The organism is Brevibacterium sp. W7.2, assembly GCF_018137945.1.
GTDB lineage: Bacteria > Actinomycetota > Actinomycetes > Actinomycetales > Brevibacteriaceae > Brevibacterium > Brevibacterium sanguinis.
Genome location: NZ_CP073089.1, coordinates 2,579,893 through 2,637,563, shown reverse-complemented (window position 1 = coordinate 2,637,563; position 57,671 = coordinate 2,579,893). Strand labels below are relative to the sequence as shown.

Annotated in this window: 49 protein-coding genes and 1 tRNA gene (2 of these 50 only partly in view); 29 read left to right on the top strand and 21 right to left on the bottom strand. The window is 68.4% G+C overall.

Going from position 1 to position 57,671, the window contains the following annotated elements:
- From J9315_RS11870 to J9315_RS11860, 3 genes are all read left to right on the top strand, one after another.
- Nucleotides 1-408 carry the 3' portion of a S8 family serine peptidase gene (locus tag J9315_RS11870; RefSeq protein ID WP_198498262.1) on the top strand. It extends 903 nt beyond the left edge of the window, so only the last 408 of its 1,311 coding nucleotides appear in the window; its start codon lies off the left edge, out of view; it ends in the stop codon at nt 406-408.
- 66 nt (nt 409-474) lie between these two features.
- Nucleotides 475-1,851, top strand: a complete 1,377-nt coding sequence (locus J9315_RS11865) for an NAD(P)/FAD-dependent oxidoreductase (RefSeq protein WP_198498263.1) — start codon at nt 475-477, stop codon at nt 1,849-1,851.
- 166 nt (nt 1,852-2,017) lie between these two features.
- Complete coding sequence (locus J9315_RS11860) at nt 2,018-2,881, top strand: hypothetical protein (protein WP_198498264.1); 864 nt, start codon at nt 2,018-2,020, stop codon at nt 2,879-2,881.
- A gap of 10 nt (nt 2,882-2,891) precedes the next feature.
- Here J9315_RS11860 and J9315_RS11855 read toward each other — a convergent pair whose 3' ends face one another.
- On the bottom strand, nt 2,892-3,512 hold the full coding sequence (locus J9315_RS11855) for an NAD(P)H-binding protein (protein ID WP_198498265.1): 621 nt from the start codon (nt 3,510-3,512) through the stop codon (nt 2,892-2,894).
- 92 nt (nt 3,513-3,604) lie between these two features.
- On the opposite strand from J9315_RS11855, the gene J9315_RS11850 reads away from it, so the two are divergent.
- Nucleotides 3,605-3,988, top strand: a complete 384-nt coding sequence (locus J9315_RS11850) for a helix-turn-helix domain-containing protein (RefSeq protein WP_198498266.1) — start codon at nt 3,605-3,607, stop codon at nt 3,986-3,988.
- 54 nt (nt 3,989-4,042) lie between these two features.
- Here J9315_RS11850 and J9315_RS11845 read toward each other — a convergent pair whose 3' ends face one another.
- Both J9315_RS11845 and J9315_RS11840 read right to left on the bottom strand, forming a co-directional pair.
- Complete coding sequence (locus J9315_RS11845; RefSeq protein ID WP_198498267.1) at nt 4,043-4,534, bottom strand: hypothetical protein; 492 nt, start codon at nt 4,532-4,534, stop codon at nt 4,043-4,045.
- Nucleotides 4,535-4,574: 40 nt separating this feature from the next.
- Nucleotides 4,575-4,648: transfer RNA gene (locus tag J9315_RS11840), tRNA-Leu, on the bottom strand.
- Nucleotides 4,649-4,779: 131 nt separating this feature from the next.
- On the opposite strand from J9315_RS11840, the gene J9315_RS11835 reads away from it, so the two are divergent.
- Both J9315_RS11835 and ppk2 read left to right on the top strand, forming a co-directional pair.
- Entirely contained in the window at nt 4,780-6,000 is a 1,221-nt protein-coding gene (locus J9315_RS11835) for an MFS transporter (protein WP_198498268.1), read from the top strand.
- Nucleotides 6,001-6,096: 96 nt separating this feature from the next.
- Nucleotides 6,097-6,999 (top strand): polyphosphate kinase 2, encoded by a 903-nt coding sequence (gene ppk2, locus J9315_RS11830; protein WP_137824258.1) that lies wholly within the window; start codon nt 6,097-6,099, stop codon nt 6,997-6,999.
- 56 nt (nt 7,000-7,055) lie between these two features.
- Here ppk2 and J9315_RS11825 read toward each other — a convergent pair whose 3' ends face one another.
- The 7 genes from J9315_RS11825 to J9315_RS11795 all read right to left on the bottom strand — a co-directional run bounded on the left by J9315_RS11825 (nt 7,056) and on the right by J9315_RS11795 (nt 11,988).
- Nucleotides 7,056-7,334, bottom strand: a complete 279-nt coding sequence (locus J9315_RS11825; protein ID WP_198498269.1) for a hypothetical protein — start codon at nt 7,332-7,334, stop codon at nt 7,056-7,058.
- 71 nt (nt 7,335-7,405) lie between these two features.
- The gene (locus J9315_RS11820) at nt 7,406-8,308 is read right to left on the bottom strand and encodes an SDR family oxidoreductase (protein WP_198498270.1); all 903 of its coding nucleotides are present in this window, start codon (nt 8,306-8,308) and stop codon (nt 7,406-7,408) included.
- Nucleotides 8,309-8,618: 310 nt separating this feature from the next.
- Nucleotides 8,619-9,707, bottom strand: a complete 1,089-nt coding sequence (locus tag J9315_RS11815; protein ID WP_232623535.1) for a TIGR01906 family membrane protein — start codon at nt 9,705-9,707, stop codon at nt 8,619-8,621.
- A 121-nt stretch (nt 9,708-9,828) separates the two neighbouring features.
- Nucleotides 9,829-10,755: an AEC family transporter gene (locus tag J9315_RS11810; RefSeq protein ID WP_198498271.1), complete on the bottom strand. Its 927-nt coding sequence runs from the start codon at nt 10,753-10,755 to the stop codon at nt 9,829-9,831.
- A 37-nt stretch (nt 10,756-10,792) separates the two neighbouring features.
- A complete protein-coding gene (locus tag J9315_RS11805) occupies nt 10,793-11,113 on the bottom strand; it encodes a hypothetical protein (protein ID WP_198498272.1) in 321 nt (106 codons plus the stop codon).
- Between the two features lie 147 nt (nt 11,114-11,260).
- Nucleotides 11,261-11,584, bottom strand: a complete 324-nt coding sequence (locus tag J9315_RS11800; RefSeq protein WP_198498273.1) for a DUF202 domain-containing protein — start codon at nt 11,582-11,584, stop codon at nt 11,261-11,263.
- A 23-nt stretch (nt 11,585-11,607) separates the two neighbouring features.
- Entirely contained in the window at nt 11,608-11,988 is a 381-nt protein-coding gene (locus J9315_RS11795) for a DUF202 domain-containing protein (RefSeq protein WP_137824252.1), read from the bottom strand.
- 131 nt (nt 11,989-12,119) lie between these two features.
- On the opposite strand from J9315_RS11795, the gene J9315_RS11790 reads away from it, so the two are divergent.
- The 4 genes from J9315_RS11790 (at nt 12,120) to J9315_RS11775 (ending at nt 19,729) form a co-directional block, all read left to right on the top strand.
- Nucleotides 12,120-12,569 (top strand): DUF4186 domain-containing protein, encoded by a 450-nt coding sequence (locus J9315_RS11790; RefSeq protein WP_198498274.1) that lies wholly within the window; start codon nt 12,120-12,122, stop codon nt 12,567-12,569.
- Between the two features lie 146 nt (nt 12,570-12,715).
- Nucleotides 12,716-14,023 (top strand): Nramp family divalent metal transporter, encoded by a 1,308-nt coding sequence (locus tag J9315_RS11785; RefSeq protein WP_198498275.1) that lies wholly within the window; start codon nt 12,716-12,718, stop codon nt 14,021-14,023.
- Between the two features lie 100 nt (nt 14,024-14,123).
- The gene (gene hrpA / locus J9315_RS11780; RefSeq protein ID WP_198498276.1) at nt 14,124-18,452 is read left to right on the top strand and encodes an ATP-dependent RNA helicase HrpA; all 4,329 of its coding nucleotides are present in this window, start codon (nt 14,124-14,126) and stop codon (nt 18,450-18,452) included.
- A 239-nt stretch (nt 18,453-18,691) separates the two neighbouring features.
- The gene (locus J9315_RS11775; protein ID WP_198498277.1) at nt 18,692-19,729 is read left to right on the top strand and encodes a hypothetical protein; all 1,038 of its coding nucleotides are present in this window, start codon (nt 18,692-18,694) and stop codon (nt 19,727-19,729) included.
- A gap of 285 nt (nt 19,730-20,014) precedes the next feature.
- Here the strand turns inward: J9315_RS11775 and J9315_RS11770 are convergent, their stop codons facing one another.
- Entirely contained in the window at nt 20,015-20,395 is a 381-nt protein-coding gene (locus J9315_RS11770) for a hypothetical protein (protein WP_198498278.1), read from the bottom strand.
- A gap of 103 nt (nt 20,396-20,498) precedes the next feature.
- Here J9315_RS11770 and J9315_RS11765 point away from each other — a divergent pair, with 103 nt between their 5' ends.
- From J9315_RS11765 to J9315_RS11740, 6 genes are all read left to right on the top strand, one after another.
- Complete coding sequence (locus tag J9315_RS11765; protein WP_198498279.1) at nt 20,499-22,091, top strand: peptide chain release factor 3; 1,593 nt, start codon at nt 20,499-20,501, stop codon at nt 22,089-22,091.
- Between the two features lie 124 nt (nt 22,092-22,215).
- Nucleotides 22,216-23,301 carry an inositol-3-phosphate synthase gene (locus J9315_RS11760; RefSeq protein WP_198498280.1) on the top strand — a complete coding sequence of 362 codons (1,086 nt, stop codon included), beginning with the start codon at nt 22,216-22,218 and terminating at the stop codon, nt 23,299-23,301.
- 366 nt (nt 23,302-23,667) lie between these two features.
- Nucleotides 23,668-25,251, top strand: a complete 1,584-nt coding sequence (locus J9315_RS11755) for an AbgT family transporter (RefSeq protein ID WP_198498281.1) — start codon at nt 23,668-23,670, stop codon at nt 25,249-25,251.
- 241 nt (nt 25,252-25,492) lie between these two features.
- The gene (locus tag J9315_RS11750) at nt 25,493-26,278 is read left to right on the top strand and encodes a Bax inhibitor-1/YccA family protein (RefSeq protein WP_198500924.1); all 786 of its coding nucleotides are present in this window, start codon (nt 25,493-25,495) and stop codon (nt 26,276-26,278) included.
- Between the two features lie 36 nt (nt 26,279-26,314).
- Nucleotides 26,315-26,644: a hypothetical protein gene (locus J9315_RS11745; protein WP_198498282.1), complete on the top strand. Its 330-nt coding sequence runs from the start codon at nt 26,315-26,317 to the stop codon at nt 26,642-26,644.
- Nucleotides 26,645-26,647: 3 nt separating this feature from the next.
- On the top strand, nt 26,648-28,270 hold the full coding sequence (locus J9315_RS11740; RefSeq protein WP_198498283.1) for a molybdopterin-dependent oxidoreductase: 1,623 nt from the start codon (nt 26,648-26,650) through the stop codon (nt 28,268-28,270).
- A gap of 4 nt (nt 28,271-28,274) precedes the next feature.
- On the opposite strand, the gene J9315_RS11735 is transcribed toward J9315_RS11740, so the two are convergent.
- On the bottom strand, nt 28,275-30,302 hold the full coding sequence (locus tag J9315_RS11735) for an acetoacetate--CoA ligase (protein WP_198498284.1): 2,028 nt from the start codon (nt 30,300-30,302) through the stop codon (nt 28,275-28,277).
- 132 nt (nt 30,303-30,434) lie between these two features.
- Here J9315_RS11735 and J9315_RS11730 point away from each other — a divergent pair, with 132 nt between their 5' ends.
- The 4 genes from J9315_RS11730 to J9315_RS11715 all read left to right on the top strand — a co-directional run bounded on the left by J9315_RS11730 (nt 30,435) and on the right by J9315_RS11715 (nt 34,203).
- A complete protein-coding gene (locus J9315_RS11730; protein ID WP_198501039.1) occupies nt 30,435-30,719 on the top strand; it encodes a hypothetical protein in 285 nt (94 codons plus the stop codon).
- Entirely contained in the window at nt 30,716-32,254 is a 1,539-nt protein-coding gene (locus tag J9315_RS11725; RefSeq protein ID WP_198498285.1) for a sodium/proline symporter, read from the top strand. Before J9315_RS11730 ends, J9315_RS11725 begins: the two co-directional genes overlap by 4 nt.
- 205 nt (nt 32,255-32,459) lie before the next feature.
- Complete coding sequence (locus J9315_RS11720) at nt 32,460-32,897, top strand: hypothetical protein (RefSeq protein WP_198498286.1); 438 nt, start codon at nt 32,460-32,462, stop codon at nt 32,895-32,897.
- 157 nt (nt 32,898-33,054) lie between these two features.
- Nucleotides 33,055-34,203: an ATP-binding protein gene (locus J9315_RS11715; protein ID WP_198498287.1), complete on the top strand. Its 1,149-nt coding sequence runs from the start codon at nt 33,055-33,057 to the stop codon at nt 34,201-34,203.
- Nucleotides 34,204-34,284: 81 nt separating this feature from the next.
- Here J9315_RS11715 and J9315_RS11710 read toward each other — a convergent pair whose 3' ends face one another.
- Nucleotides 34,285-34,695, bottom strand: coding sequence for a VOC family protein (locus J9315_RS11710; RefSeq protein ID WP_232623537.1), 411 nt, complete (start codon nt 34,693-34,695; stop codon nt 34,285-34,287).
- A gap of 117 nt (nt 34,696-34,812) precedes the next feature.
- Here J9315_RS11710 and J9315_RS11705 point away from each other — a divergent pair, with 117 nt between their 5' ends.
- Nucleotides 34,813-35,649, top strand: a complete 837-nt coding sequence (locus tag J9315_RS11705) for a helix-turn-helix domain-containing protein (protein WP_232623538.1) — start codon at nt 34,813-34,815, stop codon at nt 35,647-35,649.
- Between the two features lie 2 nt (nt 35,650-35,651).
- On the opposite strand, the gene J9315_RS11700 is transcribed toward J9315_RS11705, so the two are convergent.
- A complete protein-coding gene (locus tag J9315_RS11700; RefSeq protein ID WP_211977941.1) occupies nt 35,652-37,214 on the bottom strand; it encodes a malate:quinone oxidoreductase in 1,563 nt (520 codons plus the stop codon).
- A 108-nt stretch (nt 37,215-37,322) separates the two neighbouring features.
- Between J9315_RS11700 and J9315_RS11695 the strand changes: the two genes are divergently transcribed.
- Nucleotides 37,323-38,243 carry a LysR family transcriptional regulator gene (locus J9315_RS11695; RefSeq protein ID WP_211977940.1) on the top strand — a complete coding sequence of 307 codons (921 nt, stop codon included), beginning with the start codon at nt 37,323-37,325 and terminating at the stop codon, nt 38,241-38,243.
- Here J9315_RS11695 and J9315_RS11690 read toward each other — a convergent pair.
- Nucleotides 38,240-39,160 (bottom strand): LysR family transcriptional regulator, encoded by a 921-nt coding sequence (locus tag J9315_RS11690; protein WP_211977939.1) that lies wholly within the window; start codon nt 39,158-39,160, stop codon nt 38,240-38,242. The two genes, J9315_RS11695 and J9315_RS11690, sit on opposite strands and share 4 nt — an antisense overlap.
- 167 nt (nt 39,161-39,327) lie before the next feature.
- Here J9315_RS11690 and J9315_RS11685 point away from each other — a divergent pair, with 167 nt between their 5' ends.
- The 4 genes from J9315_RS11685 to J9315_RS11670 all read left to right on the top strand — a co-directional run bounded on the left by J9315_RS11685 (nt 39,328) and on the right by J9315_RS11670 (nt 46,044).
- The gene (locus tag J9315_RS11685) at nt 39,328-40,491 is read left to right on the top strand and encodes a PrpF domain-containing protein (protein ID WP_211977938.1); all 1,164 of its coding nucleotides are present in this window, start codon (nt 39,328-39,330) and stop codon (nt 40,489-40,491) included.
- Nucleotides 40,492-40,673: 182 nt separating this feature from the next.
- Nucleotides 40,674-42,056, top strand: a complete 1,383-nt coding sequence (locus J9315_RS11680) for an SLC13 family permease (protein ID WP_211977937.1) — start codon at nt 40,674-40,676, stop codon at nt 42,054-42,056.
- Nucleotides 42,057-42,271: 215 nt separating this feature from the next.
- Nucleotides 42,272-43,405, top strand: a complete 1,134-nt coding sequence (locus tag J9315_RS11675; RefSeq protein WP_211977936.1) for a metallophosphoesterase — start codon at nt 42,272-42,274, stop codon at nt 43,403-43,405.
- On the top strand, nt 43,402-46,044 hold the full coding sequence (locus J9315_RS11670) for an AAA family ATPase (protein WP_211977935.1): 2,643 nt from the start codon (nt 43,402-43,404) through the stop codon (nt 46,042-46,044). Before J9315_RS11675 ends, J9315_RS11670 begins: the two co-directional genes overlap by 4 nt.
- 49 nt (nt 46,045-46,093) lie before the next feature.
- Here the strand turns inward: J9315_RS11670 and J9315_RS11665 are convergent, their stop codons facing one another.
- From J9315_RS11665 to xsc, 6 genes are all read right to left on the bottom strand, one after another.
- Complete coding sequence (locus J9315_RS11665) at nt 46,094-47,842, bottom strand: AMP-binding protein (protein ID WP_211977934.1); 1,749 nt, start codon at nt 47,840-47,842, stop codon at nt 46,094-46,096.
- 180 nt (nt 47,843-48,022) lie between these two features.
- Nucleotides 48,023-49,189, bottom strand: a complete 1,167-nt coding sequence (locus J9315_RS11660; protein WP_211977933.1) for an acyl-CoA dehydrogenase family protein — start codon at nt 49,187-49,189, stop codon at nt 48,023-48,025.
- Nucleotides 49,190-49,333: 144 nt separating this feature from the next.
- Complete coding sequence (locus J9315_RS11655) at nt 49,334-50,260, bottom strand: GTP-binding protein (protein ID WP_211977932.1); 927 nt, start codon at nt 50,258-50,260, stop codon at nt 49,334-49,336.
- Nucleotides 50,260-51,936: an amidohydrolase gene (locus J9315_RS11650; RefSeq protein ID WP_211977931.1), complete on the bottom strand. Its 1,677-nt coding sequence runs from the start codon at nt 51,934-51,936 to the stop codon at nt 50,260-50,262. The genes J9315_RS11655 and J9315_RS11650 overlap by 1 nt, the downstream gene beginning before the upstream one ends.
- A complete protein-coding gene (locus tag J9315_RS11645; protein WP_211977930.1) occupies nt 51,926-53,392 on the bottom strand; it encodes a sodium:solute symporter family protein in 1,467 nt (488 codons plus the stop codon). The genes J9315_RS11650 and J9315_RS11645 overlap by 11 nt, the downstream gene beginning before the upstream one ends.
- Before the next feature lie 61 nt (nt 53,393-53,453).
- Entirely contained in the window at nt 53,454-55,274 is a 1,821-nt protein-coding gene (gene xsc / locus J9315_RS11640; RefSeq protein ID WP_211977929.1) for a sulfoacetaldehyde acetyltransferase, read from the bottom strand.
- Between the two features lie 145 nt (nt 55,275-55,419).
- On the opposite strand from xsc, the gene J9315_RS11635 reads away from it, so the two are divergent.
- From J9315_RS11635 to J9315_RS11625, 3 genes are all read left to right on the top strand, one after another.
- Nucleotides 55,420-56,268, top strand: a complete 849-nt coding sequence (locus tag J9315_RS11635) for an IclR family transcriptional regulator (protein WP_249120895.1) — start codon at nt 55,420-55,422, stop codon at nt 56,266-56,268.
- Nucleotides 56,269-56,371: 103 nt separating this feature from the next.
- Nucleotides 56,372-57,349, top strand: coding sequence for a MoxR family ATPase (locus tag J9315_RS11630; protein WP_211977928.1), 978 nt, complete (start codon nt 56,372-56,374; stop codon nt 57,347-57,349).
- A gap of 1 nt (nt 57,350) precedes the next feature.
- A protein-coding gene (locus J9315_RS11625) for a cobalt chelatase (protein ID WP_211977927.1) crosses the window boundary here: on the top strand, nt 57,351-57,671 show its start. 1,434 nt of this gene lie beyond the right edge of the window; the window shows 321 of its 1,755 coding nt (coding positions 1-321); the start codon lies at nt 57,351-57,353; its stop codon lies beyond the right edge, outside the window.

Genomic DNA, 57,671 nt, shown 5'->3' with positions numbered 1-57,671 from the left:
GTGGCCGCGAAGCTGCTCTCGACCGCGAAGCCCGTGACCGGACACACGGGCCAGAGCACGGCCGACAAGCCCGACCCGACCGTCGGCTGGGGTCGGCTCGACCCGCAGGCGGCGATGGACTCCGATGTGCCGAAGACCGTGCCGAGCGCCGCCGACGATCTCGCCTCCTGGGTGACGATGCACCGGCGCGCCGAAGGCAGCGCAGCGGAGACCGAGACCGCCGCCCCCGCCGAGGGCGAACAGCCGAAGGCCGTCGCGCCGAAGGACGTCGTCGCCACCCAGTCGACGCCGACGCTCGGCTACGCCGCACTCGGCGTCGGCGGCGGCATCGGACTCATCCTCCTCGCCGTGGCAGCGATCGTCTTCGCCCGCCGGAAGCGGATGCGCAGGCGACTCGGCGAGCCGTGATACGCGTCTCATCTGGGACGTCGATGATGATTAGTGAAAGTTTTCACAAGGGCCTAGGATGGGGTCATGGCTCTCATCAGAAACTCGAAACTGCGTCCACGCATCCTCGTCGTCGGCGGCGGATACCTCGGTCTCGTCACGGCCCAGAATCTGCTGAAGAATCTCGGCCGCGGTGAAGCCACCGTGACCGTCATCGACCCCAACCCGTACATGACGTACCAGCCGTTCCTCCCCGAGGTGGCCGCCGGCTCGATCGAGCCCCGCCACGCCGTCGTGCCGTTGCGCCGCAATCTGCCCGGCGCCGAGGTCATCACCGGCAAGGTCACGTCGATCAACCACGCCGACAAGTTCGTCGTCGTCGAACCCGAGAACGATGAGCCGTTCGAACTCGACTACGACCACATCATCATGGCCGCCGGCTCCGTCGCCCGCACCCTGCCGATCCCCGGCCTCAAGGAGAACGCGATCGGCCTCAAGCGGATCGAAGAAGCCGTCGCGCTGCGCGACCACCTCCTCTCCCGCCTCGCCGACGCCGCCCTCATGGAGGACGACGACGAGCGTCGCAAGGCTCTCACCTTCGTCTTCGTCGGCGGCGGCTTCGCCGGCATCGAGCTCCTCGCCGAGCTCGAGGACGTCGTGCGCTCGGCGATCGCCCAGTACGAGACCCTCACCGAGGCCGACGTCCGCTTCGTCCTCGTCGAGGCCCTCGGCCGCGTCATGCCCGAGGTCGGCGAGGCACAGGCCCGCTGGGTCGTCGAGCACCTGCGCGAGCGCGGCATCGACGTCTACCTCGAGACGTTCCTCCAGGACTGCACCGACAAGCGCGTCAAGCTCTCGAACGGCGAGGAGTTCGACGCGGACACCATCGTGTGGTCGGCCGGCGTCAAGGCCAACCCCGTCCTCATCGACTCCGACCTGCCGATCGACGAGCGCGGCCGCGTGACCGTGCGCGCCGACCTCCGTGTCGAGGGCGAAGACGGCGTCGTCGAAGGGGCATGGGCCGCCGGTGACAATGCCGCGGTGCCCGACCTCTCCGGGGGCGGTGTCGGCGGCTACTGCGTGCCCAACGCCCAGCATGCGGTGCGTCAGGCGCCCGTGCTCGCCGCCAACGTGCTCGCCGCCCTGCGCGGAGAGACCGAGTTCAAGCAGTACTTCCACAAGACCATCGGATCGGTCGCCGGTCTCGGCCTCTACAAGGGCGTCTCACAGATGGGCGACTTCGAAGCCCGCGGTCTCCTCGCATGGCTCATGCACCGCGCCTACCACGGCTACGCGATCCCGAGCATCGACCGCAAGGTCAAGGTCTTCGGCAACTGGATCCTCAACTTCGTCCTCGGTCGCGACACCACGGAGCTCGTCGACCTCGACGTGCCCCGCAAGAGCTTCGTCGAGGCTGCGGAGTCGAAGCCGGTTCCCAAGAAGGAAGAGCCCGTCAAGGCCTGATCCTGACCGCGTCTGACGGATGAGAGTCCGCAGGCGAGACCGAAGCCCCGGGAGTGCGATCGCACTCCCGGGGCTTCGTCGTCGACAGGTGTCGGCGCCGAGGTTGTGATGAGGCCGTTATCGACCGACCGGCCCGGTCGCCCCGACCGCAGGCTACGGTGAGGAGATGAAGCGCACTACAGCCATCGTCAGCCTCGTCGCCGTGCTCGTCCTCAGCGGATGCACCCGGGGCGGTGAGGACACGTCGGCGCCGCAGCCGGGCCCCACCTCGGCGACGGAGGCCGGGAAGCCCGCCCCCACCGATGACGAGACGCTCGTCGACGAGGATTCCCTCCCGGTGGGGCACTGCGGAGTCGCTCCCGCACCGATGACCGACCAGGCGATCTACCAGGGCACGCAGGACACCGACTGCGACGAGGCGAGGACGGCACTGGAGGCACTGGCCCGCGGGGAGGGGGATGACTCCGAGCACGTCGCCGGGCACGGGACGATCGTCGACGGGTGGGAATGTCTCTTCCCGATGGACAGCGAGGTCGCCGACTACGACATCACGCTCTCGTGCGACAAGGACGAGCAGCGCTTCGTCGTGCGGCCGGCGAGCCTCGACGTGCCCGCGGGCTACCACGTCCTGCCGTGGGAGTACGAGGGGACGGCGACCGGCGCCGCGGGACTCTACTTCACGACGGAGTCCCGGAAGCACCACTGCAGCTTCCAGGAGGACCTGCTCGGGTGCGACAACCACAGCTTCCCCGAGGACCTGCCGCCTGTGACGTATCAGGGCCAGCAGCAGCAGCCGACGGCGATCGTCCTCACCTCCACGGGCGGGCCCCGCTTCGAGGCCTACGGCGATCCGACGTTCACACAGTTCTCCGATGCCGGGGAGTGGGGTGCGGACACCGCCGTCCTGCCCTACGGTGACCTCCTCATCGCCTACGGCATCGCCTGCACGACCGATGCGGACCGCGAAGTCGTGTGCACCAACGGTGACCACGGCTTCGCGATCTCCTCCCGGGACTATTCGCTCAGCTGAGGGTCAGAGGTCAGTTGACCTCGGAGTTCGCCACGGTGAAGCGCGCGTCGACGTGCTGGGGATCCTCGACGTCGTCGACGAGGGCGACGGCGAAGTCCTCGGCGGAGATCCGTTCACCGGCGGGTGCGTCGGTGCCGACGGCGTAGTAGCCGGTGCGTTCGCCCGGGGCGATCTCCGGGGCGGGGGAGAGCATCGTCCACGGCGAGTAGTCGCCTGCCCGGAGCATCTCGAGGGCGCGGGTGCCCGTCTCCGCCTCGGCCTTGTAGGCGCTGGGGAACCCGGGGGCGTCCTTGAGCATCGTCTCGCCGTCGACGAGCAGGGATCCGGCGCCGCCGACGACGTAGAGCGGGGTGTCGCCGCTGGCCTCGGCGAGGGTCTGCAGCGCCTGCAGCCATTCGCCGTGGTCGCCGCCGGTGCGGCTGGGGCCGGTGGCGGAGATGATGACGTCGTGGTCGGCGGCGACCTGCGCATCGAGGGCGGCATCGGCCATGTCGCCGGTGAGGCTGCGGGCGACGCCGGGGACCTCGGTGCCCGTGCGGGTGATCGCCGTGACCTCGAGTCCGCGGCCGGCGGCTTCGGCCGCCACGCGCGAGCCGACCATTCCCGAAGCTCCGAAGAGTGCGATTCTCATGATGAGTCCTTCCGTGGTGTGCGGTTCCTGATGCAGTGACGATATACTGAGGATACAAGGTACCTCAAAGAAACTATTGGAGTTCTCGCACAATGATCGACTGGGAAGGCGACGCGTTCGACCCCGACTGTCCCACGCGCATCGTCCTCGACCGCCTCGGCGACAAATGGACGGTGCTCATCATCGAGACCCTCGAGGAGGGGCCGCGCCGTTTCAACGAGATCCGCCTGGCCGTCGGCGGCATCACCCCGAAGGTGCTCACCTCGACGCTGCGGTCCCTGACCGCTGACGGGCTCATCGCGCGCGAGGCCTTCGCCGAGGTGCCCCCGCGGGTCGAGTACCGACTCACCGACCTCGGTCGCTCCCTGCTCGAACCGGTCGCGACGCTGCGACGCTGGGCCGAGCTCAACGTCGCGCGGATCGAACACAACCGGGAGGCCGCCGAGGTGGCCGCTGAGACGGCGCTGCTGAGCTGAGGGGGCGCGCGGTCAAGGGGCCTTCGGGCCTGCCGAGCAGAGCGGTGCGCCGGGTCAGGCGTCGGCGATGCGGGCGAGCACCTCGGCGAGATCCCGCAGCTCACCGGCGATCCGGTACTGCCGGGGATGGCCGGAGCGGACCCAGTTGTTCGTGATCATCGACGCGCTCGCGCCGTTCGTCGTCGCCTTGAACTCGTCGACGTCGAGGGGCGCGGTGCGATCGGCGAGGAGCCGGGCCCGGAGCGCGGGGGAAAGGTTCTCCCAGTGGTCGGCGGCCTCGTAGCCGATGACATGCCAGTCCCGGCCGCCCTCACGGTAGGCCAGCGGGCGCTGCGGAACAGTCACGGTGGGCGGTGCCGCTTCCGGAGCTGTCGCCTCGGAAGCTGCCGCGGCCCCGGACGGGCGTCCGGCACGCGGGTCGAGCCGGCCCGCCGGTGTGCGGTCATCGAAGAGCACGGCAGGTCCGGGGGCGGCGACCGTCATCGGGTCGTCGAGGCCGGTGACGGCCTGCGGGGGAGTGCCGGGGATGATGAGCGCTGAAGTCATAGGACGATCATGCCCGACTTCGCGAGCTCCGGCGACACGGTCCCCCCACTGGGACTCGAACCCAGACTGAATCGATTTTAAGTCGACTGCCTCTGCCGATTGGGCTACAGGGGGTGACGGTGCCGTGTCCGCAGTGGCGCTGCGCGGACAGCGTGCTCATCGCCAGCATCACTATATCGTCCCCGCCTGGGGCCGCGATCTGAGACACGACCGCGTCCGTGCTGACCAGGGACTAGCCTCACCCCATGACGATGCCCGCGCCCAGCCGACAGGCCTGGGTCATCCTCGTCGTCGGAGTGCTCGCGCAGATGGCGGCGACCGTGGCGATCACCGGTCCGGCATTCCTCATCCCGTACCTCCACACCGAGCTCGGCTACTCGCTCACGCGCGCCGGGACCGTCGGCGTCGCCCCGAGCTTCGGACTCATCCTCACGCTCATCGCCTGGGGTGCGTTCGCCGACAGGTTCGGCGAGCGGCTCGCGATGACGCTCGGCCTCGGGCTCACCGCGCTCGCCTCCGCGGCAGCCGTCCCGCTCTCCTCGTCGCCGGCCTGGCTCATCGTCACCCTTGCCCTCGCCGGGGCCGCCGCGGCCTCGGTGAACTCGGCGAGCGGACGCGTCGTCATCGGCTGGTTTCCCCGGCATCGGCGCGGCCTCGCCATGGGCATCCGCCAGATGTCGCAGCCCTTGGGCACGAGCGTCGCCGCCCTCGCCGTCCCGCCGCTCGCCGCAGCCGGCGGCATCACGGCCTACCTCTGGTTTGCTACCGCCGTCACCGCGGTGATGACGATCGTCACCGTCGCTCTCGTCCGGAACCCTCCCCGCGCCGAGGCGGTCCGCCCTCCCAGCGCACCGGAGCACGGACAGCCCGGCGCCGCCTCGGCGACGAACCCCTATCGCTCCGACGGATTCCTCTGGCGCATCCACACGGTCTCCGCCCTCCTCGTCGTCCCGCAGTTCGCGTTCTCGACCTACGGGCTCATCTGGCTCATCGCCAACCAGGGAGTGCCCGCCGCGGTCGCCGGCGGGATCGTCGCGGCCGCGCAGATCGTCGGCGCGCTCGGTCGCCTCATCATCGGCGCCGCCTCCGACGCCCTCGGCTCCCGGGTCGCCCTCATCCGCCTCGTCGCCGTCGCCGCCTGCGTCCTCACCCTCGCCGTCGCCCTCATCTCGCTCACCCCGCTGCCCGTCGTCGCCGCGCTCGTCTTCGTCCTCGCCTCGACGGTGTCGGTGGCCGACAACGGACTCGCCTTCGCCTCGGTGGCCGAGGCCGCGGGGCCGCGCTGGTCGGGGAAGGCGCTCGGGGCGCAGAACACGGGGCAGTTCGCGGTCTCGGCGCTCGTCGGACCCGGGCTGGGGGCGCTCATCACCGCCTTCGGGTATCCGTGGGCCTTCGTCATCGTCGCCGCCGCACCGCTGATCGGCGCGGCCCTGGTTCCGAAACACGACATCGATCGCATAACCTGATGTTCACCTCGCACCAGTACCGTCCGAGGCGCCGGGGTCGTGACCGGGTCGCGACGACATCCCCCACACCGGCAGCTGAGCAGTGAAGGAGTCTTCGTGTCCATCCTCCCGAACGAGAACCTGCGTGAGTACATCGACAAGCTCAGGGTCGAAGGCTACACGGTCGCCGACAGCCACACGACCGATCCGCAGCTCATCGACCCGATGGGACGGGCGGTCGAGACGTGGCGCGAGGGCTACCCGTACCCGGAGCTGATGAATCGGGAGGAGTACGAACTCGAGAAGTACCGGCTCCAGGTCGAACTGCTGAAGTTCCAGTACTGGGGGCAGGACACGGGCGCGAAGCACGTCATCGTCTTCGAGGGCCGCGACGCCGCCGGCAAGGGCGGGACGATCAAGCGCTTCACCGAACACCTCAACCCGCGCGCGGCCCGGGTCGTCGCGCTCAACAAGCCCTCTGACCGGGAGGCCGGGCAGTGGTACTTCCAGCGCTACATCAGCCACCTGCCGACGAACGGCGAGATCGTCATGTTCGACCGGTCCTGGTACAACCGGGCCAATGTCGAACGCGTCATGGACTTCTGCACCGACGATGAGTACGAGCGGTTCATGGAGCAGGCTCCCGTGTTCGAGAAGATGCTCATCGACTCCGGTGTCCACGTCACGAAGTTCTGGTTCTCCGTCACCCAGCGCGAACAGCGCACCCGCTTCGCGATCCGCCAGATCGATCCGGTCCGACGGTGGAAGCTCTCGCCGATGGACCTCGAGTCGCTGGGACGCTGGGACGACTACACGTTCGCGAAGGAGGAGACGTTCCGCCGCACGGACACTGATCACGCCCCGTGGATCACGATCAAGAGCAATGACAAGAAGCGCGCCCGCCTCAACGCGATGCGCTACTTCCTCAACCAGTTCGACTACGCGGGCAAGGACACCTCGATCGTCTACGAACCGGATCCGCTCATCGTCCGCCGCGGTCGCGACGCCGTCGACGACTGAGCGGCCGCGGCACGAACAGTCGGCCCCCGTGCGGTGCACGGGAGCCGGTGTCGTTCTCAGGCGGGCATCTCGGGAGGTCCGTCGTCGGAGGATTCGCCGGTGAGGACCTCACCGACGTCGACGAGGCCGTCGTCGTCGGCCGCGCTGCCGGGCGCGTCGGCGCGGTGCTCGTCCGTCGTTCCGTCGGTGCCCGCTGCGCTGCCGCGCACGGTGTCGCCGTCCTCGTCGGTCGACACCTGCGGTGCTTTCGTCACCGCGGCTGCAGGCTCGGAGCTCTTGTCGGGGCTTGTGTCGGGGCTTGAGGTCTCATCGGGCGGGGTGGTCTCGGAGCTCATGAGCATGTCCTTTCATCAGAGGTGCGGTCAGCGCGGTGCTCACCGCTGGGGGCTTGGAGGTGCCTCGACGGTCAGGGCGTCGGCTGACCGCCGTTGACGTTGAGGGTCTCACCGACGACGTAGCTCGACTCCGGGGACGTGAGGAACACGTAGGCGGGCGCCACCTCGGTGGGCTGGCCGGCGCGACCGAGAGCGGTGTCCTTGCCGAACTCGGGCAGGGCGTCCTTCGGCTGTCCGTCGGAGACCTGCAATGGGGTCCAGAACGGTCCCGGAGCGACGGCGTTGACGCGGATGCCGCGGGGTGCGAGCTGCTGGGCGAGGCCCTTCGAGAAGTTGTTGATCGCGGCCTTCGTCGAGGCGTAGTCGAGGAGGTGGGCCGAGGGACTGTACGCCTGCACCGAGGTGGAGTTGACGATCGTCGATCCCGGGGCCAGCACCTCGGCGGCGGCCTTGCTGATGTGGAAGATCGCAGCGATGTTCGTCTGGAACGTCTTCGCCCACTGCTCGTCGGTGAGATCGGAGATCGCCTCGACGGAGATCTGCCGGCCGGCGTTGTTGACCACGGCATCGAGCCCGCCGAGGGCGTCGGCGGCGTCTGTGACGAGGTCCGCGCAGAACTGCGGGTCGGTGAGGTCGCCGGGGAAGAGGTGGACCGCGCGTCCGGTCGCCTCGATGACGCGCTTGACCTCGTCGGCGTCGGGCTGCTCGACGGGGAGGTAGTTGAGCGCGACGTCAGCGCCCTCGCGGGCGAAGGCGATCGCGATCGCCGCCCCGAGGCCCGAGTCGCCTCCCGTGATGAGAGCTCTGCGGCCCTCGAGCCTGCCCGTTCCGCGATACGAGTCCTCACCGCGATCGGTCTGGGGTTCGAGGTCGCGATCGAGACCCGGTTCGGGCTGATCCTGCCGGGGCGGGGTGATGCTGGGATAGCGGGTGACGGGGTTCTGGAACGTCAGCTGATCGGTGTCATTCGCCATGGTCGAGGCTCCTTCGATCGGTGCCGGGTTTCAGGCATGGTGCCTTGTCATCGACGTTACTCAGACCCGGCCGCCCGTGCAAGCGCGGGGAGAGGTTCGCCGGGGACTCACACCTGACGCCCACGGCACGATGCGGAACGGTGCAGACGTTCAACGGGGGATGATCGTCTGCGGGCGCGGAACGGCGAAGTTCAGCCACCTCGGCGATATGGGAGGGCGGAGAAAGCATGCGGCCGGGTGGAAGGGGAAAGACCACCCGGCCGGAACCGTGGAGCGCGTGAGCGCAGAGTGCCGCTACCTGCGGCGGGATTCAGATGCGGTCGGCGGACTCGCGCTGGGCCTTCTTCGCGGCTTTGCGTTTCTTGTGACCGGCGAAGCTGAAGAGGAAGAGGATGATGGTGAGGAGGAGGAAGATCCCGCCCGCACCGATGCCCGCGTCGACCCAGAACTGGGGCGGGAAGAGGCGGATGAGGGAGTCGTCGGCGTAGAACTCCCACGTCCCGTCGGCGAAGAAGACGCGGTGGAATCCGCGGAAGAAGCTCTCCCAGCCCAGCAGCGCGACGACGGCGAGGCCGGCCATCGCGATGAAGCTGAAGATCGCGCCGAGGCGGAACCCGATGCGCATGCCCATCCCGTTCCTGCGCGAGAGGTAGAGGGAGAAGAGGACCGTGCCGATGAAGCCGATGATCGCGATGAGGTAGAGGAGGGAGATGAGGCCCTTGACGTCGGCCATGTGGTCGAGCTCGGAGGAGATGAAGACGGGTTCGCCGTTGGGCATGACGACATCGGCGAGGTAGCGGCGCGAGTCGAGGTTGTGGAGGTAGTCGATGACGTACGTGCCGTAGTGCTCGCGGTCGGCGGAGCCGAAGCCGAACTGATCGGCAGGGAAGCCGGGGCGGAAGTACTCGAACTTGAGGAACATCCCCGAGGCGATCGCGCGCACGGAGAGCGCGAGGAGCATGAACGGCACGGACAGGGCGATCCAGATCGTGCCGATGATGTCGAGGGGGTTCCGGCGGCGTTCGGGGTACTCCGGCTCGTGCGTGTCGGTCGACGTCGCGGCCTTCGTCACCGCCGCCCAGTCCTCCTCGCTCATCACCGAGGGGCGGGAAGCGCTCCCCGGCGTCGTCGCGGCCGCACCGTTGGCAGGGACCTCGCGAGTGCGGGCGGTCTCCTGCGGCGCATTCGAGTGGGCGGGTGCCACGCGCACCGGGCCGGTCGACGGGCGGGGCTCCTCCTTGAGGATGGGATCCTTGATCGGATCGAACGCCTCGGTGTCGGTCGACGGGTCGTTCGCGGCCTCGAGAGGCGCCGAGGACTTGTCGGCAGCGCTCGTCGACCCTGAGCTCATGCGCCTGCTCAGGAGGTCTTCGGTCTCGTTCTTCTCGTCTCCAGCCACGCTCCCATTGTCAGTGACAGGGTGCGCCGAGCCCGGGAGGACACGCCACGGACCCCGATATCGCCGAGGCGGTCGGCCCCTGGCATTGTCACGGGCAGTCCTCACTTGAGGACGCCGCCCCTCACCCGAGGAGAGCGGCGACGATGACGAGGGCCGGCACGGCAAGGACCGTGGTGATGAAGACGGCATCGCGCATGAGCGCCTCGGATTGGCGATACTGCATCGCGTAGATGTAGACGTTCTGCGCCGTCGGCAGGGCGGAGGTGACGACGATGGCGAACAGGTCGATGCCCGTATAGCCCAGCAGCGGGCCGCCGATCGCCCAGGCGATGACCGGCTGGGCGACGAGTTTGCCGACGGTGATGTAGCTCAGCTGCGAACGGGTGCCCTTGATCGGCAGCGCCCACCCGTCCTTAAGAGAGATGCCGAACGCGAGCAGGGCGCCGGGCACCGCCGTCGCCCCGATCATGTCGATCGGCTCGAAGATGAACCGCGGGAGCTCGAATCCCGTCGCCGAGGCGGCCACTCCTGCCGCCGCCCCGAGCAGGATCGGGTTCTTCGCGACCTGGAGGATCGTGGTGTACCAGTGAGTGTCGTGCTTCTTCTTGCCCGCGCCGTCGAGGACGGTCATGCCGATCGGGGCGAGGACGATGAGCTGGAAGAGCAGGACGGGGGCGACGTAGCCGACGTCGTGGAGGACGTAGGCGGCGATCGGGATCCCGAGGTTGCCGATGTTGACGTAGCTGACCGCCCACGCGGAGAACATCGCCTCGCCGGTGCTGCGTTTGCGCACCCAGCGGGTGAGGGCGAAGAGGAGGAACCCGACGATGATCGCCGACCCGCCGGTGGCGAGCAGCGCCGTATTGAAGATCAGCCCGAGGTCGGTCTGGGAGACCGTGACGTAGAGCAGCGTCGGGGTGCCCGCGTAGAAGACGAGCTTCGCGATGACCTGCTGTCCGCTGGGCCCGAGGACTCCGGAGCGCCCGAGGAGGAACCCGACGAGGATGACCCCCGCGATGACGGCGAATCCTTCGAATACGGCCAGCATGGGCTACCGGTGATCCTCGTTTCTGTGAGTGGTCGGGTCAGTCCTTCGCCGGGACTGCGTCGACGGCGAAGTGGGCGGCCGCGGCACTCGCGGCGGTCACGGTGAAGACGGCGGGCCAGGCCCCGATCTTCTTCGCCAGCGGGTGCGAGAGACCGAACCCGCCGAGGTAGGCGAGGCTGAGGGCGGTCGCCGTGGGCCAACCGCGCTTGACGTACCACGTGCGTGCCGCGTATGCGCCGGCGGCGGCGAGGACGACCCCGCCGAGGGGGCGGATCCCGGTCTCGCGGGCGGTGAGAAACCCGCCGATGAGGCCGAGGCCGACGAGTGGGGCAGTGGAGACTTCCTGGGCATCCTTCATGCCCCCAGTCTAGGGAGGCCCCTGATGACTCGGGACGGCGGTCTCACGACGAGGAACGTCGATGTCGCGGCGGCAGTGGGAGCTGGCGGAGTCCGGTGGAGCGGAGAGGACCGGATCGACGCTCCCGAACGGAGGGGCCCGGGTCCCTCAGCCGAAGGTCAGCTGGATCACCGAGGCGATGCCGAGGGCGGCGATGAGACAGACGGAGACGGTGATGGAGATGACCGCCCACGGTGTGGGCTGACCGCGTTCGGCGCGGATCGACCCGGCGCCGATGCGGTATCGGTCGGCCTGCATGGCGATCGCCGCGATGGCGAGGCCGAGGCAGAGGACGAAGACGGAGACGGAGACGACGGGGAAGATCGTGATCCAGCGGATGAAGAGGAGACTGACGACGGTCATCGTCAGGCTCGTCCGCAGCCACGACTGGGTCGTCCGCTCCGGCTGCAGGCCCGGATCCTCGTGCGGCATGTACCGCGTCGACTTCGACGGGGTCACAGCACCCCGGAGAAGACGAGGACGAGGAGACCGGCACCGAGCGCCGAGGCGAGGCTGACGATGGGGATGATGAGCGGCAGGGGCAGCGACTCCTTGCGCCGCATCGCCGACTCGATGCGGAACCAGCGGAAGGCGGCTCCGGCGGCGAGGACGAATCCGATGGCCATGAGCACGATCGACAGCGTCGCGCGCAGCCCGGGGGAGAAGATCGCCCCGGTGAACGCCTCGACCGCGATGCCGCCGCCGATGAACGCCAGCGACGTGCGGATCCAGGAGAGGAACGTCCGCTCGTTCGCGAGCGTGAACCGCGGGTCGGGATCCTCCCCGTCGGGGAACATCCGCTGGGCGAGCCTGCTGCGCGTGTCGTCGTGTGCCACGTCTTTGAGAATACATCCGCGTCCCACTCCCGGGCCGTCACCGTTCACAGTGTGATGCGGCGGTGACCACCGTCTGCGGTCACCGCCGGTGTCCGCCGACCCGTGTCAGTGGCGCCGGATACGCTCCCCACATGACGGATCACCAGCAGTTGGACGAGCGGATCGGGCGCATCACCCGCACCCCTTTCCGCTCGCGCTTCCACCTCCGCGACTCCGACCTCGACTACATCGCCGCACGCGACATGGACACGATGAAGCGGCACGCAGAGGACTTCATCGCCACCCGACTGGCCCCGCGCAATCCGCCACGCGACGGCAAGCAGACCCCGTGGAAGGGCCACCCCGTCTTCCTCGCCCAGCACGCCACGGCGACGTGCTGTCGCACGTGCCTGCAGTCCAGCCACGGCATCGCCGCCGGTCGTGCGCTCACTGCCGCCGAACAGTCCGAGGTCGTCGCCGTCATCTGCCGGTGGATCGAACTCGAGCTCGCCTCCGCCCCCGCCCGACGGTCCGTGCCGAGACCGCCGACCGCGGCGTCGAGGAGATCGCAGAGGACGGTGAGGCAGCCCGCCCTCTTCTGATCCATCGCCTGCGTCTCTGCACCCGTGTCCCACCCTGTGAGGCAGCACGCGGTCGTGCCTCCGTGCTGACGTAGCATGAACGCAGACCCTGCCGACCGGACCGGTGACGTTCGCGTCGGCAGTGCCGGAGACGACGAAGGAGACGTATGACCGACGGACCGAGCCAACCGCCAGCACCGCCGCAGGACTCCGGTCACGGCACCGTCGGTGAGGCCGAGGGCAGACCGAAGTGGAAGGTCATCGGCCCGGGCCTCGTCGTGGCGGCCACCGGTGTCGGTGCCGCCGACATGGTCGCCACGCTCGTCGCCGGCAGCCGGTACGGCTATGCGCTGCTGTGGGCCGTCATCGTCGGCGTCCTCCTCAAGATCATCCTCGTCGAAGGCGCCGGACGCTACACCCTGGCCACCGGCAAGACGATCTTCGAGGGCTGGCGGTCACTGGGCCGGTGGACGACCTGGTACTTCGGCCCCTACATCATCATCTGGGGCTTCGTCTACGGTGCGACGGCGATGAGTTCGGCGGCCTTGCCGCTGGCCGCGCTCTTCCCCATGGTGCCGCTGACGGTGTGGGCCGTCCTCATGGGGCTCGCCGGCTTCACGATGGTGTGGCTGGGCCGGTACACGGTGTTCGAGAGGATCACCGCGGTCCTCGTCGGGATCATGTTCGTCACCGTCGTCGGCCTCGCCGTCATCGCCGTGCCCAATGTGCCGGAGATGCTCCGCGGCCTCATCCCGCTCATCCCCGACGGCGGGGTCGTCTACACGCTCGCGCTCGCCGGTGGCGTCGGCGGCACGATCACCCTGGCCGCCTACGGGTACTGGCTGCGGGAGAAGGGGTGGATCACGCCCAAGTGGATGCGCGTGATGCGCATCGACAACACGATGGCCTACGTCATGACCGGCATCTTCGTCATCGCGATGCTCATCGTCGGCGCCGAGGTGGTCCGCTCCGCCGGCGTCGCCCTCTCCGCCGGGGATGAGGGACTCCTCGACCTCACCGATGTCCTCAAGGCCCGCTACGGCGACGTCGTCGGCGTCGGCTTCCTCGTCGGATTCTGGGCGGCATCGTTCTCCTCGATCATCGGAGTGTGGAACGGCGTCTCGCTGATGTTCGCCGACTTCTGGGGCCACATGCGCAAGAAGCCCGCCGGGCACCCGGACACGCTGACCGGCGGCAAGTACTTCAAGTTCTACCTCCTGTGGCTGACGTTCCCGCCGATGATCCTCTTCCTCCTCGACCGGCCGATCGGGCTCATCCTGACCTACGGCGTGCTCGGGGCGCTGTTCATGCCGTTCCTCGCCCTCACCCTCCTCGGCCTGCTCAACGGCAAGCGCGTGCCGAAGGAATGGGCGAACCGGTGGCACACGAACCTTGCGCTCGGGATCACCGCACTCCTCTTCCTCATCCTCGGCGTCCAACAGCTCATCGATGCCCTTTCCCCGCTGTGGAGCTGAGATGCCGTGCTGAGGCGCGGCAGCGGCGCTGACGCTGCCGGCCCGGCCGCTCACCGGCTGCGCTGAGGGAGGGCAGGCGGACGATAAGCTGGGAGGTGAGATGGCAGACGAGAACTCGGCAGCACCCGAGCACCAGAACACCTCCCGGAACGACGAGCGCCGTACCGATGAGCGCCCGGTGAGCAGCGAGCGCCCGGCCGATGAGCGCACTCCCAGCGAGCGGTCCCGCGGCAGAAGAGGATCCCGCCGAGGCGGGTCGGCGAAGCGCCGCGGCCGCCGGGGCATGACCGGGGCCGAGCACCGCGAGCGCCGTGCCCGCCTGCGGGAGTCGCGGGCCGCCCACCCCGTGGCGGTGACATACCCGGAGGAACTTCCGGTCAGTGCGGCGAAGGATGAGATCGCCGAGGCGATCCGCGACAACCAGGTCGTCATCATCGCCGGTGAGACCGGGTCGGGCAAGACGACGCAGCTGCCGAAGATCTGCCTCGACCTCGGCCTCGGCGTCGAGGGCATGATCGGTCACACCCAGCCGCGGCGCATCGCCGCGCGCACCGTGGCCGAACGCATCGCCGACGAACTCGGCGAGGACCTCGGGGGCACCGTCGGCTATCAGGTGCGGTTCACCGCGCAGGTCGCCGACGAGACCCGGATCAAGGTGATGACCGACGGCATCCTCCTCTCCGAGCTCTCCCGCGACAAACTGCTGCGCGACTACGAGGTCATCATCATCGACGAGGCGCACGAACGCAGCCTCAACATCGACTTCCTCCTCGGCTACCTCAAAGAGGTGCGCCGGCAGCGGCCCGATCTCAAGATCATCATCACCTCGGCGACGATCGACCCCGAATCCTTCTCGCAGCACTTCGACGACGCCCCGATCATCGAAGTCGAGGGCCGAACCTATCCGGTCGAGGTCCGCTACCGGCCCCTGACCGACGACACCGCCGACGATGACGTCGATGGACCCGGCGAATCCGGGGACTACGAGACCGGGGTCGAGGACCAGATCGACGGCATCATCGCCGCTGTCGACGAACTCAGCGCCGAAGAACCGGGCGACATCCTCGTCTTCCTCTCCGGAGAGCGCGAGATCCGCGACACCGCTGACGCCCTCGAGGCGCATGTGCGGAAGAACCCGCGGATGCGCCAGTGGGAGGTCATCCCGCTCTTCGCCCGGCTCTCGGCCGGTGAGCAGCAGAAGGTCTTCCGACCCCATTCGCGTCCGCGCATCGTCCTCGCCACGAACGTCGCCGAGACGTCCCTGACGGTGCCGGGCATCAAATACGTCATCGACGTCGGCACCGCCCGCATCTCCCGCTACTCCAACCGGACCCGAGTCCAGCGGCTGCCGATCGAGCGGATCTCGCAGGCCAGCGCGAACCAGCGCAAGGGCCGCTCCGGACGGACGAGCGAGGGCATCACAATCCGTCTCTACTCGGAGGCCGACTTCGAGTCCCGGCCGGAGTTCACCGACCCTGAGATCCTGCGGACCAACCTCGCCAGCGTCATCCTCCAGATGGCCGACCTCGGGTTCGCCTCATCCGACGAGGAGATCCTCGGCTTCCCGTTCCTCACCCCGCCCGATGCCAAGGCAGTCCGTGACGGGCGCACGCTCCTCGCCGAACTCGGGGCACTGACGAGTGACAAGTCGGGCGCCATCACGGTGACCCCGACCGGCAGGAAGCTCTCCGTCCTCCCCATCGACCCCAGGCTGGCGCGGATGGTCATCGCCGGTGCCGAGGCCGGGGTAGGGGGAGAGGTCCTCGTCATCGTCGCCGCCCTGTCGATCCAGGATCCGCGCGAGCGCCCCACCGAGGTGCGGGCCGCCGCCGATGAGAAGCACGCCCGGTTCGTCCATCGCGGCAGCGACTTCCTCTCCTACCTCAACCTGTGGAACTACCTCGAGGACGCGCAGGCGTCGATGTCGTCGTCGAAGTTCCGTCGGCAGATGAAGGCCGAGTTCCTCAACTTCGTCCGGATCCGCGAATGGCAGGACCTCGTCGGCCAGCTCCGCTCCCTGCTCGGGTCCGCGGGCATCCGGGTCGACCGTCCGACCTGGCGTCAGGGCGACACCGAGGCGGCTGCCGGCGGAGATGACAGCCGTGCCGGACGAGACGGTGCCGGACACCAGGGGGCGAACCGCCGAGTTCAGGGCCGCGGTCAGGGGGCGGTCGCCTCGGCGAGGACATCGTCTGAGAACCGAAGCGGACAGGGCAAAATCGGGTTCGCCGAGCTCACGGCGGCGAAGAAGCAGGCGAAGAAGGCCCGCGGGGGAGTCGAGCCGGGCCGCGGAGCCGACGCCGCGGCGATGAAGCTCGACCTGCGAGCCGTGGCGATCCACCGGGCGCTGCTCACCGGGCTGCTGTCGATGATCGGGTCGCGCTCGGAGAAGCACAAGGACTACCAGGGGGCGCGCGGCACGCGGTTCGCGATCTTCCCGGGATCGGGGCTGTTCAAGGTCAATCCCGACTTCGTCATGGCCGCCGAGCTCGTCGAGACCTCGCGGCTGTGGGCGCGCACGGTCGCGGCGATCGACCCCGACTGGGTCATCGACGCCGCTGGCGACCTCGTGACCCGGCAGCATTCGGAACCGCACTGGTCGCGGACGGCGGGGGCGGCGATGGTGCACGAGAAGATCGCGCTCTACGGCGTCACGCTCGCCAGCGACAGACGGGTCGGCTACGGCACGATCGATGCGGCCGCGGCCAGGGACATGCTCATCCGCAACGGCCTCATCGACGGTGACTGGCGTGAGCGGTTCGGCTTCCTCGACCACAATGCCGCCGTCGTCGAGGAGGCGGAGGAACTCGCCTCGCGGACCAGGAACCGTCGGGTCCTCGACCAGGACGACGCCCTCTTCGACTTCTACGATGCCAGGATTCCCGCCACGGTCACCTCGGCGGCGGATCTCCGGTCGTGGTGGAAGGGGCAGAAGCGGCGCGATCCGCACCTGCTCGACCTCACGACCGCGGTGCTGCTCAGCGAAGACAGCGAGTCGCTGACCGCCTCGGTGGCTGAGGACTATCCCATGGAATGGGAGCTCGCCGACGGGACGGCGGCGAAGCTGCGCTACTCGTTCGACCCCGGATCGACGGAGGACGGGGTCACCGTCGAGATCCCGGCAGCGGCGGTCCCGCTCGTCGATCCCAACGAGTTCAGCTGGCAGGTGCCGGGTCTGCGCGAGGAGCTCGTCGCCGCCTACATCCGGTCGCTGCCGAAGAACAAGCGACGCTACTTCGTTCCCGCCCCGGACGTCGCGCGGGAGATCCTGCCCGCCCTCACCCCGTATCAGGGGAGCCTTCCCGAGGTGCTCGCCGCCCACCTCAGTGACCGCGCGGGCGGCGGAGGCCTCCAGGACCTCGTGCCGATCACCGTGTCGGCCGACGACTTCGATCGGGAGCGGATTCCCGCGCATCTGCGCATCCGCTTCCGCCTCGTCGACGGGACGAGGACCGTCGGCCTCGGTGAGGACCTCAGCGTGCTGACGAAGACCGCGAAGCCGCAGGTGAAGAAGGCGCGCGTGAAGGCCTCGGCATTCACCGAGAAGCGGGGGCTGACCTCGTGGAGCATCGGGCAGCTGGCGGATCCGGACACCGCCGATGCCGGTGTCGTGCCCGGGCTCGCCGATCGCGGAGAGAGCGTCGACCTCGTCGCCTTCGACACCGCGGTCCAGGCGCGCCTGGCCAGCCGGGAGGCGGTCATCACCCTGCTCAGCCTGGGTGCGGGTGAGGCGCTGAACTATCTGCGGGACGGGCTGACGACGGAGGAGAAGCTCGTCCTCGCCGGGCATCAGAAGCGCTCCGATGAGCTGCTCGCCGCCATCGTGCGCGCCGGCGTGCGCGGCATCGTCGAGTCCGAGCTCGGACCTGCCGAGACGTCGTGGGTCGGCGATGAGGCGGCATTCTCCCGGCTGCGGACTGCGGTGAATGCGCAGATCACCGAGGTCACGGCGACGCTGCTGCCTGCGGTCATCACGGCGCTGCGCCGCGCCACCGAGCTCGAGAAGCTGATGTCGTCGGCGTCGTCGCTGACGATCCTCGCCAATCTCGCCGATGTCCAGGCCTGGACCGGATCACGGGTCAGTGCGGCGGCGATCGCGGCGATGACACCGGCGATGGTGAGCGCTCTGCCGCGGTGGGTCGAGGCGGAGACGGTCCGCATCGGCGCCATGCAGGACTCTCCGATGCGTGATCGTCAGCTCATGGATCGGGTGACCGGCAGCGCCGAGGCGGTCGCGAAGAAGCTCGCGACCCGTTTCCCGGGACTGGGATCCGAGCCGTGGAACCGGTGGCTCGTCGCGGTGCCGAGTGAGTGGCGAGCGGTGCTCGTCCAGCTCGAGGAGCTGCGCGTCAGCCTCTACGCGAACGGCTTGGGCACCCCGCAGCCGGTCTCGGAGAAGCGCATCGCGAAGGCCCTGGCCCTGCTGTAGCCGGTCGCCGTTCGTCGTTCGCGGGTCGGCCTCAGTGAGCGACGGCGCTTCGGTGGTCGTGCGTCTCGGGGTCCTCTGGCCCCGGTGCGAGCGACCCATCCCGCACGTGGAGTTGCACACACACCGCGTGCACGGGGTGTGTGTCGTGCTCCGGGTAGTTCTCGCGAAGCTGCGCGGTGTGTGCGGAGCTCAGCGGTGTGCATCGCGCGCCGAGGTGGGTGTGGCGTTAGAGTGAAGTCGTGAGCGATCGTTTGACTCGAGCGAAGGCAATCGCCGATGAACTGGCTGCGCTGGACGACGAGGAAACGATGGACCTCCTCTACGGTTCACGAGTGGTCGGTGTCGGCATCGGAGGCACGACAAGGGTTGCGCAGTTTCGAGGGTCGAAGGTTTTCATCAAGCAGATGCCGCTCACCGCTGAGCAGAATCTCGCTCCCACTGCGACACGGAGCTGGCTCGATCTGCCTGTCACCAGTCACTACGGTCTCGTCAGTCCTTCGCACGGCGTCGGAAGAGAGCTGGCTGCTCATCAGCTCACCTCTGCTTGGGTGTGGGAACGCGAGGCCGACTTCTTCCCGCTGCTGCTGGACTGGCGCATTGCGGATGTCACTTGCGATGTCGACTTCAGTGAGTTCGATGTCGCAGAGGTCCGTCAACGGTGGGGGAGATATTGGCCGAAGATCCGAAGAGAGATCGATTCCCTCCGAGCGTCACGCAGCAGCCTGCTGCTCGTGCTCGAATATGTTCCAGAGACGTTGGCATCGTGGCTGCGCAGCAGCGTCGCCTCCCGGCGAGCAGGAACCATATTCTCCGACGCCGTCGCCCAAATCCTCGAGGCGACGACGTGGATGAAGTCGCGACATTTCCAGCACTTCGATCTGCATCCGGGCAACATTCTGGTTCGCGATGGCACGCTGCTATTCAGCGATTTCGGATTGGCTCTTCACTCATCCTTCGTTCTCAGCTCCGCAGAAGAGAACGCGATGTCCGCGCATGGCGACTTTGATCGTGACACCGCCCTCATGCACCTGTTCCACTGGCTGCTCTATGAAATGGGATTTGAATCGCGGGAGCAGAGGTTGAAGCTTCTGCGGTCATTTGCGAACGGTTCTCGGCAGATCGTGCCCGACCCGGTGCGCGAGGCGCTCGGCGACAGCGCGGGGCTCCTGATGGACCATGCACACACTGTTGTCGCCATGACGGACATGTACGACGCTCTGGTCGTCGATGTGACCGCGACAGACTACGGCCGAACGACCCGGGCGACGCGCTGGTGAAGCCGCAGGTGGCCTGTTGCGTCGGTGCGATCGACCCATCACGCACGTGGAGTTGCATGCACACCGCGTGCACGGGGTGCGTGTCGTGCTCAGGGTAGTTCTCGTGAAGCCGCGCGGTGTGTGTGGTGCTCAGCGGTGTGCATCGCGCGCCGAGGCGGGAGTGGAGCTCCGGGTGGCGTGTGACGCTTCGGGTAGTGCGCAGTGCGCCGCAGGCGTCCGGACGCCGCCGGGGTCCGAGCGCCGCAACGATCCCGACGTCGCGAGGCCTCCGGCGGTCCGCCGGAGCTACATCGGGGCGGGGTTGCCGGTGAGGTATCCGGCGAACAGCCACCACAGGGGCAGTGCCGCGGCGACGAGGAGCGCTGCGGCCGCCCAGGAGATCCGCCAGCGCCAGGTGCGGCGGCGCGAACCGATGAAGAGGAACGCGATCCACAGCAGCACGCAGAGGGCACCCGAGAGGCTGAGGAAGACGATTCCGACGACGTCCCACCCTGTGGTGCCGAGATCGAACATGAACTTCGCGATCTGCGCGATCGACAGGGAGAAGAGCACCGCCAGCGCGAGCAGCGGGACTCCGAGGACGCCGGCGATGATGAGCGGGGAGGCCTTGAGCCACCGCTCCTTCGGCTCCGACCGGCCGGCGTAGTCAACGTATTCCTCAGTCATCGCCACTCAGCCTAAGCGGACTCTCCGAAAGGAGCCTGGGATCACGGTCGACTGTGACTGATCGGACAGGGACTCCCAGCCCGATCGGCGGTAGGATATTTTGGTGACTTCTGGCCAATATTCTGACAAAGAGATCCGCACGCAGGCGGCGCGTCGCCGCACCTTCGCAGTGATCTCGCACCCGGACGCCGGCAAATCGACGACCACCGAGGCGCTCGCCCTCCACGCGAAGGCGATCGGTCAGGCCGGAGCCACCCACGGCAAGGCGGGCCGCCGCGCGACCGTCTCCGACTGGATGCAGATGGAGCAGGACCGCGGCATCTCGATCTCCTCGGCCGCCCTCCAGTTCGAGTATCGCGACGCGGTCTTCAACCTCGTCGACACCCCCGGCCACGCGGACTTCTCCGAGGACACCTACCGCGTCCTCTCCGCCGTCGACTGCGCGGTCATGCTCATCGACGCCGCGAAGGGCCTCGAGTCGCAGACGATGAAGCTCTTCGAAGTCTGCGCCCACCGCAACATCCCGATCATCACCGTCGTCAACAAGTGGGACCGCCCGGGCCTCGACCCGCTCGCCCTCATGGACGAGGTCCACGAGCGCACCGGCCTCCTGCCGACGCCGATCACCTGGCCGGTCGGCCATTCCGGTGACTTCCGCGGCGTCCTCGACCGTGTCACCGGCGAGTACACGAAGTACACGCGCACCGACGGCGGCGCGACGATCGCCGGTGAGGAGACCCTGTCGGCAGACGCCGCCGCTGAGCTCGAAGGCGATGCGTGGACGACGGCGGTCGACGAATCCGAGCTCCTCGACATGGAGGACCAGAACCACGACCAGGCGACGTTCCTCGCCGGCAAGTCGACGCCGGTGATGTTCGCCTCGGCGGTGCTCAACTTCGGCATCCACAAGCTCCTCGACATGCTCGTCGATCTCGCTCCGGCCGCCGAGGCGCGCGAGGACAAGGACGACAACCCCCGTGACGTCGACGCCCCCTTCTCCGGGTTCGTCTTCAAGGTGCAGGCCGGCATGGATTCCAACCACCGCGACCGTCTCGCCTACATCCGGGTGTGCTCGGGCGTGTTCGAACGCGGCAGCGTGCTCACACATTCGGCCACCGGCAAGCCGTTCGCGACGAAGTACGCGCAGCAGGTCTTCGGCCGTGACCGCGACGTCGTCGACGAAGCGTTCCCCGGGGATGTCGTCGGCCTCGTCAACGCCAGCGCGCTGCGCGTCGGCGATTCGCTCTACCTCGACAAGAAGGTCGAGTTCCCCGGCATCCCGACGTTCTCGCCCGAGCACTTCATGGTCATCCGCGCCAAGGACTCCTCGAAGTACAAGCAGTTCCGGCGCGGCATCGAACAGCTCGACCACGAAGGCGTCATCCAGGTGCTGCGCTCGGACCTGCGCGGCGACCAGGCACCGGTCCTCGGGGCCGTCGGTCCGATGCAGTTCGAAGTCGCCGAGGACCGGATGAACAACGAGTTCAACGCCCCGTGCTCGCTCGAACGCCTCAACTTCTCCCTCGCCCGGCGCACCACCCCTGAGTGCGTGCCGACCCTGGCCCGGGAGCGCAACGTCGAGGTGCTCAGCCGCTCCGACGGCGAGCTGCTCGCGCTGTTCTCCGACCGCTGGCGCCTGCAGGGTGTGCAGAAGAACCACCCCGACCTCGTGCTCGAACCGCTCGTCGTCAGCTGACGAGGCCCCGGCGCGGACGGGTGCTCCGCGGTTTTGACGTGATCACTAAGATGGATATTCGGGTTCGCGCGCACGCGCAGCAGCCCGGACTGCGGGGAGACCCGAGAGGACAGAAGGAGAGTTCGTGGGAACGAAGAAGATTCGAGTCGCCATCGCCGGTCTCGGCAACTGTGCGTCGTCGCTGATCCAGGGTGTCGAGTACTACCGGGATGCTGCCCCCGGCACGAAGGTTCCCGGACTCATGCACGTGGAATTCGGCGACTATCACGTCGGTGATCTCGACTTCGTCGCCGCGTTCGACGTCGACGGCAAGAAGGTCGGCACCGACATCGCCGAGGCGATCACCGCGAGTGAGAACAACACGATCACCATCGCCGAGGTGCCCCCGACCGGTGTGACCGTCCAGCGCGGTCCCACGCTCGACGGCCTCGGACAGTACTACCGCGAGACGATCGTCGAGTCCGACACCGACCCCGTCGATGTCGCCCAGGCCCTGCGCGACGCCGAGGCCGACGTCCTCGTCTGCTACCTGCCCGTCGGCTCCCAGGAAGCCACCGAGTACTACGCCCAGGCCGCGATCGACGCGAAGGTTGCCTTCGTCAACGCCCTGCCCGTCTTCATCGCCGGGACGAAGGAATGGGACGAGAAGTTCCGCGCCGCCGGGGTGCCGATCGTCGGTGACGACATCAAGTCCCAGATCGGTGCGACGATCACCCACCGCGTCATGGCGAAGCTCTTCGAGGACCGCGGCGTCGTCCTCGACCGGACCTACCAGCTCAACGTCGGCGGCAACATGGACTTCAAGAACATGCTCGAACGCCAGCGCCTCGAGTCGAAGAAGATCTCGAAGACCCAGGCCGTGACCTCGAACACCCAGGCCGAGCTCTCCGCCCGCGACGTCCACATCGGCCCCAGCGACTACGTCGAATGGCTCGATGACCGCAAGTGGGCGTTCGTCCGCCTCGAGGGCCGCAACTTCGGCGACGCCCCCGTCTCCCTCGAATACAAGCTCGAGGTCTGGGACTCCCCGAACTCCGCCGGCGTCATCATCGACGCCGTGCGCGCCGCGAAGATCGGCCTCGACCGCGGTGTCGGCGGTGCGCTGATCTCAGCCTCGTCGTACTTCATGAAGTCCCCGCCGGAGCAGAAGAGCGACGACGCGGCGCATGAGGCCGTCGAAGCCTTCATCCGCGGAGACATCGAGCGCTGACCGTCCCGGCGCCGCACCGCGTCGCGTCGTACAGCACGGATGCCGGCTACCCCGCCAGGGTGGCCGGCATCCGTGCATCTGCTCGACAGCGTCCGACATCCGGCGCCCGGCGTCCCGCCCGCTCCGGCACGACGCCTGGCGCCCGACGTCCCCACCGTCTCCCGCACGACGCCTGGCGCCCGACGTCCCCACCTCCTCCGGCACGACCCCGGCCGAGCGGGCGGATCCGACCGCATGCGTCCCGGCAGTCAACCGAATCCTGGTATCTTGTCTCAGTGACTGCGCTCACAGGATGACGTCATCCGCCGAGTGCAGTCGGCCGCAGAGTGCCGCCGCGCGCACCGCCGACCCGAACCAGGAGACACCATGTCGACGAGAACAGCCGACACCGACACCCAGGCGCAGAGCCCCGACCGACTGAGCTGGCTGATGCGCGTGCTCGTCGTCATCGAGAAGGCCGGCAACAAGCTGCCGCATCCCTTCTGGCTCTTCCTCTCCCTCGCCGTCGTCGTCATGATCCTCTCGGCGATCTTCTCGGCCACCGGGCTCAGCGCCGTCAACCCGGCCACGGGGGAGACGGTGTCGGTGACGAACCTCTTCACGACGGAATCCCTGCGGGAGATCGTCGGCGGGGCCGTGATGAACTTCGTGACGTTCCCGCCCCTCGGGCTCGTCATCATCGTCCTCCTCGGCGTCGCCGTGGCCGAACAGTCCGGTCTCATCCCGGCGATGCTGCGCGGCACGATCGCCGGGGCCTCGCCGAAGTGGATCACCTTCATCGTCGCCCTCGCCGGCACCGCCTCGTCGATCGCCTCCGACGCCTCATACATGATCATGATCCCGCTCGGCGGACTCGCGTTCCGGGCCGTGGGCCGCAACCCGCTGCTCGGCTGCATCGTCGCCTACGCAGCGACCTCCGGCGGGTACTCGGCCGCACCGATGGTCAACGCGATGGACACCGTCCTCGGTGGTCTCTCCACCTCGGCGGCGCAGATCATCGACCCCGAATACGTCGTCAGCCCCGTCGCGAACTTCTACTTCAACTTCGTCTCGATGTTCGTCGTCGCCGGTGCCATCACCCTCGTCACCGAACTCCTCCTGTCCAAGCGCGCCGACGCGATGGTCCTCGACGAGCCCGATGAGAACGATCCGGACGTCTTCGACGTCAAGATGGCACTCGACGCCAAGGAGAAGCGCGGCGTCCTCTTCGCCGTCATCACGATCGTCGTCTGCGCGGTCATCCTCTTCCTCCTCGCCCTGCCCGCCGATTCGTTCCTCCGCGACGAAGCCGGCGGCTTCGGACCCGAATCCGGCCTCATGGCCGGCATCGCCGCGATCATCGGCTTCGGCTTCTTCATCGTCGGCATCGTCTACGGGTACGCGACCGGGTCGATCACGAAGGTCTCCGACATCCCGGAGATGATGGGCAAGGGGCTGCTGCCGTTCGTGCCCGTCATCGTCCTCTTCTTCGCCGCCAGCCAGTTCCTCGCCCTCTTCAAGATGTCGAGCCTCGGTGAGATCCTCGCGATCCGGGGAGCCGACCTCTTCGGCTCGCTCGAGACGAGCACCTTCGTCATCCTGCTCGGCGGCTGGCTGCTCGTCGCCCTCGGCGCGCTCTTCCTCACCTCCGGGTCGGGTCTGTGGACGCTCATGGCCCCGGTCCTCGTGCCGATGTTCATGCTCCTGTCGATCTCCCCGGAGACGACGCAGGCGCTCTACCGGATCGGCGATTCGACGACGAACATCATCTCCCCGATGTCGCCGTACTTCGTCGTCGTCCTCGGCTTCATCCAGCGGTACAAGAAGGACGCGGGCATCGGCACGCTGCTGTCGTTCACGATCCCGCTCTCGTTCACGATGTTCCTCTTCTGGGGTCTGCTCTTCTTCATCTGGTGGTTCACCGGCATCCCGTGGGGTCCCGGCGCGGCCATGGACTACTCGATGAACTGAGCCCCCACCTCGCCGAGGCGGTCCACCGCAGCCATTCGCGCGCCGGGGACGGCCGGGCGTCGTACCGGCAGCGGAATACCCGGGTCGGCAGAAGTGTTGCAATCATGCAACGCTCTGTCCCCGGACCCCGCAGTCCTCAGTGACCGTCCAGGTGATCCGGCTAGACTGGCAAGCGACGTTCGACTCGCCAGACGGCGAGACCACTACTCAGATCGAAAGGATCTCGACCGTGAGTAACCCCATGATGGACCGCACCATCAGAGAAGGCGTCCAAGCCGGACGCAACCAGCAGCCGGTCATGTCCGACCAGCAGCTCAACGACCTGTTCAACCAGCCGGCAGCGCAGGAGCGCAACACCGGTCGTCCCGTCGACGACCGGGCGATGACGTACGACGACGTCATGATGAAGACGGGCATCCTCTTCGCGATCCTCCTCGCCGGCGCCGTCCTCGGATGGTTCGTGCCCGTGCTCGCCTTCCCGGCGATGCTCATCGGCCTCGTCCTCGGTCTCGTCAACGCGTTCAAGCGCGAACCGAACAAGGGCCTCATCATCGGCTACGCCGCGTTCCAGGGCGTGTTCCTCGGCGGCATCTCCGCGATCTTCGAAGCCCAGTGGGACGGCATCGTCCTCCAGGCCGTGCTCGCGACGCTGTCCGTCTTCGGTGTCATGCTCGCCCTCTTCAAGTTCAAGGGTGTGCGCTACGGCTCGAAGATGATGAAGTTCATGCTCATCGCCGTCGGCGGCTACGCCGTGTTCTCGCTCATCAACTTCGGCTTCGCCCTCTTCACCGGCACCGGCGGCGCCCGCTCGATCGAGATCTTCGGCATCCCGCTGGGCATCGTCATCGGCATCGTCGCGACCGTGCTCGCCGCGATGACCCTGATCATGGACTTCCAGATGATCGAGGAAGGCGTCAAGCAGCGCATTCCCGAGCGCTTCTCGTGGCTGTGCGCGTTCTCGCTCATGACCACGCTCGTCTGGCTCTACATCGAAATCCTGCGCCTCCTCTCCTACTTCAGGAACTGAGGCCTGCGCGCCGAATCCGGCGCGTAGGATGAGCACATGAACGACACGACGGCGGACCTCGACACCGAGGTCCGCCGTCTGCGTATCCGCATCATCGGCCTCACCCCCACCCAGCTCGTGCAGGTCGGGGAGTCCGCGGCGGGGACGCGGAGGCAGACCATCGCCGAGGCGCTCGCGGAGTTCTCGCGGATCGGCTCGGCGGGGCGCCCGGTGCCCGATATCGGCGACCACAGTCTCGCCGATCAGGTCGTCGTCCTCATCGACACCGGGATCGCCGCCGCGAAGACCCTGCCGCCCGCACGGGGGCAGGAGATGCTCGAGCGTCTCCACACCGCCGCCGTCGACCTCCGTCGGAACCTGGCCTAGACCATGGCCGGCCGCCGCACGCTCGTCTTCGCCACCGCCGGCGCGGTCGCCGCCCTCGTCTACTTCGGCGCCTCCGAGTTCCTCGCCGGGGTGCTCTCGACCGCCTCGGCGCCGCTGCTCGTCTTCGGGCAGACGCTCATCCCGCTCATGCCGACGGTGCTCATCAAGGCCGCCATCGCGGTGTTCGGGACGCATGACAAACTCGCCCTCATCATCACGATCGCCGCCGTCGGCGTCATCGTCGGCGGCCTCATCGGTCTGCTCGGGCGCACCCGGCGGGGACTCTCACTCGTCCTCCTCGCCGGTCTCGGGGTCCTCCCGATCGTGCTGCTCTTCACGACGGGCGGAACGCTGCTCGACTTCGCTCCCGCGCTCGGCGGCGTGCTGCTCGGCTGCGCCGTCTACCTCGGGCTGCTGCGCCTCGGCGCTCCGGAGCCGGCCCTGGTCGCGGCCGCGCCGGAGCAGACGCACCTCGTCGGGGTCGGTCCCGGCGGGACCGGTCTGTCCGACGCGGTTCCACCTGCCGGCGCCCCGCCGACCGACGCCGGGCCGGATCGGCGGATGTTCTTCGGCATCGCCGCGGGTCTGAGCGCCCTCGGCATCGCCGCGATCGCCGCCGGGCAGTCGGCGGCGGTGCTCGCACGGAATGCGGCAGGCACGGTCACCCGGCTCGTCCTGCCGCGCCCGGCCTCCTCGGCGCCTCCGGTCCCGGACGGTGCCGAGCTCGACATCGAGGACCTCGCGCCGATCGTCACCCCGAATGCGGAGTTCTACCGCATCGACACGGCCCTCGTCCCGCCCGCGGTCGCCGCGGATTCGTGGTCGCTGCGCATCCACGGCATGGTCGACCGGGAGGTGACGGTGACGATGGAGGAGCTCCTCGGCCTCCCGCTCGAAGAGCACTATGTGACGCTGACCTGCGTGTCGAACGAGGTCGGCGGCGACCTCATCGGGAACGCGAAATGGCTGGGCTACCCGATCCGCGAACTCCTCGCCCGGGCCGGTCCGCAGGCAGGCGCGGACATGGTGCTGTCGGGATCCGATGACGGCTTCACCGCCTCGACGCCGCTCGAGGTCCTCACCGACGACCGCGCCGCCCTGCTGGCCGTGGGGATGAATGGTGAGCCCCTGCCGCGCGACCACGGCTTTCCCGCCCGCCTCGTCGTGCCCGGGCTCTACGGGTTCGTGTCTGCGACGAAATGGGTGACGAGTCTCGAGGTCACTCGGTTCGCCGACAAGCAGGCGTACTGGACGACGCGCGGCTGGTCGACCCACGGACCCGTGCTCGTGGCCTCCCGCGTCGACGTGCCCCGGGCCGGGTCGACCGTGGCGGCACAGGACGGGCGAGTCGTGACCGCGGGCATGGCGTGGGCGCAGCATTCCGGGATCGAGCAGGTGCAGGTGCGCATCGACAACGGCGACTGGAACACCGCCGAACTCAGCGAGGAGCTCACCGTCGACACGTGGCGGCAGTGGCGGTTCGTCTTCACCGGAGTCGCACCCGGGTCGCACACGGTGACTGTGCGGGCGACGGACAAGGACGGCAACGTCCAGATCTCCGACCGCAGGCCGGCGATCCCCGGCAGTGCGACGGGTCTGCACGACCGGGACTTCCGCGTCGACTAGGACATCAGCCGGTGGGGTGGCGCTGCGCGACGTCGCGGGCGACGTCGACGTACCAGTCGACGATCGTCGGGTCGACCGCGGTCGTGCGATTGACGGCCGCCGGATCACCGCCCTGGATGACGCGTTTGATCGGCACCTCCATCGTCTTGCCCGTCCGCGTCTTCGGGATGCCGGGGGCCGCGATGATCTCATCGGGCACGTAGCGCGGGGACAGGCGGGAGCGGATCGCCTCGGTGATCGCGGATCTCAGGTCAGCGTCGACCTCCGTGCCCGGGTCGGGCACGACGAACAGCGGCATGAAGTACCCGCCGCCGGGCAGTTCGGCACCGAGGACCATCGATTCGGCGACACCGGGCACCTGATCGACGACGTGGGTGATGTCGGCCGAGCCCATGCGGATGCCGCCCCGATTGATCGTCGCGTCCGACCGGCCGTGGATGACGTATCCGCCGCCGGGGATCTTCGTCGCCCAATCGCCCTGCCGCCACAGGCCCGCGAAGTCGTCGAAGTACGCCGCCCGGTACTTCGACCCGTCCGGGTCGTTCCAGAACATCACGGGCATCGAGGGCATCGGGGCGGCGATGACGAGCTCGCCGACCTCTCCCTCGACGCTCTGCCCGTCGCCGTCGACGATGCGGGCGTCGACGCCGAGGTAGGGGCCCTGCAGCTCGCCGAGCCACACGGCACCGAGCGGGTTCGACCCGAGGATGCCCGAGGCGACGTCCGTGCCGCCGGAGTCGGAGCCGACGAGCATGTCGGCTCTGATCGCCTCGTACGCCCACGTCCAGGTCTCCGCCGGCAGGGGAGAGCCGGTCGAGATGATCGTGCGCAGGGATGTGAAGTCGAGGTCGTCCTTCGGCACCGCCCCGGCGCGGGCACCGATCGAGAGGACCGCGGCCCCCGCGCAGAAGAGGGTCGCACGCTCCGCGCTGCAGATCGCCAGATGTCGATCCGGTCGCTGCCAGGTCGGGGCGCCGTCGTAGGTGATGATCGTCGCCCCGCGCATCATCGCGTCGATCATGAGGTTCCAGACCATCCACGTCGTCGAGACCGCGAAGTGGACGCGGTCGCCGGGGCGGACGTCGTACTGGAGGGCATTGGCCTTGAGCGATTCGAGGACGACCCCGCCGTGGGAGTGGACGATGCCCTTGGGCCGGCCGGTCGTGCCGGAGGAGTAGAGCACCCAGAGCGGATGGGAGAAGTCGACCCGCTCGTACTGCGGCTGCGCCTCCTCGGCGATGATCTCGCTCCAGCGTGCGCTCGGCACCGTGAGGGAGGCGGCATCTGCGTCGCTGCCGGTGACTCCGCTGGCTTCGTGGTCGCCGGCAGCCTGCTGTGTGAGGGTGTCGACGAGGATGTGGTGGCGCACGGTCGGCAGGGCCTCGAGGACGGCCGGCAGCTGGGCCAGCTGGTCGCGGTGGGTGCCGCCGAACTCATGGGAGTCGACGGTGAAGAGGACGCGCGGTTCGATCTGGGCGAAGCGGTCGGCGATGCCGTCGACCCCGAAGTCGGTGTTGACGACCGACCAGATCGCGCCGAGGCTCGCCGTCGCGAGCAGGGCGACCGGGGTCTGGACGATGGCGGGCAGCACCGCGCACACGGTGTCGCCGGGACCGACGCCGAGGCGGCGCAGATGGGCGGCGAGCGAGGCGACTTGGGCGCGCAGCTGCGCCCACGTCAGGGTCTCCCGAGCACCGGTTTCGTGGAGGCCGACGACCGCCTCGGCGTCCGGGGTCGCCTCGGCCTGCCGGAGCAGGTTCTCCGCGTAGTTGAGGGCGGCGCCGGGGAACCAGCGGGTCGCGGAGATCGAATCGCCCTCCCGGACGGGACCGGTGCCGCGCTCGCCGATGACGTCGAAGTGGGACCAGATGGCCTCCCAGAACTCATCGAGGTGGGAGACGCTCCATGCGTGGAGGTCGGCGTAGTCGCGCGTCTGAACCCCGTGGGTGTCGGCGAGCCGGGCCATGAACGCCCGGAGCTGCGAGCCCTCGATGCGCTGCGGGCTCGGCTGCCAGAGTTCGGTCCTGTCCATGCGTGACTCCCATCGGTCGGTGAAGACGGTCGTGCACGGTCCCCGACCGCAGAGGCCGTCGCACCGCGCTGAGCTCGTCCTATCTTGTCACGACGAGGGGGCGGGTGAGACGCATGCTCGGGTTGCGCGGTAGTGTCGCAGACACAGACGCGCAGCGCGGAGCACGGTCTCCACCTGCTGCGCTCCGTCCCGCATCACAAAGAGGTGGTTCTCGTGTTCGGTCTGCCGACGACGACCGTCGTCATCATCTTCGGCATCCCCGCGCTCTGGGTGATCTACACCCTCGTCTTCGTGTTCCTCTCACGCCGCTGGGGTGCTGAGGACGCTGCCGACGGCGCACCCGGTCCCCTCACCGACGGACCGGGCGGACCCACCGGCACGGTCACCCCGACGCATGGATCCGGAGACCGGTCATGAATATCGAGACGTGGTTCCTCATCATCTACTTCATCGCCATGGCCGGAATCGGCGTGTGGACGATGCGGATCGGGTCCCAGGGTTCGGAGGGGTACCTCCTCGGTGGACGCAGCCTGGGACCGGCGGTCACGGCTCTGCGACTCCAGTCCTCATCGATGTCGGGGTACATGTTCCTCGGCGCCGGGTCCCTCGGCTACACGCAGGGGTACTTCTCGCTGTGGTACGCGATGGGGGACATCGGCGGCGGGGTGCTCAACCTCTCGATCCTCGGCCGGCGGATGCGCAAGCTCTCCCAGATCCTCGGGTCGCTGACGTCGATCGGCTATCTCGAACAGAGGTACCCGTCGAAGTGGATCCGGGCGATCGCCGCCCCCATCGCCCTGTTCTGCATCTTCTTCTACGTCATGAGCCAGTTCATCGCCGGCGGTCGCGGCCTCGAGATGGTCACTGGGATTCCGTACGCGTGGGCCCTCCTCGTCGCCGTCGGCGTCATCGTCTTCTACACCTTCCTCGGCGGGTACCTCGCGGTCGCCTATACGGACTTCGTCCAGGCGATCATCATGTGCGTGGGCATGGTGTGGATCCTCATCGGCACGCTCCAGGCCGTCGGCGGGTTCACCGCCGGCAATGAGGCGGTCGGCGAGATCAACCCGAATCTGCTCACGATGTGGGGCCCCGGCGGCTACGCCGATGTCCAATGGGGCGTCATCGTCGGCGCTGTGCTCGTCTTCTCGATCGGGTACATGGGGTGGCCGCACGTCAACGTCAGCCACATGGCGATGAAGAAGCCGTCGGTGGCAAGGGCCGCGAGCCTCTACGCGACCGGATTCAACCTGCTCTTCATCCCTGCGCCCTACATCGTCGGCATCATGGCGCTCATCATCCTGCCGGGCCTCGACAATCCGGAACTCGCCGTGTTCCAGGTCGCCGACGCCGTGCTGCCGAGCTTCGCCGTCGGCATCGTCATGGCAGGCATCATGGCCGCGATCATGTCGACCGCTGATGCCCTTTTGCTGCAGTCCGGGACGATCGCCAGTCAGGACCTCTTCCAGCGCTTCATCAAACGGGACATGAGCGAGCGTGCCTCCGTGTGGGTCTCACGCTTCACAGTCCTCATCCTCGCCGCGGGCGGCTACGTTGTGGCGGTGGGCGATCCGCCCGCAGTCGCCGAGGTGGTCATCTTCTCCACGACCGTGCTCGGTGCCGCGTTCGTCCCCGTCTACGTCGCCGCCGCGTGGTGGAGGAAGGCCAATGTGCCCGGGGCGATCGCCTCGATGGTCGCAGGGACTGTGTCCTCGGTGGGGTGGCAGCTCAGCGGACTCGTCGACGTCACCGGCATCGACCCGATGGGTGTCGGGATCGTGACCTCGACGCTGGCGATCATCGTCGTCTCCCTGGCCACGCAGCGGTCTCATCCGGTGCCTGCGCACATCGTCGAAGAGCTCGAGGAGACCGCGAAGATCGGTCCGATTCCCGCACGGATGCTCACCGGGCAGAACGCTGCGCTCTCCTCCCAGGTGCCCAAGGATGCGTGATCCGATGTCGTCTGCCGACTCCGCCGACCGGCCACCCGACACTGGGTGGCGGCCCGATCTCGATGAGGTCAGGTCCGACGCGCCCGAGTCGGGTGACGGTCGTCGGTCCGCTCGAATCCTCCGGCTGACGGCCCCGGTCACCGCCGCCGAGGCGGTCGCGGTGTTCCGGCGCAAGCTCCCGGGTGCTGAGGCTGAGGCCAGAGCCGTGGCCCACCCGTTCTGGTCGATTGCGATCGACGTGCGGACTCGAGGCGTTTTCTCTCGGCAGGGAAAGTCAGCCCACGGTGGCACCGTCCACGTCCTCGTCAACGCCACGACGGGGAGCGCCGCAATTGCCGACTTCAGTCCGCGGACCGAACCGTTGACGAGTTCGGATCGGCACAGCGCTTCAGCCTGGGCCCACCTCGTCGGAGACGACGCTGGTCGGACCGACGCCGAGCGCGCGGCGCGCAACCTGGTGCGCACCAGCGTGACGCGGACCGTCAAGCTGGGCATGCGCATCGACCTCGAACAGGCGGGACAGGCCAAGTTCGTGCTCAAGCCGAATTGGGTGGTCACAGGCGCGAACTCGACGCACAGCGCGACGTTTCTCGTCGATGGTCTCGACGGGTCGCACTACATCGTGCGGGTTGCGAAGCGGTGATCGCGGGAGCGCTGATCGTCGCGACGCTCACCGGTAGTGAGGTGCGCGGAATCGGGAGCACCCGTGATGTCGGCATATACCTACGGCAAATACGGAATATACGGTAATGTACGGTCGAGAGTGAAGACCGCATCGTCACACGCACCTGGGGGTCCCGATGACCATTGTCATCCCGCCGTCGTCGGCGGCCAACGAGGAGTCGCCGTATCGGCCCGGATTCGGCACGACACCGCCTGTGGCGGTCGGTCGCCAACCGGAGGTCAACGCGTTCGCGCGGGCGCTCGATCAGCGCGGCGGCACGGGACGGACCGTGTTCGTCACCGGTCAGCGCGGTGTCGGCAAGACGGTGCTGCTCAACATCTTCGAAGACGTCGCGGAGTCACGGCAGTGGCTGACCGTCCGGGAGCAGGCGTCGCCGGGATTCGTCGACCGGCTCACGCAGGCCCGACTGCCCGAAGTGCTCGAGGCCCACGACGCCCATGAGACGACGAAGTCGAAGATCGTCGGCTTCACGCTGCCCGGCGGCGCCGGAGGTCTGACCACCCGGACGGAGACGACGAGCGCGCTGCAGCCGGACTTCCGGCACCACCTCATGTCCGTCCTCGAGATCCTCGATGCCCACGGCACCGGGCTCGTCATCGCCCTCGACGAGGTGCACCGGTCGAACATCGACGAGTTCCGGGCCGTCACCGACGCCGTGGCGTACGCGATGTCCCAGGAGGCGCCGCTCGCGTTCGTCGCCGCGGGGCTGCCGGCGAGCATCGACACGATCGTCAACGACGAGGTCTCGACCTTCCTCCGCCGGGCCGACCGGATCAACCTCGGCAGCTTCTCCGCTGAGGACACGAAGCTCGCTCTCCGGCTTCCCGCGGAGGAAGCGGGGAAGGGCTTCGACGAGGCGGCCCTCGACCTCGGGGCGCAAGTCTCGCTCGGCTACCCGTACATGGTCCAGATCATCGGGGATCTGGCCTGGCGCGCGGCGGGAGAGGCTGACCGCATCGCCCGCACCGACGTCGAATCGGTCGTCGACGAGGCCAAGCAGATCCTCATCCAGCAGATCTACGAACCGACGCTCGCCGCACTGACGCCCGGGGCGCGGAAGTACCTGGCGGCGATGGCCGACGACGAGGACATCTCGCACACCGGGGAGATCGCCGACCGCCTCGGCGCGAAGAAGCAGACCGCCAACGACTACCGCCGCATGCTCCTCGCCCACGGGGTCATCGAGGCGCCGGCGCACGGGGTCGTGCGCATCGTCATTCCGCACTTCCGGGAGTACGTGCGCGACCGCACCGGGGACCGCTGACCGCCGGGGCCCGCATCGGGCCCTCGATGTGCCGGCCGGTGCGAGCACCTGGTGATGCCCCGTCACCGAGGCGGCCGGCACTCAGCCCCAGGCCTTGGCGTCCGTGACGCAGAACGGATGACCGGCGGGGTCGAGGAGGACGACCCACGTGTCCCCGGGCTGCGGATCGGCCCGGGTGGCACCGAGCTCGACGATCTTCGCGGCCGCCGCCTCGACGTCGTCGGCGGCGAGGTCGAAGTGGAACTGCTTGCGTCCGTCGTCGGGCCAGTCCGGTCGCTGGTAGTCGGGGATCGTCCCGATGCCGAGCGCATTCGAAGGTCCGGTGAGCATCGCGTAGTTCTCGTCGGAATAGGAGATCGGCCAGCCGAGGACCGCCGACCAGAATTCGCCGAGTGACGCGGCGTCCGGAGCGTCGAGGGTGACCATCGCGAGCGCCGCGACGGGGGCCTGGGAGGTGTCGGTCGGGGTCGAGTTCGTCTCTGTGTCAGTCATGTCTGCCATTCTTGTGTCATGGACGACGGCGTCGCTAGGAAAAATCCGCCAAGTGCGGCGTCCGGCGCGCTCGCGTGCGGGCCCGCGACCCGACCGCCGGATCACTGGCTGGGACGGGTGCTGCGTCCGAGGGAGCTCCTCGACCACGCGCGCTACGCCTCCGCGGTGCCCGACGAGGCGCTCAGCCCCTGGGTGGAGCGCTACTGGTCGGTGACCTGGGACCTCGGGCCGGGGGAGCGGTACCGTGCGACGACGGTGTCGGAACCGGCGATCAACCTCACCTCCGAGTGGGGTCGGCTGCGGCGGGCCGACACACCGGGGCCGGGGATGTGGGTGACCGGTCCGGTGACGCGCACGCGCTTCGACGTCGGACTGTCCGGCACCGGTGGGGTCGTCGGAGTGAAGTTCCGCCTCGGTGGGACGCTCGCCTTCGCCCGGGAGCGACCGGCGAGCATCCGCGACACGACGGTCCCCGCGGCACAGTGGTTTCCCAGCATCGATGAGGACCTTGAGGTGCCGCAGGATCTTCGGTCTGCCGCCGAGGTGCTCGACCGCTGGCTGCTCGCGCGCGCTCCCGTGCTCACCGACGGGTACTCCCGGGTGCGTCGCGCGCTCGCCCTCATGGCCGACCCCGCGACGACGAACCTCGGCAGGCTCGCCGCGGGTATGGCGATGAGCGAGCGCAGCCTGCAGCGTCTCTTCCTCGACCACTGCGGGGTCGGCGTCAAGCGGATCCTCATCAGGGCGCGGGTCAGCGACGCGGTGGCCGCGCTCGATCGCGGTTGGGACGGACCGCTCGGTGACCTGGCGAACGAGTTGGGCTGGTTCGACCAGTCGCACTTCACCACCGACTTCCTCCGCCACACCGGCTGCCGGCCCGCCGAGTACGCGGCGGCGTCCCCGCGTCACGCACCACAGTCTGAGGTCGGCAGAGGTGAGGAGGTCCGCCCGTGAGCTCAGCGCTCTGACCCGACCGCCCGCGACGGCGACCCCAACCCGAGCGCCCGATTCGTGGCGGCAGTGCTCGACGCCACCGCCTCGGCGTCCCAGGAATCTCGGTCGAGATCGGGAATCGCCCGTCCCATCGTCGCCTTCCACCGGCGGTGCCATGCGGCCGGGAACGCGCGGCGAAGCAGGTCGACCATGATCGGCACCGCCGTCGACGCGCCGGGCGAGGCGCCGAGGAGGCCGGCGATCGACCCGTCGGCGGTCACGACGAGCTCGGTGCCCTGCTGGAGCACACCGATCCGCTGCGGGTCCGGGGTGACGAGCTGGGCGCGCTGGCCGGCGGGGACGAGCTCCCACTCGTTCTGCCTCGCCCGCGGATAGTAGCGGCGCACCTGCGCGAACTTCCGCGCCGGACTCGCGGCGAGCTGCCCGATGAGGTAGCGGACGAGGCCGAGGTTCTGCAGACCGGCAGCGGCGATGACAGGGAGGTTGTCGGGACGCAGCGTCGTGAAGAAGTCACTGAGCCGGCCGTTCTTGAGCAGTTTCGTGCTGAAGGTCGCGAACGGTCCGAACAGCAGGTGCTCCTCGCCGTCGATGATGCGCTTGTCGAGGTGCGGCACTGACATCGGCGGGGCGCCGACTTCGGCCTGACCGTAGACCTTCACGTCGTGGCGGCGGACGACGGCCGGCGTCGAACACCGGTAGAACGCCGCCCCGACCGGCAGCACCGCATACCCTCTGACCTCGGGGATCCTCGCCTTCTGCAGCAGGCGCAGAGCGTACCCGCCGGCCCCGACGAACACCGTGCCGGCGCGCAGCGAGAAACGACGCGACCCTCCACCGGAGTCCGTGGGACGCGCAGTGCCGGTGACGACCCAGCCATCACCGTCGCGACGCAGCCCGGTGACCTCGTGCCCGGTGAGCACCTCGCTCGCCGCGTCGTCGTCACCCCGCTTGGCCCCACCGGCCCCGGTGATCACCGTCGTCAGCGCCGTCGTCAGCGCTCCGAAGTCGATGTCGGTGCCCCGCGGTGACCGGGCCGCGGCCAGCGGCTCGTCCCCGAGCTCTCTGCCGTCCATCGTCAGCGGCGCCCAGTCGGCGATGACCGCGGGGTCCTCGGTGTAGTCCATGTCGGCGAAGAGGGGATCGGTGCGCAGCGTCGCCACGCGCGTGCGCAGGTAGTCGACGTCGCGGCGGCCGAAGACGAGATTGACGTGGGCCGCGGAGTGGATGAAGTCCCGCGGATCGATGAGACCCGCCTCGGCGAGGAAGGACCACCACTGGCGGCTGAGCTGGAACTGCTCGGCGATCGCCGCGGACCTGGTGCCGTCCTGTGGATCGGGCATGTAGTTGAGCTCGCAAAAGCCTGAGTGCCCGGTCCCGGCGTTGTTCCACGGATCGCTGCTCTCCGCAGCGATGTCGGAGGCCTTCTCGAGCATGACGATGCGCCATGTCGGTTCGAGGACGGCGAGCATCGACCCGAGCGTCGCGGACATGATGCCGCCGCCGATGAGGACGACGTCGGCAGCGGCGAGATCGGCGGTCGAGTCCGACCGTGGGCGGGTGGTCATCGTGGGCTCCTCGTGGTCGAGTGTGAGAACGGGCGGTGGCTTCTCCTCCACGATGCGCTCCCGCAGAATCATCCGTCCAATGAGCAGATCGATGGGTATGATCCGAATATGGATGAATTGGTCGATGGACTCTTCCCGCAGCTGCGGGCCCTCGTCGAACTCGCCGATCAGGACGGCCACATGACCGATGCCGCTGCCGCGCTCGGGGTTCCCCAGTCGACGATGAGCCGGCGCATCCACGGTCTCGAGCGTCACCTCGGCGTGCCGCTCATCGTGCCCGCGGGGCGCGCCGTCGTCCTCACCGCGCAGGCGCGGACCCTAGTCGCGGAGATCCGCGGGCCCCTGGCGGAGATCGGCGGGGCCGTCACCGACCTCGCCGAGGCGGCCGATCCCGACCGCGGCATCATCCGGTTCGGCTTCCCGCTGACGATGGGAGCCGGGGTCATCCCCGACCTGCTCGCGGCCTTCAGCGCCGAGCATCCCGGCATCCGCCTCGACCTCAAACAGGCCCACGGTGCCGTTCTCGTCGACGATCTGCGCGGTGGACTGCTCGACGCTGCGATCATCATTCCGCCGCCGCGGCAGCTGCCCCACGTCGTGCTCGCGAATCAGCTCATCGTCGCTGTCGTCCCGGCCGGACACCGCCTGGCGCACCGGAGCACCGTGTCGCTGACCGAGCTCGCCGAGGAGCGCTTCATCGCCAATCCCGAGACCTACAACCTCCGCACCCTCACCGACGCGTGGTGCCTGCAGGCCGGCTTCGCACCCCAGGTGAAGACCGAGGTCACGGAGTTCTCGACGATTCGCGAGTTCGTCAGCAGGGGCATGGGCGTGGCTCTCCTGCCGCGCAGCGTCCGCCCGGTCGACGGCCTCGCCGAGGTGGCGCTGCGCGGTTCGGGCTATGTGCGCGAGGTCGCCCTCGTCACCGCGGTGCGCCGGCCCAGTCGGGTCGTCCAACGGCTCCACGACTTCATCGTCGACCGCGCAGGGGAGTGGACGGCCGCCGACGGGATCCGCGCGAGCTCCTAGCTGCGCCACTCCTTCGACCCGCTCACCGCACGGAACGAGCGGACGAGAGCGAGCGTCGCCGGGGACTGAACGCGTTCAGCGAGCTTGGCGAGCAGGATCCGCCGCGGGGCGGGGTTGCCGCGCAGGGCGACGACCTTGACGTCGGGCCCGTGCGAGCGCACCGCCAGGCGCGGGGCGATCGCGACACCGAGCCCGGCGGCGACCATCCCGAGGAGCTCGGGGTAGTCATAGGCCTCGAAGACGACCCGCGGGTCGAACCCGGCGTCCCGGCAGATCCGACTGAGCACCGAGGCGACCGGATGCGACGAGCGGGTGATCCACGGATCGCTCGCCACTTCCTCGAGCTCGACGATGCGGCGGCGGGCGAGCCGGTGGGTGGCCGGCAGCAGAAGCATCGTCGGCTCCTGGACCAGCGTCGTCTGGACGGGGATGTCGGCGCTGATCGGCGCCCACGGATAGTCCCACAGCGTCGCAAGGTCGACCTCCCGCCGCTCGAGCGCCTCGGCGATCCGGTCGAGGCGATAGCTCTTGACGGTCACCTCGATGTCGGGATGGAGGTCATGGAAGTGGAGGAGGACCTTCGGCATGATCGAGGCGGCGAACGTCGGAAACGTCGCGATCCTCACCTCACCGCGATCGAGCTGCGCGAACGCCGCCATATCGTTCTTCGCCGCGGCGAGCGCATTGTCGATCGTCATCGCGTGCGCGCAGAGCTTGATGCCGGCGTCGGTGAGCCGCATGCCCTTGGGGTGCCGAACGACGAGCGGAAGCCCGACCTCGCGTTCGAGTTTGCTCATCTGCTGGGAGACCGCCGAGGTCGACAGGGCCAGTTCGTCGGCGGCCCCGGAGAGGCTGCCTGTCCGATAGACGAGAAGCAGGAGTAGGAGCCGGTCGACGTTGTACGGCGCTGAACTCATGGTTTAAGCGTAGCTTAGATCAAGTGAACTAAGTTTTGATTGAACTTAATCAGCACCCGTGACACCTTGATTCCCATGCACCGCTGCAGTCCCCGCACTGCAGACGAACAGCCGAACACGCGGCTGCCGGCACCGCAGCCGGGTCAAGACGAATCGAGGACATCCAAGTGGACAGCCAACTCCACGGACAGTGGTACCGAGGCGGCACATCGAAGTGCTGGCTCTTCTCCGGCGACGAGATGCCCGCCGACCGCGCGCAGATCGCACTCGCCCTCACCGCGGCCTTCGGCTCCGGTGACGACCGCCAGCTCAACGGCATCGGCGGGGCCTCCTCGACGACATCGAAGGCGGCGATCATCTCGCCCTCGGCGATCCCCGGCATCGACATCAGCTACCTCTTCGCCCAGGTGGGCATCGGGGCGAGCGCCGTCGAGTTCACCTCGAACTGCGGCAACTGCGCCTCGGCCGTCGCGCTCTACGCGATCCAGAACGGACTCGTCCGCCCCACCGGGGACCGCACGAGCGTGCGCATGATCAACGAGAACACCCGGTCGGTGCTCGTCGCCGAGGTGGCCACCCCCGACCGCCGGATCCCCACCGACGGCCTCGAGACCATTCCCGGCAGCGCGATGCCGGGCGTGCCCGTCAACGTCTTCTTCGAGAACGTCGACGGCGTCTCGACCGGGGAGCTCCTGCCCCTCGGCCAGGCGACGTCGAGGCTCGACGTCGGCACCCGCACGGTGACGGTCAGTGCGATCGACGCCGGGGCGCCGGCCTGCTTCATCGCGGCAGAATCGCTGGGGATGACCGGCACCGAGACCCTGCCCGAGGTGCGCCTGCGCCTGCCGGAGCTGCTCGCCGTGCGCACCGCGGCCTCCCCGGCGATGGGGCTGAGCGTCGACGGGGAGGAGATCAGTCCGGCCGTGCCGAAGATCGGCATCGTCGCCGCCCCGCAGGACTACGTGACGACGACGGGGGAGCGGATCGCCGCCGGCGACTGCGACATCCTCGTGCGGATGGTCTCGATGTTCGATCCGCACCCGGCGATCGGCATCACTTCGGCGATCGCGATCGCCCGCGACGCCTTCGTCGCGGGCAGCCTCGTCCACGACATCCTCGGCGCCGACCACCCCATGCACGACGCCCCCGCCGACGGCGACCGGGAGGTGAGCATCCGCATCGGCACCCCGGCCGGTGTCGTCACCTGCCGCGTCCAGCTCGACGCAGACGGCCGGGTCACGCGCCTCGGCGTGCGGCGCGTGGCCCGGCGGATCGCCAATGCGGCCATCGACCTGCCCGACGTCGACCTCGCCCTGCCGCTCGTCGGCTGAGCGGAGCACCGGCGGCGGGCGGGCCACCGAAACCCGCACGACACGCCGCCCCAGCACCATCGACATCCGTCGCACACACGGTGACCGCCACGGTCACCTCGGTGCCCAGAGCCCGGACCGACCGGGCGGCACCCAGCAATTTCAGGCACGATCACACTGACAATGAAGTTGGAGGACACCTCATGACCCTCGTCCAGATTCTCATCCTTGTGGTACTGGTGGTGATGTTCATCGCCGCCACGAAATGGCCGATCAACATCGGGATCATGGGGTTCGTCGGCGCCTTCGTCTTCGGCACCTTCGTCTTCGGGATGGACGACAAGGAGATCCTCGAGGAGTTCCCGGCGAGCATCGTGCTCACGATCGTCGGCGTGACGTTCTTCTTCAGCATGGCCCAGCGCAACGGGACCATCAAGATCCTCGTCGACCTCGCGGTCAGGGCGGTGCGCGGACGGCTCGGCATCGTGCCGTGGATCTTCTTCGGCATCGCCTCGATCCTCACCTCGCTCGGCACGTTCTCCCCGGCCGCCGTCGCCCTGCTCGCCCCCGCCGCCATGGGCTTCAGCGCGGCCTCGGGCTACAGCGGAGTCGTCATGGGCGCGATGATCATCAACGGCGCCCACGCCGGGGCCTTCTCGCCGATCTCGGTCTCGGGCATCATCGTCCGCGACATCGCCCGGGAGAACGGCTTCGAGATCAACACCGGTGCCCTCTTCCTCGCCTCCTATGTCATCAACGTCGTCGTCACGATCCTCACCGTCGTCGTCATGAAGGCCCTCGGCCGGCTGCGCACCACCCCCGAACCCGAGGCCGTCACCGACGGCGCGGACGACAACCTCGGCGCGGGAAGCAGCGTCCCCGGCACGGGCCGCGACGGCACGGGACGCGACGACAGCACCGGTCCCGAGCGGACCGACGGGGGCGGCGGTCTCGCCCTCAAGGCGCCGGAGCGGGTGCGCACCTCGACGCTGACCCCGCAGGTGTGGCTGACGCTCGGTCTCATCGGCGTCATGGTCATCGGCGCGGTCGGCTTCGAACTGCCCATCGGCTTCCTCGGGCTCACATGCGGTCTCGTCCTCGCGTTCACCTCGATGCACCACGCGGACACGTTCGTCTCCGGGATCTCGTGGTCGACGGTGCTCCTCGTGTCGGGAATGATCGTCTACATCAGCCTCCTGACCAAGGCCGGAGTCATCGATTCGCTGTCGACGATGGCGGTGGCAATCGGCGTGCCGCTGCTCGTCGCCGTCGTCCTCTGCTACGTCATCGGCATCAGCTCGGCCTTCGCCTCCTCGACGGCCCTGCTCACCGCGTTCATCCCGCTCTCGATCCCGCTGCTCGAGCAGAGCGATCTCAGCGCGACCGCGGTGATGGCGGCGCTGGCGATCTCCGCGACGATCGTCGACGTCTCCCCGTTCTCGACCAACGGCGCCCTCGTCATCGCCAATGCGAAGGGCACGGCGGCGACAACGATCTGGCGCGACCTCATCATCTACGGGGCGATCGTCGTCGCCCTCGCCCCGCTGCTCACATGGCTGCTCCTCGTCGTCACCGGCATCATGTGACACGCAGCCGGCGCCGCAGCGCAGCGGCCCGGAGGGGTCCGACCGAACGGTCGGGCCCCTCCTCGCGTCCCGCCACCTCGGCCATTGCACCGGTGTTCGCCGAGGTGGCGGGACATGAGTCGCATCCGTCATGACGTGCGTCACTGTCCGTGTCAGTCCCGTCCCGTAGTCTCGGGAGCGTACATAGGATTGAGGCGAACGTGAGGAGGGGACCGATGAGATTCATCGCCACCGGGGACTGGCAGCTGGGCATGACTGCCCACTTCCTCAGCGCCGAGGCGCGCCCCCGCTACCAGCGCGCCCGGCTCGACGCGATCCGCCGGATCGGTGAGCTCGCGGCCGAGCGCGACGTCGACTTCGTCCTCGTCTGCGGAGACGTCTTCGAATCCAACCAGCTCGACCGGGCCATCGTCTCCCGCACCTTCGACGTCCTCGCCGGCTTCTCGGTCCCCGTCGTCCTCCTCCCCGGCAATCACGATCCCCTCGACGCGTCCTCGATCTACGACTCCCCGTCGTTCGTCTCCCGGCAGCCGGCCGGGGTTCGGGTCCTCCGGGACTCCACCCCCACCGAGGTGGTCCCCGGCGTCGAGGTCGTCGGCGCCCCGTGGTTCTCGAAGCGACCGCTGAATGATCTCGTCGCCGCTGCCACGGAGAACCTCGCCGAGGTGCCCGCCGGGCAGGTGCGCATCATCGCCGGTCACGGTGCGCTCAGTTCGCTCGACCCCGATCGCGATTCGCTGGCGACCATCGACGAGGCGGGGCTGGAGAGACTGCTGGGGGAGGGCCGCGCACAGTTCGTCGCCCTCGGCGACCGGCACGCCACCTACTCCGCGGCCGAGCGGATCTGGTACCCCGGGTCGCCCGAGGTCACCTCGCGGCGCGAGGACGATCCCGGCAACGTCCTCCTCGTCGACATCGACGCCCAGACGCACGCCGTCGACGTCGAGAAGATCCCCGTCGGGCAGTGGGCGTTCACGGTCATCGAGGCCGACGTCGACTCCGACGACGATGTCGCGGCCCTGGAGACCCGCCTCGGGGAGATCCCGGAGAAGGATCGGACCGCGGTGTGGCTCATCCTCCGCGGCACCCTGTCGACGGCGGCGAAGGCCCGGCTCGACGAGGTGCTCGACCATGCCGGGGATCTCTTCGCGCTCGTGTCCGTATGGGAGCGGCATTCGGACATCGCCGTGGTCGCCGCCGATGAGGAATTCGCCGGACTCGGGCTGAGCGGGTACCTTGAGGATTCGCTCGACGAGCTCGCCGCACGCGCCACTGCGGACGACCCCGCGGCGGCCACGGCGCAGGACGCTCTGGGCCTCCTCTACCGATTCGCGAGGAGCGGAGCATGAGACTGCACTCGATTAGACTGCGGAACTTTCGCGGCATCACCGACGCGACCGTGGAGTTCTCCGCCGGTGTGACGATCGTCGAGGGCCCCAACGAAGTGGGCAAGTCCTCGATCCACGAGGCGATCACCCACCTGCGGGAGGACAAGGCGAGTTCGAAGAAGGCGAGCATCAAGGACCTCCAGCCCATCGGCGTCGACGCCGGTCCCGAGGTCGAACTCCACCTGACCAGCGGCGACATCGAGATGAGGTACGCGAAACGGTGGCTGCGCAGCCCGTCGACGACGCTGTCGATCCTCCGCCCGCACCCCGAGCAGCTCTCCGGGGATGAGGCCCATGAGCGCTTCTCGGCGATCCTCGCCGACACCGTCGACGTCGACCTCCTCGTCGCCCTCGACGTCGCGCAGGGAGAGAGCCTCGCACAGGCGCCGATGGCCCAGATCAGCGCCCTGCAGTCGGCGCTCGGAGAGACGGGCGTCGAGGTCGCCGACCACGATGCGTTCCTCGAGAGGGTCGACGTCGAATACGCGAAGCACTTCACGAAGTCGGGCCGACCGACGGGGGAGTACGGTGAGCTGCAGAAGGCCGTGCCGCTGGCGGCCGAAGCACTCGCGTCCCTCGTCGACCGCAGCGAGAACCTCGACGCGCTCGTCGACCGGCATGCGCGGGCGACGACCCGACTCGAGTCCGTCCGCGATGGTCTGGCCCGGGCGCTGAGTGAGCGTGAGGACGCCGACGCCGCGTTCGCCGCCGTCGCCGAGCTGCGCACCGCGGTCGACGCGGCCGAGGAGCGCACCGAGGCGGCTCGTCGCGAGGCCGCGCTCGCCGCCGATGCGGTGGAGCGGCGCACGACTCTCCTCGCCGAGGCCACCGCCGCCGAGACAGCGGTCGAGACAGCGCAGACCGCTGCGAGCGATCTCGAATCCTCGCACGCGCAGCGGGATGCGGCGTTCGAGGCCGCCCAGCAGCGCCTCGGTGAGCGGCGGACCGCGCTGGCCGATGCCCGGGAGCGGACGAAGCGTGCCTCCCGCGATGTGGCACGTGCGAGGGCACGCGGTGAGGTCACCGCATTGCGGGCACGACTCGACGAGATCCGGACGCTCGAGGACACCCGGAACCGAGCACGCGCGGTCGTCGGATCGATCGCCGTCACGACCGCCGACGTCGACCGGCTCGTCGGACTCGACACCGAGGTGCGCATCGCAAGCGGTGCGAAGCGGTCGGCCGCCGCGCAGGTGCGAGTCACCCGCCTCGGTGAGACCCCCATCGCCGTCGACGGCGCCGACATCGCCGCCGAGGACACGGGCGCGGTCGCCGTCGTCGACGACGTGCGCATCGCCATCGCGGGCATCGCCGACATCACCGTGAGCCCGGGAGCGTCGCCGGTCGATCTCGATCGTGCCGTGACGACCGCAGAGCGTGCACTCACCGCCGAGATGGAGCGCCTCGGTGTCGAGTCGCTCGACCAGGCGCGCGAGCAGGCGAATCGCCGGGCGGACGCGGAGGCGATCGTCACCGAGACGACGGCGACGCTGACGGCGCTGCTCGGACGGGACGAGCGCGACGACCTCGACGCGAAGCTCGCGCGCGCCGAGGCGCTCATCGCCGGTGACGGCACGGCAGAGGATGCCCAGACTGAGGACGCCCGCGAGGAGCGGTCTGCCGAGGACGCCGCATCGGTCGACGAACTCGAGGAGATCGTCGCGGAGGCCGAAGCGGCAGCCGACGCGGCGCAGACCGCCGTCACCGAGGCCGAAGCCGACCTCGAGCGCACCCGCGCCGTCCGCGACGATTCGCGAGTCGACACGGTGCGCGCTCAGACGACCCTGCAGGAGGCACGGACGCAGTCGGAGCGGTTGCAGGCGGCGGTGGCCGCCGCGCAGGCCGACCACTCCGATGAGAGTCTCGCTGCGGCCCTCGACGCGGCTCGGGCACGGGCTGAGGAGGCCGAGGCGGCGCTCGGCGAGGCGAGAGCCGCCTACGAGGCGGCCGACCCCGAGACGCTTGAGGCCAGGCGGGACAACGCCCGCAAGGTCGTGGCCGACAACGAGGCGCAGCAGACTGCGGATCGGCAGGAGGTCGACCAGCTCACGGCGCTCATCGACGATCGCCTCAGCGAGGGCATCTTCGAGAAGGTCGAGGCGGCACGGGAGTCGCTCGAGACGGCGGAGGCGAGACTCGCGAGGGTCGAGCGGAGCGCGCAGGCGATCGCGCTGCTGCGCTCGACGGTCTACGCGCACAAGGCCGAAGCCCAGCGGAAGTATGTGGCGCCCTTCAAGGAGCAGATCGAGCGGCTGGGCCGAATGGTCTTCGGACCGACGTTCGCCGTCGAGGTCTCCGAGGATCTCGAGATCGCCTCACGGACGCTCGACGGCACGACCGTGCCCTTCGATTCGCTCTCGGGCGGAACGAAGGAGCAGCTCTCCCTCATCGGGCGCCTCGCCGTGGCCGCCCTCATCGACCCGCAGACCGGTGCTCCGGTCATCCTCGACGACGCCTTCGGATTCGCCGACCCCGAGCGCCTCGCCGCCCTCAACGTCATCCTCGGCCGGATCGGCGAGACCGCGCAGGTCGTGCTGCTCACCTGCCAGCCCGACCGTTTCGGCCGCGTCGGCGGGGCGTCCCGGGTGAGCCTGGGGTAGGTCGGTGCGCCCGGGGCGGTGCGATCTCATGGTCGGGCCGGATCGTGGATCACCCGGCGGCGGCTCCGCGGTCGCCTGAAGCTGCCGTCTTGGCCGACTGCGCCGCCTCGGCGGCATCGGCGCGGATCGTGCGGCGCAGGATCTTGCCCGAACTCGTCTTCGGCAGCTCGTCGATGAACGTCGCCTGGTGCGGGGCCTTGAACGAGGCGAGACGGTCACGGCAGTAGGCGATGATCTCCTCCGGGGTCGCCTCGGCGCCGGGCTGCAGAGTGACGAACGCGGCGACATCCTCACCGCGGTACTCGTCGGGAACACCGACGACGGCAGCCTCCTGAACCGCCGGATGGGTGTAGAGGACATCCTCGACCTCACGCGGCCACACCTTGTAGCCGGAGGCGTTGATCATGTCCTTCTTCCGGTCGACGATGAAGAGCCACCCGTCCTCATTCATGTAGCCGACATCCCCGGTGCGCAGCTCTCCGGCGGGGATCTGATCGGACGTGGCCGTGGGGTTGTTGATGTACTCCGAGGCCACCTCGGGGCCTGAGATCGCGACCTCGCCGAGTTCGCCCGGGCCCACCGGCTCACCGGAGTCATCGAGGATCCGCACCATCGTGTCCGGCTGGGGGAGCCCGCACGAGAGGTTGCCGCTGTCGGGATCGACCGGGGCCTGCAGCCCGAACGGGACGCTGACCGCCTGCCCCATCGTCTCCGTCAGTCCGTACCCCTGGCCGATGTCTATACCGAGCTTCTCCTTGAACTTCGTGACGAGCCCCTCGGGCAGGGGCGCGCCACCGGACATGACGCGCTTGAATGAGGAGAAGTGGTCGGCGGTGACGGCGGGATGGGCGAGCATCGCCGTGTAGACGGTGGCCGGACCCGCCATGTACGTCGGCCGCTCCCTGACGATGAGCCCGAGGAACGACTCCGGTTCGAACCGGTAGTTGAGGATGAGGCGCGCGCCACCGGAGACCGCGGCGATGAACTGGCAGATGAACCCGGTGATGTGGAAGATCGGGGCGAGCGTGAGGTAGCCGTCGCCGGGCTCGAACCACGAATTGCGCATGTTGTAGCGGGAATTGCTCGAAACCGCCGCATGCGTGCCCGACGCCCCCTTCGACCGACCCGAGGTTCCGGAGGTGTAGACGACGAGCGCTTCGTCCTCGGGCGCGACGTCGACGGGCGTGAAGTCCGAATCGAGATAGGAGTCGACGACGGCTTGGAAGTCCGGCCCGCCGAGGTGGTCCGGCGCACCCGGTTCCGGGCTGACCCCGGGGGTGCCGGGAAGGGCGTCGAACATCGCGAAGAGCTTCTCGGGTCCGTCGACCTGGTAGCTGCGGTCATCGGCGAGCACGATGGTGGGAATGTCCGCGGCAAAGGGCCTGACGCGATCGAGATAGGCCGCTTTCGACACGACGAGCGCTCTGACCTCGGCGTCGGAGAAGACGTGCTCGAGCTCCCCGCGGTACATCGGATTGAGGGGGACGACGACACCGCCGGCCTTCCAGATCCCATAGGTCGCGATCATGAATGCCGGGGTGTTCTGGTCGTAGATGCCCACCCGGTCACCGGGTGCGATGCCCTGGTCGCTGAGGTAGGCGGCGAACGCCGTCGAATACCGGTCGAACTCCGCCCATGTCGGTGCGAACCCGAAGTACGTCAGCGCCACCTCGTCGCCGTGTGCCTCGACGGTCGCCGCGAGGTCGCGCAGCGTCGTCGACGTCTCGAGCACGTGCGGTGTCGGGGCGATGTCGCCCCACGTCGCCATCCACGGTCGGGTATCGAACCAAGAGCTCATCGCGTCATCGCCTCCAGCGTCGTCGGCGGCCGCGCACGCGCATCGTCGGTGATGAAGTCCGCGCCGACCTTCCGAGTGAACATTCGTTCAGTGCTCTTCACCCTATTGACGTCGACCGGGGTGCGTCAATGATTTTCTGTGATCGGCATCACAGGATGGCCGGGTGCCGGTCTCACGTCCTCAGCGTGTGCGGTGGCGCTGAGCGATATCGCGGCCGATGAGCTCCTTCATCACTTCGTTGGCTCCGCCGAAGATCGCCTGGATCCGGTTGTCTTTGAACACGCGCGCGATGGGGTATTCGAGCATGTAGCCGTAGCCGCCGAAGAGCTGGAGGCAGCGGTTGACGACTTCGATCTCGAGATCGGAGCCGAGGTATTTCGCCTTCGCGGCGTCGACTGCGGTGAGTTCGCCGGCGTTGAGGGCCAGCGCGCACCGATCGATGAACGCCTCGAGCGCGTCGACCCGGGTCTCGAGCTCGGCGAGTTCGAAGCGGGTGTTCTGGAAGTCCCCGATCGTCTGGCCGAACGCCGGGCGGTCGAACACGTAGTCCGCCGTCCACCTCAGGGCGGCGCGCGCTGCGGCCAGGGTGCCCGAGCCGATGAGGAGGCGCTCGGTGGGGAGGTTGACCATGAGGTGGATGAAGCCGTTGTCGAGTTCGCCGAGGAGGGCGTCGGCCGGAACGCGGACATCGGTGAACGAGAGCTCGGCGGTGTCCTGCGCCTCCATCCCGAGCTTCTTGAGCTTGCGTCCGCGCTCGAAGCCCGGAGTGTCGGCGTCGACGATGAAGAGCGAAGTCCCGCGGGCGGCCTTGGCCTCGGGATTCGTCCGGGCGACGACGATGACGAAGTCGGCGTGGATGCCGTTGGTGATGAAGGTCTTCGCCCCGTTGATGACCCACTCGTCGCCATCGCGCACGGCCTTCGTCGTGATGCCCTGGAGGTCCGAGCCGGCGTTCGGCTCGGTCATCGCGATCGCGCCGATCATCTCACCGGTCGCGAGGCCGGTGAGGTACTTCTCCTTCTGCGCCTGCGAGCCGAAGGCCATGAGGTAGCCGGGGACGATGCCGTCGGACACGCCCCACCCCGCGGTCACTCCGCCGACGCCTCGGCGGGCGATCTCCTCCGACCGGACCATCTCGAAGCGGAAGTCGTCGACGCCGGCGCCGCCGAACTCCTCGGGGATCGCGAGCCCGATGATGCCGGCCGCCGCGGCCTTCTCCCACATGCCCCTGTCGACGAGGTGGTTCTCCTCCCACTCCTCGACGTGCGGCACGACCTCCCGGTCGAGGAAGGCGCCCACGGTGTCGCGGAAGGCTTCATGGTCGTCGTCGTACAGGTTGCGCTTCACAGGGTTCGTCCTCCGTTGGTGCCGTGAGCGGGCCGCCTCCGCCTCGTCGCGGAGCTCGTGACCACAGTCACTGATCGTTCGTTCAGTTTGGCACTCGCCGCGAGGGCGGTCAAGCACGGGCGCGTCGCCGGGCGGGCGAATCCGTCAGCGCACCGCCGCCAGCGCAGACGCGACCGTCTCCACGGTCCTCTGCGCGTCGTCTCCGGCGGCGATGAGCACGATGGTGCCGAGTGCCGTGCCCGGCGGCGCAGATGATCGCGGCAGGGGGCGTGACTCAATGCGCCCGGACGCCAGATGCACTTCGTGCCAGCGCCCGTGCCCGTCGCCGATGAAGCCCTTGGCGCGGGCGAGGAGTGCACGGTGGTCGGAGAGGATGGAGAGGATCTCGGCCGGATCCACGGTGTCGAGTCCGTCGACCGTGCGCGAACAGTGGACTCCACCTGCATCGGGTGCCGGCGCATTGGCGCCGGGGAGCGTGCCCGCCCGGGGACTGACCTCGGTTCCGCGGAGCCGAGCAGGGAGGTGCGAAGGATCGGCATCGAGGATCTCGGCGTTCGGAGCCAACCGCAGACTCGCCTGTCGGGTCCATGCGATGTCCGCGCCGGAGGCACGGTCCGCTTTGGTCACGAGGACGATGTCGGCCCCGCCGATCTGGCGTTCGACGAGATCGGAGACGAACCGATCGGACAGCAGTGTGCGGAGATTCGTCGCATCGGCGCAGACGATGATCGGACCCGGCGCGAAGCCGGGAAAGCGCCGCCAGTCTCCGAGCACGGTGGGATCGCCGACCCCACTGACCTCGACGAGGACGTGGTCGACATCGTCACGGTCGGAGAAGGCGCGCATCGCGCGACCGAGGTCATCGGTGATCTGACAGCAGATGCAGCCGTTGGTCAGTTCGACGGTGTCCTCGGTCTGTGACGCCACGAGGGAGGCATCGATGCTGATCTCCCCGAAATCATTGACGAGCACAGCCGTGCGTCCGAAGGTCCCCGCCGCCAGGAGGGCATTGATGAGCGTCGTCTTGCCGGAGCCGAGATAGCCGCCGATGATGCTCAGGCGTGCGCTCATCAGCTGCCTGCAGGGGCGGCGATGCGGGAGTCGAAATGGCGGCCGCCGACGACGGTGCCGCGGACGTGGATATCGCCGATCCGGTCGGGGTCGACCTCATACGGGTCGTCAGCGAGGATGGCGAAGTCGGCGTACTTGCCCGCCTCGAGCGAACCCACCTCGTGGTCCATGTGGAGCATATGGGCCGCGCCCAGCGTCATCGCCCGCACGGCCTCGTCGACGCTGATCGCCTCGCCGTCGCCGACCACCCGTCCGGTCTGGCTCCTGCGCGTCACGGCGTGCGTGATCGTGCGCAGCGGTCCCAACGGGGTGACCGGCGAGTCCGAGTGCAGGGAGATCGGGACGCCCTCCCGCAGTGCGGTGGCGGCGGCGTCCATGCGTCGGGCGCGGTCGGGACCGAGGGTGATGTCCATGTGCTGATCGCCCCACGCGAAGATGTGATTGGCGAAGATGTTCGCGCAGGCGCCCAGCGCTGCCAGGCGCCGGTACTGGGCGGCCGTCGTCAGCTGGGAGTGCGTGCACGTATGCCGGTGGTCCGGCCGGGGGGCTTCGGTGAGGACGCGCTGCAGGGTCTGGAGGAACAGCTCTGTGGCCTGATCGCCGTTGCAGTGCACGTGGATGAGCAGTCCTGCGCGGTGGAAGACGCTGAACGCCGCATAGAACTCCTCGGGGGTGACGTTCCACAGCCCGTTGGGCTCGTCCCCGAAATAGCCCGGCGCCTCGAGTCGGGCGGTGAACCCCTGGATCGACCCGTCGAGCATGAGTTTGACGTTGCCCAGACGCAGGTGCGCCGATGACTGTCCTGCGAGGTCGACGAGGCGCGCGGCATCATCGCTCAGTGACGGCCGCGGCGCTCCGACGCCCGCACCGAAATGGAAGACATTGAGCCGGGCCGGGAAGGTCTCGTCGACGACGCTGCGATAGAGGTCGACGCCGGCATCATCCATCAGCGTCAGCGACCCGAGATCGGTCAGCGTCGTTGTCCCGGTGTTCACCCCCTCCTGTCCGAAGGCCCGCAGCGCCGCCGCGTCGATGCTCAGCGGACCGGTGCCCTCGGTCAGGTCGCTGACCAGCGCCATCGCGGTGAACTCCCGGAGTTCGCCCGTCGGTGCTCCTGACGAGTCCTTGACCACGCCCGGCACCATCGTGTCTGCGCTGATGTCGCAGCGCGACATGACCGCGGAGTTGACCACGCACGCGTGCACGCTCGTGTGGATGACATGGATCGGCCGGTGCGGCGACACGGCGTCGAGGGCGGCCGCGGTGAATGCCTCCCCGGGGAAGTAGATGGGGTCGAATCCCCACGCGAGCAGCGGCTGCTGCGGATCGTCGAGCTCAGCCTCGGCGTCCCGCAGCCGTTCGACGACCTCGTCGATGCTCGTGCAGCCGGGCCAGTGGCGACCGCTGGGCTCGGTGCGGTCGAGGAATCCGACGTAGGTCTGCTTCCACACATTGCCGGTGCCGGCATGGGTGTGCGCTTCGACGAATCCCGGGAGGATGACGGCATCCCCGTAGCGCTCATCGAGGACGGCTCCCGGGTAGGTGAGCAGCTCCTCGACGGTGCCGACCGCGCGGATCCGGTCCCCGCGCACGGCCACGGCCTCAGCGACGGGGAACGACGGATCACCGGTGCGGATCTGCCGCGCGGGGTAGACGATGGTGTCCTCAGGATTCATTGCTCAGTGTCCTCGATTCGTGGTTCGCAGTCGATTCGCCGGTCGGGGTCCCGCGTCCCTCCAGCGCGTAGGCGGTGACGGTCTCGTTGGCGGAGTGCCGAGACACAAGGCTGACGATCACCAGGGTAATCGCTGAGACGAGAAGTCCGGGGGCGATCTCGTGCAGACCGAAGGGAGTGCCCGACAGCCTCCACAGCACCGCTGCGGCGGCAGCCGCCGCCATGCTGACGATGACCCCGGTCGTCGTGGCGCGGCGCCAGAACATCGCCGCGAGGACGGGCATGACGAGCGTCGACGCGGTGAACGTCAGCGCCAGCTCGTAGATCGCGATGATGTCGTCGATGAGCAGGGCGATGACCAGCCCGAGCACCGCCATCGCACCGACCGACAGCCGCGAGACGACGAGGATCCGCTGGTCCCCGGCACCGGGGTTGACCCACCCCTGATAGATGTCCTTGGAGATGTTGATGGCCCCGCTGAGGAGAAACGAGGTGGCGCCGGTGAGCAGGGCGGCGACGAGGGAGACCATGAGCAGGCCTCCGAGCCACGGCGGGAAGATCTCGGAGATGAAGCTCGTGTAGACGAGGTCGGGTTTGGTGTCGGCGGGAAATCGCTGGAGGGCGGCGATGCCGATGAGGACGGCGACGACGCTGACGAGTCCGGACACGATGAAGCCGATCGTCACGGCCGAGTATCCGATCTTCGGCGTCCTCGCGGCGGTCAGCCGCTGCCAGGTGGTCTGCCAGACGATGTAGAAGGGCCCGAAGATGAGGAACCAGTTGAGGAGTTCCATGCCGCCGATGCTGTCGAACTCGAGAAGCTGTGGGGGAGTGGCTGCCACGACCTCTGCCGGACCGCCGAGCGCGGCGATGCCGACGACGAGAGCGAGGACCACGCCGGCGAGGATGACGACGGTCTGGATCGCGTCCGTCCAGGCCACACTCGGCAGTCCGCCGATCATGGTGAAGGCGAGCGTGACGAGGAAGCCGAGGAGCACTCCCCAGAACGTCGGGATCGGGGTCACCGACGACAGCAGGGCCGCCATGCCGACCAGCTGCATCCCGAAGGTCGGGGTCATGTAGAGCAGTCCGGTGATGAGGGCGGGGATGAGGGCTGCGGCTCTGCCGAACCTGCGGGAGAAGAGCTCCGGCAGCGTGTAGAGCCGGAGCCTGCGGATCGTCGGGCCGAGGACGATGACGGTGGCGATGGTGAAGCCGACGAAGGCGAGGCTGGTGATGAGGTAGGAGACACCGAGGGTGAACCCCTTGCCGGCGGCGCCGATGAGGGCCGCGGAACCGGTGACGGTGGCGATCACCGATCCGCAGATGGGGAAGAAGCCGAGACTGAAGTCGCCCATGACGTAGTTGTCGGCCGTCTTGACCGTCTTCGAGGAGCGGAGGCTGACGGCGAAGAGCAGGGCGAGGAACGCGAGTATCCAGACGATGTACCAGTTCAACGGAGTCTCCCTACGGCGAAGGGGCGCACGGCCTGCTGCCGTGCGCCCCTGATCCTCATCCTCAGACGTAGTCCTTGTACTTGTCGAGTGTGCGGACCGGCATCCGCAGTGCGTCGCGCCGGAACGGATCGCCGAGCTCCTTCGTGCACATGATCTCGATGACCGTGGTCCTGCCCTCGTTCATCTGCGCATCGACGGCCCGCTGGAGTGCAGGGCCGACGTCCTCGAGCCTGTCGACGACGATCCCATCGGCGCCCATGCTCTCGGCCATCGCCGCGAAGCTCTCCCCGTTGTCGAGCTCACCGGCGATGAAGCGGCGGCCGTAGAACTCGACCTGGTTCTTCTTCTCCGCACCCCACTGGCGGTTGCGGAAGACGACCGCAGTGACGGGGATGTCATGGCGGACGGCGGTGAGGACCTCGACCATGCTCATCGCCCAAGCGCCGTCACCGGCATACGCGATGGCCGGGCGCTCCGGAGCGGCTCGCTTCGCGCCGATGATCGTCGGCAGCGCATAGCCGCAGTTGCCGAAGCTCATCGGGGCGAAGAAGCTGCGCGGACGCTCGAACCGCAGGTAGCTGTGCGCCACCGAGTTGATGTTGCCGATGTCCGTGGAGACCATGACGTCGGCGGGCATCGCCTTCTCGAGCTCACGCAGCACCTGACGCGGATGGAGCCAGTTGCCCTCCTCCTTCTCCGCTTCGTCGATGACGTCGAGGGAGAACTCGTCCTTCTCATGGGTCCAGGAATCGAGTTCGGCCTCCCAGGCCTCCTTCTCCGCGCGGATGAGATTCGCCCGCTCGTCCTTGGTGGCGTCGCTGGCGACGGTCTTCTCGTTGAGGCGCCCGAGGAGCTCGGTGGCCACGGCCTTGGCATCGCCGCAGATGCCGACGTCGATCTTCTTCACCAGTCCGAGCATCTTGTGGTCGGCGTCGACCTGGATGATCTTCGCCTCCGTGGGCCAGTACTCGAACTGGTACTGCGGGAGCGTGCCGAACGGTCCGAGGCGGGTGCCGAGCGCGAGGACGACATCGGCCTGATTGAGCAGGGTCATCCCCGCCTTCGACCCCTGGTATCCCAGGGGACCTGCCCACAGCGGATGGCTGGCGGGGAACGAATCGTTGTGCTGGTAGCTGTTGACCACGGGTGCGCCGAGGCGCTCGGCCAGGGCGATGCACTCCTCGACTCCGTCGGCCATGACGACTCCGCCGCCGGAGATGATCACCGGGTTCTTCGCCTGGGCCAGCAGCTCTGCGGCATCGTTGAGGCTCTGTTCGCCGCCCGCACCGCGATCGATGCGCTGGGGCTGCGGGATGTCGGGAGCCGCCTCGCCGTAGAAGTAGTCACGGGGGATGTTGAGCTGGGTGGGCCCGATCTCCGACTGGGCCCGGTCGAAGCAGCGGGCGGTGAACTCGGCCATCCGAGCGGGGTTCGTCACGTGGCCCTGGTACTTCGTGAACTCCTGGAACATCGGCAGCTGATTGGCTTCCTGGAATCCACCGAGCCCGATCGAGTTCGTGCCCGCTTCGGGCGTGACGATGACGACCGGGGAGTGCGCCCAGAAGGCCGCCGCGATCGCGGTCACGCAGTTCGAGATGCCGGGCCCGTTCTGCCCGATGACCACTCCGTGGCGGCCGGATGCCCGAGCGTATCCGTCGGCCATATGGGCCGCGCCCTGTTCGTGGACGACCGGAACGAAGTCGATGCCGGCCGGCGCGAAGATGTCCATCGCGTCCATGAATGCCGATCCCATGATGCCGAACACATCGGTGACGCCGTTGGCCACCATGGTCTCGACGAATGCCTCCGAGGAGGTGATCTTCTGCGGTTTCGGAGCGTGTTCGGGTGCTTCGACCTCGGTCCGATCAGCGAGTTCTGTCATGCCAACTCCTCCTTGAGGTTGGGAAGACCACGTCTTCGAGGTCTCGTTTATTCGTTCAATTCGGATGAAAAAGTTGAACACCTAGAACACTAGGGGGTGGCGGGTGGCCGCGTCAATACGTGTTCCGGTTATTATTCTGTTTGGTATGATTTTCCGAGACACCAAGGAGGGCGTGCTCATGGACAATCTCGCGGAACCGGGCCTCGGCGCCGAACTCTCGCTCGTCGGGGAGACGCCGGCGCTGCGCCTCATCTCGCTGCTCGAGCTGATCTCGACGCGCGACGAGATCTTCACCCTGCAGTCCCTCGTCGTGCAGACCGGACTGCCCAAGCCCACGCTCCACCGCATGCTCCAGCAGCTCGAGAGCGCCGGTCTCATCACGCGGCACAGCGACGGCCGGCATTATGGAACGGGTGCGCGCCTGCGGCGCATGGCCGAGGACATTCTGCTCAACGACACACGGCACGGGGCTCGTCGTGCGATCCTGGCCCAGCTCGCCGAGGATGTCGAGGAGAGCTGCAATCTCACGACGGTCGCCGGCAGCGACGTCATCTACCTCGACCGCGTCGAGACGCAGCACCCCCTGCGGGTCCACCTCGAAGCGGGAGCCCGCGTGCCGATCCACGCATCGGCCAGCGGGAAGATGATCATGTCCCAGTACGGTGAGACTCAGCGTCGCCGTCTGCTGACCGGGTCGCAGCTGCCGGCCTTCACCCCACACACGATGACCGATCCGGACCGCATCGACGCGGAGCTCACCGAGATCAGGGAGCAGGGATTCGCCGTCGACCGCCAGGAGTACCTCGACGGACTCGTGTGCCTGGCCGTGCTCGTCCCCGGAGAAGCGGGGAGGTCGAATCAGTGCGTGGCCATTCAGGCCCCGGTGCTGCGGAAGTCCGAGGACGATCTCGTCGCTCTCCTGCCGCTGGTGCAGGCCGCTGCCGAGAAGATCTCCCGCATCGACGACATCGACCGCAGCACCGAGATCGCCTGATATGACCACGAGTGCGTCACCGGAGCGGATCGCCTCTCGCCTCGGGGAACGCCAGACGAAGGGAGCGTCGACCATGCACACCGCCACGGATCCGCTCAGCACCATGTCCGACCCCACACCTGCTGGGGCCTCGATCACCTGGGAATCCGCCCGTCAGCTCTTCGGCCTCGACAGCGACCTGCAGGTGCCGCGGCTGACCGGCGACGACAGCCTCGTCCCGGACATCGATCCGAACTACCGCTTCGACCCGGAGGTGACCCGGGCCGTCCTCGCGGGGTTCATCCACAATTCGCGCGTCCTCATCCAGGGCCTGCACGGCACGGGAAAGTCCACGCACATCGAACAGGTCGCGGCACGCCTCAACTGGCCGGTCATGCGGATCAACCTCGACGGTCAGATCTCCCGCACCGATCTCGTCGGCAAGGACCAGGTCGTCATCGAAGACGGCCATCCGCGCACCCGCTTCGAGGACGGCATCGTCCCGTTCGCCCTCGGCCGACCGATGGCGCTGATCTTCGACGAGTACGACGCAGGCCGGCCCGAGGTGATGTTCATCATCCAGCGGCTGCTCGAGCGGGAGGGGCTCTTCACGCTCACCGAACAGAACCGCGTCATCCGTCCGCACCCCCAGTTCCGCCTCTTCGCGACGGCGAACACCGTCGGACTGGGCAACCTCAACGGCCTCTACAGCGGCGTCAAGCGCCTCAACCAGGCCCAGCTGGACAGGTGGGGCATCGTCGCGAAGCTCGACTATCTGACACCGCAGGCTGAGTACGACGTCGTCACCGGCCAAGTGCCCGGGTTCGTCGACCGTTTCGGGAGGGAGACGGCGGAGACCATGGTCGCCGTGGCGAACATGACCCGGACCGGTTTCGCCGCCGGCGATCTCTCCGCACTCATGTCCCCGCGCACCGTCATCTCCTGGGCACAGAATGCCCTGATCTTCAATGACGTCGAACTCGCCTTCAAGTTCTCCTTCGCCAACCGCTGCGACCCGTCCGAGCACGTCCTGCTCGGCGAATTCCTCCAACGCGGCTTCGGCACCGATCCCGCCGTGCTGACCTCGCTGTCGGTGGATTGAGATGGGCCCGTCGACCCGACCGCGAGGACACCGCGATGATGCCGGCCGGTCCCGCTCGCGGGGCGCCGACGAGCAGCGACGCATCGACCGGACACTGGCAGGAGTGCTGCGGGCGCTGTCGGGAGACCCCGACCTCGACCGCTGGGGCGCCCGTCCGATCGACACCCACGGGAGACTTCCCCTCAACGCGCCGCACCTCTATCCCTCGTTGGCCGATGCCGGCCTCTCCTCCCTGCGCGGAGCCGCCGATGCGATGGCGCTGCGGATGCGCCACAGCGACCTCGGCGAGCACAGGTCAGCGCTTCCGGACTCGACGGCAGAG

Excerpts from the sequence above, each read along its gene's own strand:
- J9315_RS11710 (WP_232623537.1), bottom strand. The coding sequence starts at position 34,695 with ATGACTGACACAGAGACGAACTCGACCCCGACCGACACCTCCCAGGCC.
- J9315_RS11655 (WP_211977932.1), bottom strand. The coding sequence starts at position 50,260 with ATGAGCGCACGCCTGAGCATCATCGGCGGCTATCTCGGCTCCGGCAAG.
- J9315_RS11865 (WP_198498263.1), top strand. The coding sequence starts at position 475 with ATGGCTCTCATCAGAAACTCGAAACTGCGTCCACGCATCCTCGTCGTC.
- J9315_RS11630 (WP_211977928.1), top strand. The coding sequence starts at position 56,372 with ATGTCCGACCCCACACCTGCTGGGGCCTCGATCACCTGGGAATCCGCC.
- J9315_RS11670 (WP_211977935.1), top strand. The coding sequence starts at position 43,402 with ATGAGACTGCACTCGATTAGACTGCGGAACTTTCGCGGCATCACCGAC.
- J9315_RS11790 (WP_198498274.1), top strand. The coding sequence starts at position 12,120 with ATGACGGATCACCAGCAGTTGGACGAGCGGATCGGGCGCATCACCCGC.
- J9315_RS11855 (WP_198498265.1), bottom strand. The coding sequence starts at position 3,512 with ATGAGAATCGCACTCTTCGGAGCTTCGGGAATGGTCGGCTCGCGCGTG.
- J9315_RS11800 (WP_198498273.1), bottom strand. The coding sequence starts at position 11,584 with ATGCCGCACGAGGATCCGGGCCTGCAGCCGGAGCGGACGACCCAGTCG.
- J9315_RS11810 (WP_198498271.1), bottom strand. The coding sequence starts at position 10,755 with ATGCTGGCCGTATTCGAAGGATTCGCCGTCATCGCGGGGGTCATCCTC.
- J9315_RS11650 (WP_211977931.1), bottom strand. The coding sequence starts at position 51,936 with ATGAATCCTGAGGACACCATCGTCTACCCCGCGCGGCAGATCCGCACC.
- J9315_RS11845 (WP_198498267.1), bottom strand. The coding sequence starts at position 4,534 with ATGACTTCAGCGCTCATCATCCCCGGCACTCCCCCGCAGGCCGTCACC.
- J9315_RS11785 (WP_198498275.1), top strand. The coding sequence starts at position 12,716 with ATGACCGACGGACCGAGCCAACCGCCAGCACCGCCGCAGGACTCCGGT.
- J9315_RS11755 (WP_198498281.1), top strand. The coding sequence starts at position 23,668 with ATGTCGACGAGAACAGCCGACACCGACACCCAGGCGCAGAGCCCCGAC.
- J9315_RS11770 (WP_198498278.1), bottom strand. The coding sequence starts at position 20,395 with ATGACTGAGGAATACGTTGACTACGCCGGCCGGTCGGAGCCGAAGGAG.
- J9315_RS11850 (WP_198498266.1), top strand. The coding sequence starts at position 3,605 with ATGATCGACTGGGAAGGCGACGCGTTCGACCCCGACTGTCCCACGCGC.
- J9315_RS11675 (WP_211977936.1), top strand. The coding sequence starts at position 42,272 with ATGAGATTCATCGCCACCGGGGACTGGCAGCTGGGCATGACTGCCCAC.
- J9315_RS11695 (WP_211977940.1), top strand. The coding sequence starts at position 37,323 with ATGGATGAATTGGTCGATGGACTCTTCCCGCAGCTGCGGGCCCTCGTC.
- hrpA (WP_198498276.1), top strand. The coding sequence starts at position 14,124 with ATGGCAGACGAGAACTCGGCAGCACCCGAGCACCAGAACACCTCCCGG.
- J9315_RS11690 (WP_211977939.1), bottom strand. The coding sequence starts at position 39,160 with ATGAGTTCAGCGCCGTACAACGTCGACCGGCTCCTACTCCTGCTTCTC.
- J9315_RS11635 (WP_249120895.1), top strand. The coding sequence starts at position 55,420 with ATGATTTTCCGAGACACCAAGGAGGGCGTGCTCATGGACAATCTCGCG.
- J9315_RS11860 (WP_198498264.1), top strand. The coding sequence starts at position 2,018 with ATGAAGCGCACTACAGCCATCGTCAGCCTCGTCGCCGTGCTCGTCCTC.
- J9315_RS11715 (WP_198498287.1), top strand. The coding sequence starts at position 33,055 with ATGACCATTGTCATCCCGCCGTCGTCGGCGGCCAACGAGGAGTCGCCG.
- J9315_RS11835 (WP_198498268.1), top strand. The coding sequence starts at position 4,780 with ATGACGATGCCCGCGCCCAGCCGACAGGCCTGGGTCATCCTCGTCGTC.
- J9315_RS11805 (WP_198498272.1), bottom strand. The coding sequence starts at position 11,113 with ATGAAGGATGCCCAGGAAGTCTCCACTGCCCCACTCGTCGGCCTCGGC.
- J9315_RS11740 (WP_198498283.1), top strand. The coding sequence starts at position 26,648 with ATGGCCGGCCGCCGCACGCTCGTCTTCGCCACCGCCGGCGCGGTCGCC.
- J9315_RS11735 (WP_198498284.1), bottom strand. The coding sequence starts at position 30,302 with ATGGACAGGACCGAACTCTGGCAGCCGAGCCCGCAGCGCATCGAGGGC.
- xsc (WP_211977929.1), bottom strand. The coding sequence starts at position 55,274 with ATGACAGAACTCGCTGATCGGACCGAGGTCGAAGCACCCGAACACGCT.
- J9315_RS11725 (WP_198498285.1), top strand. The coding sequence starts at position 30,716 with ATGAATATCGAGACGTGGTTCCTCATCATCTACTTCATCGCCATGGCC.
- J9315_RS11820 (WP_198498270.1), bottom strand. The coding sequence starts at position 8,308 with ATGGCGAATGACACCGATCAGCTGACGTTCCAGAACCCCGTCACCCGC.
- J9315_RS11665 (WP_211977934.1), bottom strand. The coding sequence starts at position 47,842 with ATGAGCTCTTGGTTCGATACCCGACCGTGGATGGCGACGTGGGGCGAC.
- J9315_RS11680 (WP_211977937.1), top strand. The coding sequence starts at position 40,674 with ATGACCCTCGTCCAGATTCTCATCCTTGTGGTACTGGTGGTGATGTTC.
- J9315_RS11750 (WP_198500924.1), top strand. The coding sequence starts at position 25,493 with ATGATGGACCGCACCATCAGAGAAGGCGTCCAAGCCGGACGCAACCAG.
- J9315_RS11825 (WP_198498269.1), bottom strand. The coding sequence starts at position 7,334 with ATGAGCTCCGAGACCACCCCGCCCGATGAGACCTCAAGCCCCGACACA.
- J9315_RS11700 (WP_211977941.1), bottom strand. The coding sequence starts at position 37,214 with ATGACCACCCGCCCACGGTCGGACTCGACCGCCGATCTCGCCGCTGCC.
- J9315_RS11745 (WP_198498282.1), top strand. The coding sequence starts at position 26,315 with ATGAACGACACGACGGCGGACCTCGACACCGAGGTCCGCCGTCTGCGT.